The sequence below is a fragment of the Plectonema cf. radiosum LEGE 06105 genome, assembly GCF_015207665.1.
GTDB lineage: Bacteria > Cyanobacteriota > Cyanobacteriia > Cyanobacteriales > Nostocaceae > Rivularia > Rivularia radiosa_A.
The window spans coordinates 1-41,849 of record NZ_JADEWL010000054.1 but is presented as its reverse complement, the minus strand read 5'-3'; the positions used below and the strand labels follow the sequence as shown (position 1 = coordinate 41,849).

46 protein-coding genes are annotated in these 41,849 nt (G+C 37.9%); 31 read left to right on the top strand and 15 right to left on the bottom strand.

The window, feature by feature from the left end; translation table 11 throughout:
- The first annotated feature begins 88 nt into the window (after positions 1–88).
- Positions 89–1,471: a 23S rRNA (uracil(1939)-C(5))-methyltransferase RlmD gene (rlmD, locus tag IQ247_RS16665; protein WP_193921857.1), complete on the top strand. Its 1,383-nt coding sequence runs from the start codon at positions 89–91 to the stop codon at positions 1,469–1,471.
- Between the two features lie 420 nt (positions 1,472–1,891).
- Entirely contained in the window at positions 1,892–2,347 is a 456-nt protein-coding gene (locus IQ247_RS16660; RefSeq protein ID WP_193921855.1) for an ATP-binding protein, read from the top strand.
- A 99-nt stretch (positions 2,348–2,446) separates the two neighbouring features.
- On the opposite strand, the gene IQ247_RS16655 is transcribed toward IQ247_RS16660, so the two are convergent.
- Positions 2,447–2,734: a DUF6439 family protein gene (locus IQ247_RS16655; protein ID WP_193921853.1), complete on the bottom strand. Its 288-nt coding sequence runs from the start codon at positions 2,732–2,734 to the stop codon at positions 2,447–2,449.
- Between the two features lie 47 nt (positions 2,735–2,781).
- Here IQ247_RS16655 and IQ247_RS16650 point away from each other — a divergent pair, with 47 nt between their 5' ends.
- Positions 2,782–3,192, top strand: a complete 411-nt coding sequence (locus IQ247_RS16650; RefSeq protein WP_193921851.1) for a sll0565 family protein — start codon at positions 2,782–2,784, stop codon at positions 3,190–3,192.
- Between the two features lie 62 nt (positions 3,193–3,254).
- Entirely contained in the window at positions 3,255–4,646 is a 1,392-nt protein-coding gene (gene asnS / locus IQ247_RS16645) for an asparagine--tRNA ligase (RefSeq protein WP_193921849.1), read from the top strand.
- 47 nt (positions 4,647–4,693) lie between these two features.
- On the opposite strand, the gene IQ247_RS16640 is transcribed toward asnS, so the two are convergent.
- Complete coding sequence (locus tag IQ247_RS16640; RefSeq protein WP_193921847.1) at positions 4,694–5,350, bottom strand: Uma2 family endonuclease; 657 nt, start codon at positions 5,348–5,350, stop codon at positions 4,694–4,696.
- Positions 5,351–5,556: 206 nt separating this feature from the next.
- Complete coding sequence (locus IQ247_RS16635; protein WP_193921845.1) at positions 5,557–6,141, bottom strand: endonuclease dU; 585 nt, start codon at positions 6,139–6,141, stop codon at positions 5,557–5,559.
- 212 nt (positions 6,142–6,353) lie between these two features.
- Here IQ247_RS16635 and IQ247_RS33150 point away from each other — a divergent pair, with 212 nt between their 5' ends.
- From IQ247_RS33150 to IQ247_RS16610, 5 genes are all read left to right on the top strand, one after another.
- A complete protein-coding gene (locus IQ247_RS33150; protein ID WP_322745515.1) occupies positions 6,354–6,488 on the top strand; it encodes a type II toxin-antitoxin system HigB family toxin in 135 nt (44 codons plus the stop codon).
- A gap of 98 nt (positions 6,489–6,586) precedes the next feature.
- Positions 6,587–6,691: a type II toxin-antitoxin system HigB family toxin gene (locus tag IQ247_RS33405; RefSeq protein ID WP_322745514.1), complete on the top strand. Its 105-nt coding sequence runs from the start codon at positions 6,587–6,589 to the stop codon at positions 6,689–6,691.
- Positions 6,654–7,079: a helix-turn-helix domain-containing protein gene (locus tag IQ247_RS16620; protein WP_228059798.1), complete on the top strand. Its 426-nt coding sequence runs from the start codon at positions 6,654–6,656 to the stop codon at positions 7,077–7,079. Before IQ247_RS33405 ends, IQ247_RS16620 begins: the two co-directional genes overlap by 38 nt.
- A gap of 44 nt (positions 7,080–7,123) precedes the next feature.
- Positions 7,124–7,423: a hypothetical protein gene (locus tag IQ247_RS16615; protein ID WP_193921842.1), complete on the top strand. Its 300-nt coding sequence runs from the start codon at positions 7,124–7,126 to the stop codon at positions 7,421–7,423.
- A 57-nt stretch (positions 7,424–7,480) separates the two neighbouring features.
- The gene (locus IQ247_RS16610; RefSeq protein WP_193921840.1) at positions 7,481–7,717 is read left to right on the top strand and encodes an addiction module protein; all 237 of its coding nucleotides are present in this window, start codon (positions 7,481–7,483) and stop codon (positions 7,715–7,717) included.
- A gap of 231 nt (positions 7,718–7,948) precedes the next feature.
- On the opposite strand, the gene IQ247_RS16605 is transcribed toward IQ247_RS16610, so the two are convergent.
- Positions 7,949–8,596 (bottom strand): response regulator transcription factor, encoded by a 648-nt coding sequence (locus IQ247_RS16605; protein ID WP_228059797.1) that lies wholly within the window; start codon positions 8,594–8,596, stop codon positions 7,949–7,951.
- A 1,092-nt stretch (positions 8,597–9,688) separates the two neighbouring features.
- Here IQ247_RS16605 and groES point away from each other — a divergent pair.
- Both groES and groL read left to right on the top strand, forming a co-directional pair.
- Positions 9,689–10,000: a co-chaperone GroES gene (gene groES / locus IQ247_RS16600; RefSeq protein ID WP_193921836.1), complete on the top strand. Its 312-nt coding sequence runs from the start codon at positions 9,689–9,691 to the stop codon at positions 9,998–10,000.
- 123 nt (positions 10,001–10,123) lie between these two features.
- Positions 10,124–11,764 carry a chaperonin GroEL gene (gene groL / locus IQ247_RS16595; RefSeq protein ID WP_193921834.1) on the top strand — a complete coding sequence of 547 codons (1,641 nt, stop codon included), beginning with the start codon at positions 10,124–10,126 and terminating at the stop codon, positions 11,762–11,764.
- A gap of 321 nt (positions 11,765–12,085) precedes the next feature.
- Here the strand turns inward: groL and IQ247_RS16590 are convergent, their stop codons facing one another.
- Both IQ247_RS16590 and IQ247_RS16585 read right to left on the bottom strand, forming a co-directional pair.
- Complete coding sequence (locus IQ247_RS16590; protein WP_193921832.1) at positions 12,086–12,400, bottom strand: DUF433 domain-containing protein; 315 nt, start codon at positions 12,398–12,400, stop codon at positions 12,086–12,088.
- A gap of 222 nt (positions 12,401–12,622) precedes the next feature.
- Positions 12,623–13,117, bottom strand: a complete 495-nt coding sequence (locus IQ247_RS16585) for a GNAT family N-acetyltransferase (protein WP_193921830.1) — start codon at positions 13,115–13,117, stop codon at positions 12,623–12,625.
- A 170-nt stretch (positions 13,118–13,287) separates the two neighbouring features.
- Between IQ247_RS16585 and IQ247_RS16580 the strand changes: the two genes are divergently transcribed.
- From IQ247_RS16580 to IQ247_RS16570, 3 genes are all read left to right on the top strand, one after another.
- The gene (locus IQ247_RS16580) at positions 13,288–13,578 is read left to right on the top strand and encodes a nucleotidyltransferase family protein (protein ID WP_193921828.1); all 291 of its coding nucleotides are present in this window, start codon (positions 13,288–13,290) and stop codon (positions 13,576–13,578) included.
- Positions 13,568–13,915, top strand: coding sequence for a HepT-like ribonuclease domain-containing protein (locus IQ247_RS16575; protein ID WP_193921826.1), 348 nt, complete (start codon positions 13,568–13,570; stop codon positions 13,913–13,915). Before IQ247_RS16580 ends, IQ247_RS16575 begins: the two co-directional genes overlap by 11 nt.
- 280 nt (positions 13,916–14,195) lie before the next feature.
- Positions 14,196–15,215 carry a methyltransferase gene (locus IQ247_RS16570; protein WP_193921823.1) on the top strand — a complete coding sequence of 340 codons (1,020 nt, stop codon included), beginning with the start codon at positions 14,196–14,198 and terminating at the stop codon, positions 15,213–15,215.
- Between the two features lie 289 nt (positions 15,216–15,504).
- On the opposite strand, the gene IQ247_RS16565 is transcribed toward IQ247_RS16570, so the two are convergent.
- Positions 15,505–15,774, bottom strand: a complete 270-nt coding sequence (locus IQ247_RS16565; protein ID WP_193921821.1) for a hypothetical protein — start codon at positions 15,772–15,774, stop codon at positions 15,505–15,507.
- 174 nt (positions 15,775–15,948) lie between these two features.
- Between IQ247_RS16565 and IQ247_RS16560 the strand changes: the two genes are divergently transcribed.
- The 8 genes from IQ247_RS16560 (at position 15,949) to IQ247_RS16525 (ending at position 22,535) form a co-directional block, all read left to right on the top strand.
- On the top strand, positions 15,949–16,719 hold the full coding sequence (locus IQ247_RS16560) for a class I SAM-dependent methyltransferase (RefSeq protein ID WP_193921819.1): 771 nt from the start codon (positions 15,949–15,951) through the stop codon (positions 16,717–16,719).
- A 129-nt stretch (positions 16,720–16,848) separates the two neighbouring features.
- On the top strand, positions 16,849–17,622 hold the full coding sequence (locus tag IQ247_RS16555) for a class I SAM-dependent methyltransferase (RefSeq protein WP_193921817.1): 774 nt from the start codon (positions 16,849–16,851) through the stop codon (positions 17,620–17,622).
- Between the two features lie 274 nt (positions 17,623–17,896).
- On the top strand, positions 17,897–18,817 hold the full coding sequence (locus tag IQ247_RS16550; RefSeq protein WP_193921815.1) for an SPL family radical SAM protein: 921 nt from the start codon (positions 17,897–17,899) through the stop codon (positions 18,815–18,817).
- Positions 18,810–20,135, top strand: coding sequence for a photosystem II assembly protein (locus IQ247_RS16545; protein WP_193921813.1), 1,326 nt, complete (start codon positions 18,810–18,812; stop codon positions 20,133–20,135). The genes IQ247_RS16550 and IQ247_RS16545 overlap by 8 nt, the downstream gene beginning before the upstream one ends.
- Positions 20,136–20,357: 222 nt before the next feature.
- On the top strand, positions 20,358–21,203 hold the full coding sequence (locus IQ247_RS16540; protein WP_193921812.1) for an urease accessory protein UreD: 846 nt from the start codon (positions 20,358–20,360) through the stop codon (positions 21,201–21,203).
- 21 nt (positions 21,204–21,224) lie between these two features.
- Positions 21,225–21,527, top strand: a complete 303-nt coding sequence (ureA, locus tag IQ247_RS16535) for an urease subunit gamma (RefSeq protein WP_193921810.1) — start codon at positions 21,225–21,227, stop codon at positions 21,525–21,527.
- 100 nt (positions 21,528–21,627) lie between these two features.
- Complete coding sequence (locus IQ247_RS16530) at positions 21,628–21,933, top strand: urease subunit beta (protein ID WP_193921869.1); 306 nt, start codon at positions 21,628–21,630, stop codon at positions 21,931–21,933.
- Positions 21,934–22,055: 122 nt separating this feature from the next.
- The gene (locus IQ247_RS16525) at positions 22,056–22,535 is read left to right on the top strand and encodes a cupin domain-containing protein (protein WP_193921808.1); all 480 of its coding nucleotides are present in this window, start codon (positions 22,056–22,058) and stop codon (positions 22,533–22,535) included.
- Positions 22,536–22,618: 83 nt separating this feature from the next.
- Here the strand turns inward: IQ247_RS16525 and IQ247_RS16520 are convergent, their stop codons facing one another.
- On the bottom strand, positions 22,619–22,831 hold the full coding sequence (locus IQ247_RS16520) for a helix-turn-helix domain-containing protein (protein ID WP_193921807.1): 213 nt from the start codon (positions 22,829–22,831) through the stop codon (positions 22,619–22,621).
- A 185-nt stretch (positions 22,832–23,016) separates the two neighbouring features.
- On the opposite strand from IQ247_RS16520, the gene IQ247_RS16515 reads away from it, so the two are divergent.
- Positions 23,017–23,511 carry a hypothetical protein gene (locus IQ247_RS16515; protein ID WP_193921806.1) on the top strand — a complete coding sequence of 165 codons (495 nt, stop codon included), beginning with the start codon at positions 23,017–23,019 and terminating at the stop codon, positions 23,509–23,511.
- A gap of 43 nt (positions 23,512–23,554) precedes the next feature.
- Here the strand turns inward: IQ247_RS16515 and IQ247_RS16510 are convergent, their stop codons facing one another.
- Together IQ247_RS16510 and IQ247_RS16505 are read right to left on the bottom strand one after the other, a co-directional pair.
- Positions 23,555–24,469 (bottom strand): S1 RNA-binding domain-containing protein, encoded by a 915-nt coding sequence (locus IQ247_RS16510; protein WP_193921805.1) that lies wholly within the window; start codon positions 24,467–24,469, stop codon positions 23,555–23,557.
- Positions 24,470–24,660: 191 nt separating this feature from the next.
- Positions 24,661–25,401, bottom strand: a complete 741-nt coding sequence (locus IQ247_RS16505; protein ID WP_193921804.1) for a dienelactone hydrolase family protein — start codon at positions 25,399–25,401, stop codon at positions 24,661–24,663.
- A 215-nt stretch (positions 25,402–25,616) separates the two neighbouring features.
- Here IQ247_RS16505 and IQ247_RS16500 point away from each other — a divergent pair, with 215 nt between their 5' ends.
- Positions 25,617–26,603: a GntR family transcriptional regulator gene (locus tag IQ247_RS16500; RefSeq protein ID WP_193921803.1), complete on the top strand. Its 987-nt coding sequence runs from the start codon at positions 25,617–25,619 to the stop codon at positions 26,601–26,603.
- 110 nt (positions 26,604–26,713) lie between these two features.
- On the opposite strand, the gene IQ247_RS16495 is transcribed toward IQ247_RS16500, so the two are convergent.
- The 4 genes from IQ247_RS16495 to tig all read right to left on the bottom strand — a co-directional run bounded on the left by IQ247_RS16495 (position 26,714) and on the right by tig (position 31,480).
- Positions 26,714–27,598 carry an alpha/beta fold hydrolase gene (locus IQ247_RS16495; protein WP_193921802.1) on the bottom strand — a complete coding sequence of 295 codons (885 nt, stop codon included), beginning with the start codon at positions 27,596–27,598 and terminating at the stop codon, positions 26,714–26,716.
- An 83-nt stretch (positions 27,599–27,681) separates the two neighbouring features.
- A complete protein-coding gene (gene clpX / locus IQ247_RS16490; RefSeq protein WP_193921800.1) occupies positions 27,682–29,034 on the bottom strand; it encodes an ATP-dependent protease ATP-binding subunit ClpX in 1,353 nt (450 codons plus the stop codon).
- 9 nt (positions 29,035–29,043) lie between these two features.
- Positions 29,044–29,742, bottom strand: a complete 699-nt coding sequence (gene clpP, locus IQ247_RS16485) for an ATP-dependent Clp endopeptidase proteolytic subunit ClpP (protein WP_193921798.1) — start codon at positions 29,740–29,742, stop codon at positions 29,044–29,046.
- A 292-nt stretch (positions 29,743–30,034) separates the two neighbouring features.
- Complete coding sequence (gene tig / locus IQ247_RS16480; RefSeq protein ID WP_193921796.1) at positions 30,035–31,480, bottom strand: trigger factor; 1,446 nt, start codon at positions 31,478–31,480, stop codon at positions 30,035–30,037.
- A gap of 872 nt (positions 31,481–32,352) precedes the next feature.
- Between tig and IQ247_RS16475 the strand changes: the two genes are divergently transcribed.
- The 4 genes from IQ247_RS16475 (at position 32,353) to IQ247_RS16460 (ending at position 38,034) form a co-directional block, all read left to right on the top strand.
- Positions 32,353–33,369 carry an aspartate-semialdehyde dehydrogenase gene (locus tag IQ247_RS16475; protein ID WP_193921794.1) on the top strand — a complete coding sequence of 339 codons (1,017 nt, stop codon included), beginning with the start codon at positions 32,353–32,355 and terminating at the stop codon, positions 33,367–33,369.
- Positions 33,370–33,621: 252 nt separating this feature from the next.
- Entirely contained in the window at positions 33,622–34,512 is an 891-nt protein-coding gene (gene dapA, locus IQ247_RS16470; protein ID WP_193921859.1) for a 4-hydroxy-tetrahydrodipicolinate synthase, read from the top strand.
- Between the two features lie 272 nt (positions 34,513–34,784).
- Positions 34,785–36,560, top strand: coding sequence for a ribonuclease J (locus IQ247_RS16465; RefSeq protein WP_193921784.1), 1,776 nt, complete (start codon positions 34,785–34,787; stop codon positions 36,558–36,560).
- 1,099 nt (positions 36,561–37,659) lie between these two features.
- Positions 37,660–38,034, top strand: coding sequence for a Mo-dependent nitrogenase C-terminal domain-containing protein (locus IQ247_RS16460; RefSeq protein ID WP_193921782.1), 375 nt, complete (start codon positions 37,660–37,662; stop codon positions 38,032–38,034).
- Positions 38,035–38,077: 43 nt separating this feature from the next.
- Here IQ247_RS16460 and IQ247_RS16455 read toward each other — a convergent pair whose 3' ends face one another.
- A complete protein-coding gene (locus IQ247_RS16455; RefSeq protein WP_193921780.1) occupies positions 38,078–39,787 on the bottom strand; it encodes a caspase family protein in 1,710 nt (569 codons plus the stop codon).
- Positions 39,788–40,022: 235 nt separating this feature from the next.
- Between IQ247_RS16455 and IQ247_RS16450 the strand changes: the two genes are divergently transcribed.
- The 3 genes from IQ247_RS16450 (at position 40,023) to IQ247_RS16440 (ending at position 41,744) form a co-directional block, all read left to right on the top strand.
- Entirely contained in the window at positions 40,023–40,586 is a 564-nt protein-coding gene (locus tag IQ247_RS16450; protein ID WP_193921778.1) for a hypothetical protein, read from the top strand.
- Between the two features lie 114 nt (positions 40,587–40,700).
- A complete protein-coding gene (gene rpmF / locus IQ247_RS16445; RefSeq protein ID WP_193921776.1) occupies positions 40,701–40,874 on the top strand; it encodes a 50S ribosomal protein L32 in 174 nt (57 codons plus the stop codon).
- A 273-nt stretch (positions 40,875–41,147) separates the two neighbouring features.
- On the top strand, positions 41,148–41,744 hold the full coding sequence (locus IQ247_RS16440) for a sulfite oxidase-like oxidoreductase (protein ID WP_193921774.1): 597 nt from the start codon (positions 41,148–41,150) through the stop codon (positions 41,742–41,744).
- The last annotated feature ends 105 nt before the right edge of the window (positions 41,745–41,849 follow it).

Here is a 41,849-nt window from a genome sequence, read left to right as displayed (position 1 = left end):
GAAGAGGAGATTGGGGGGATGGGGGGACAAGGGGTGATATTGATTGATAATTGATAATTAATTATTGATGATTATTAATTGATGACTGATGTCTAAAACAAGCTGGAAGCAGGGTGATTTGGTAGAAACGGAAATTACCGACTTGAGCGATACGGGTGATGGTGTAGGACGAAGCGCTGAACTGGTGGTGTTTGTACCGGATACTGTACCTGGCGATCGCGTTGTTGTGCGTTTGGTAAATGTTAAGCCCAAATACGCATTGGGCAAAGTTAAAGAATTATTACAATCATCGTGCCATCGAATTAGACCGGCTTGCATTGTCGCGGATAAATGTGGTGGCTGTCAGTGGCAGCATATTAATTATCAGTACCAATTAGCAGCTAAACGTAAAGCAGTTATTCAAGCTTTACAAAAGATTGGTGGTTTTACACAACCGCGAGTAGATCAGGTGTTAACTGCGGGTGAACCATTGGACTACCGCAATAAAGCCACTTACCCGATGGGCATAAGTACTAGTGGGGGGGTAATAGCGGGTTACTACCAAAAATCTTCTCATCAGATAGTCAATTTAAATCAATGCCCGGTGCAAGATTCGCGATTAAATCCTTTTTTAGCCCAAGTAAAACAAGATATCGAATCTAATGGTTGGGAGATTTATCACGAACGTAGTCATAGCGGAATTATCCGTCATCTTGGTTTACGCATCGGTCGCCGTACTGGTGAAGTATTGTTGACCTTGGTGGTAAGGGATTGGATTTTACCAGGAATTGAACAACAAGCACAAGAGTGGTTAGACCACTATCCCCCATTAGTGGGAGTGATGTTAAACCGGAATGGCGATCGCACAAATGCAATTTTTGGTAACGAAACTCGACTGATAGCTGGAACCTCTGATTTGAAAGAAGAATTTGCTTCTTTAAAATGGAAAATCAGACCGGAAACATTTTTCCAAGTAAACACTGAAACAGCGGAGGCATTATTATACGAAATTCAATCGGAATTAAATTTACAAGGTAAGGAAATATTAGTTGATGCTTATTGTGGTATCGGAACTTTAACTTTACCGCTCGCAAAACAAGTACATCTTGCTATTGGTTTGGAAATACAAGAATACTCTGTAGCCGCCGCCCAAATTAATGCTCAGTATAATCACATAAACAACGTAACCTTCCATTGGGGAAAGGTAGAAGAATTACTGTCTCGGATATCTGATAAACCAGATATTGTTATACTTGACCCACCAAGAAAAGGATGCGAACCCAGTGTAATCGAAACTTTACGCAAAGTAAAACCGGCTCGTATTGTTTATGTGAGTTGTAAAGCAGCAACACTTGCTCGCGACTTAAAGCAACTTTGTCAAGATGATTTATATACTTTGTCGCGAGTACAACCAGCTGATTTTTTTCCTCAAACAGCTCATGTAGAAGTAGCAGCATTTCTTGTCCTATCAAACTTAGTCAAAGATACTTAGTTTAATTCTCAGGTGAAATTTGCAAATTGTAGTCTAGTGCATAGTAAAAATGCTAAAATTGAATTAATCTAAATATAGAATACCTTTTGTATAAAGAAATTGACGTAATTCCAGACTCTTAAACCAAGAAATACATGAGTTATTTAAGTTACAAATCGGTTATGTTTAGGAGTATAAAAATACTCGTTAATACTTCAAATAAATTTATAGTTTGTAACTGTTCGGTAGTAAAAAATCAATAGCCGATTTGAACTTAAGCAACCTTTATTTCTTTAAGAGAGTCAAGTTAAGTAGCATACAAAAATTAGTTGTACAAAGATAAAAATTAAGGCAACATGACCACCTCAAATTAATTGCAGGGTGCGGTGTAAGTAGTAAAAGTCATGTCTAGCTTAAGCCGAAAGCTACGGGGTTTCTCTTGTGATTACCATTTCACTTCGTCCGGTAGGACGCAATTGGGGTACGATTAGTTTTGCCTCAACTCTATATCTCTGTCCAATTTTAGATTTGCTTTTGGCAGAAATCCCAGGAGAAATGCAAGCTGAGTTGAGACTAGGACTTCAAGAAGCCTTAGTCAATGCAGCGAAGCACGGCAATAATCTCGATCCTGGAAAAAAAGTTGTAGTTCGTTTTTCTTTAATTGATGATAGATATTGGTGGGTAATATCAGATCAAGGTAAGGGATTTATTCCCGAATGCGATTGTGAAGAAAATCCCACCGAATATTTGCCACCTGATGAATCAGAAAATGGTCGTGGTTTATCCATACTGCATCTAATTTTCGACCAGGTGGAATGGAACCGTAAAGGTACGGAGTTACGGCTATGCAAGCAGTTGGAGCATAGACGTAGTAGGATACCGTTGTTACGGAATTAATTATTAGTTAAGACTAACAGAGTTAGGAGTTAGGAGTTAGGAGTTAAGAGTTAAGAGTTAGGAGTTAAATTATAACAACTAACAACCAACAATTAACAACTAACTGTCTTTTTTTTGTCCGTGAGTTGGACAAGGTGGCGCACTGATAGAGCGATTTAACCAGCCAGTAGCTTGTTCTAATCTAGCTTGTGCTTCTTCGGGTTGTTCGTTTAGGAGAAATACAAGGGCAGCTGCGGTTTGTTCGCAAGCGCGAACTTTGCGGTTAGACTTGAGACGATGCCAATCGTTAGGAGATATACTCAATCTCTCCAATAGAGCTTGAGCTAACTCTAATGTACTTATTTCTTGCAATTGACTAGTTTTAGGCAGTTGACTGGATTGAGACATAACGAAGAAGCTTTCAAAACGTTCTCTTTTACTGTAATACTTCCCTCATGGAGTCGCCTAAAAAATCTTCTCAATCATCAACTGAGGAAAATTTAGAACAAGAATTGCAACAAGAAATATTATCAGTCGAGCAAAACCTTGGTGAGTTAAAACAACGGTATGCTCAGATATTCGCTGATAAACAGCGTCAGATAGAGCTAGTGCGACATTCTGACGAAATTAAAAAACAACTGCAACAAACAACAACGCGAACTTTAAAAGCAGAGTTGAAGCAGATTAAAGAAAAATTAGAAAGTTTAGACAATGCTTTAGGATTGTTTTCCGAGAGTTATTTAGTGATGTTTGGTGGTAGCGTTATATTTACAAAAAGCGGTTTGAAAGACTTGTTTTGGCAAGTAGTCCGTTTTGGTGGATTGGGCGTTATCATAGGCTGGTTATTAAAGTCTGTAGTTAGTTGACAGTTGATAACTGTCAACTGTCCACTAACAGCACTTAATTTTTATTCTCGGAAGTAAAATATATGATAGAAAGACGGATTGCAGAAATATTACGCAGCGCTCAACCTGATGAATCAATAAAAGCACAAGGTTGGGTGAGAACAAAGCGTGAATTAAAAGGGTTTGCTTTTATTGAACTTAATGATGGTTCATCTCTGGCTAATTTGCAAGTTGTATTAGACCAAAATTTACCAGATTATGAGAATATATTAAAGCAATTAAATACAGGTGTTTCCGTGGAGGCATCGGGAATACTGGTTGAGTCTCAAGGAAAAGGACAAAGAATTGAATTAAAAGCGGAAAAGGTGAAAGTTTACGGTGAAGCAGATCCAGAAACTTATCCCCTACAGAAGAAACGCCATTCCTTTGAATTTCTCAGAACAATTGGACATTTACGCAGTCGTACTAATTCCTTGGGTGCGGTTTTCCGGGTGCGTAACGCTTGTGCAACAGCGATTCATGAATTCTTTCAACAACGGGGCTTTTTGTGGGTACATACACCGATTATCACCGCTAGCGACTGCGAAGGTGCGGGAGAGCTTTTTAGGGTTACTAGCTTAGATTTAAATAACGTTCCTCGCACAGAAGATAAGCTGGTAGACTACAGTAAAGACTTTTTTGGTAGACCGACATATTTAACAGTCAGCGGTCAATTAGAAGCCGAAATTATGGCAATGACCTTTGGTAACGTCTATACCTTTGGTCCTACCTTCCGTGCAGAAAATTCTAACACTTCGCGTCACCTTGCAGAATTTTGGATGGTTGAGCCGGAAATGGCTTTTTGCGAATTATCTGAAGATATGGATTTAGCTGAGGAATTTCTCAGATATGTCTTTAAATATGTAATGGATAAATGTCCAGAAGACATGGATTTTTTCAATTTGCGAGTTGATAAAACAGTTTTAGAAACCGCAGAAAATATTATTAATAATCAATTTGAAAGAATCACTTATACTGAAGCTGTCAAACTATTAGAAAAAGCGGATGTCCAGTTTGAATATCCGGTAAATTGGGGTTTGGATTTACAATCAGAACACGAGCGTTATTTGTGCGAAAAATTATTTAAAAAGCCGGTTATTGTGAGTGATTATCCCACAGAAATTAAAGCATTTTATATGCGGTTGAGTGATGATGAAAAAACCGTTGCTGCAATGGATGTTTTAGCACCGAAAATTGGCGAAATTATCGGTGGTTCCCAGCGTGAAGAAAGATATGATGTGTTGGAGCAGCGGATTAAAGCTCAAGGAATGAAACCAGAAGATTTATGGTGGTACATGGATTTACGTCGTTATGGTACAGTACCTCATGCTGGTTTTGGATTGGGTTTTGAAAGATTGGTACAGTTTATCACAGGAATGGGAAATATTCGCGATGTGATTCCCTTTCCCCGTACTCCGGAAAATGCCGATTTTTAGCTTCTATAAATGTAGGGTGTGTGATGTCACACACCCTACATACATAATTACTCGTTCAAATCTCCAAAACGTTCTTTATAACGAGCTAAAAGCGCCTCAGCTTCATTTGCACGCTGGGTTTCTTGGCTTAACTTACTTGCTAATTCATCGGGAATTAATAATTTATCTCCTGTATCTTCGCGGTAAAAACCGATTAATTCATCTTCTATAGTTAAACGTAATTTTAATGGTTCGCTGCGGCTATCTGTAATTAGTTGGTAACTTTCTCCTTGCAAACGATAACCGCGTAATTTTTCTTCTATCCATTCACCTTTTGGATCGAAAAGCCAATATTCTTGTACTTCTAATTGTTCGTACAAGGTTTTTTTATATTCTGTATCTTGATTTTGTGTACCCTTAGATGTAATTTCAAAAACCACTGAAGGTACTTTACCTTCTTCCCAGATTTTATAATTGTCTCTACCTCCCGGCTCAACATCAAAAATTACCATCACATCAGGTGCTATTCGTAATTTTGGGAAACCTTGAGCATAATATAAAAATTGATTTGCTAAAACAGTTGTCTGTTGTCCTTGGAGATATTGTCTGAGTACTTCCAGAGTTGTTAATAATGCGTAGAGATGAGTATAAGTTTCCGTCACGGGTTCACCATCAGAACTAGGGTAGAAAATTTCGGACTTTGGGTTAGAAGTAGTGGCTGTCATGTTCGCAGGTTTTGGCTTTTATGTCTATTATGGCGTTGACTGAAGCATTACTTAAGTTGTGCAAAAAAACGTTTCAAATTCACATCCGCCAGAAAATACAATTCCCCGCTCTTATAGCATAAGTCCATTAAAATTGACTGGGAAAATATTGCCAACGAATAAGTAAATGTAGGCATACCTTCGAGAAAATTTATGATAAAAATTAATTAAGCTGAACTTCCACTTTCTCCTTTAATTACCGCAGCAGAAATCAAATGTGCTAATCGTAATGCTTCGGGAACTTTGCCGCAATCGGTTAATTTTTCTAATACTTTAGCAATGATTTCTGGTTGTTCCCCACATACTTGAAATACAAAGGATGAATATTCGTAAATTGTCCCCGCACGTTTTAATAATTCTTGGCGTTTTTCTAAGTTTGGTAAATGATTCATCGCTAGGGTAACTGCATCTAAATCGGGTTGACGACGCATCACAGCAACGCAGGGAAGTTGGAGTTTTTCGGCTAATGTTGGTAAGTCAACAACGTTAAATCCACCGAAACCAATTCCATCGAGTAATACTATATGTAATTGTGGTAAAAACTTACTGTTAATTAATAGTTTGCAAATAGTTTCCGTTGAGTCAAAACCATCTGGTTGTAATTCCCCCCAAACCATTCCTTCAAATCGAGTTCCCGCACAAATAATTCCTGCTAAATTTACCTTTTTTCCTGCACCGCGAATAAATGGAGCATCGTCAAAGCCAATTACACGAATTGTACGGTTGAGTTTGAGGAGAGATTCGAGATTCATGGATTAAGAAAGTTAGGAGTTGTGATAAATTGACTTTTAGAGGATGTTTTGAAAGTCTAATTTAATACTTTACTTGGCGACTATAAGTCACGGCTACACAAACAAAACCCGCCTGCGCGGGTTTTAAATTATTAGTCCACCTTACGGTGGACTTCGTTTCTGTAGTAGCGGTTTAAACCGCCGGATACTTTTAAAACATCCTCTTAGGATTAGTGTACTATCCAGCAAAAAACCAGGAAAACTTGATAGAGGTACAAACAGCTTTTCCACAAGCAGAAGCGGTTGGTAATTTTACAGTTTTCAATATTAAAGGTAATAAATATATAGGACTCATATTTGCTTTTTGAAAAAAACTCAGTATACGTAACATTGTTTATTCTCTGTTGCCTCTTGCCTCTTGCCTGCCCTCACGAGTTTTTCATGAATCAAATCGGATTCCTATAGATTGATTGTTAGTATTAATTATGAAAAACAGGTCATCTATATTAAATATATCTTAACTCACGCAGAATATGACAAAGATAAATGGAAAAATGACCTTTACTATTAATTCAGAAATTTATAGTCAATTACTCTCTAAATATCAACCTAGAATTATTCAGACGGAAGCTGAAAATGATTATTTTTTAGAGGTTGTTGAAGAATTACTAGCGCGTAAAAATCTTACACCAGAAGAAAATACAATTTTAGATTTATTGGTAAAATTGATTGAAGATTTTGAAGATAAACATTATCAATTAAATAAATCTACACCTCGTTCTATAATGCTTCATTTAATGGAAGCACAAGATAAAAATAAGGAAATTTTAATTCCAATTTTTGGTTCTATAGAAAATGTTGATAAGGTTATCAATAGTGATTTAAAAATAACTTGCCAACAGGCTCAAGAATTAGGTAATTTATTTCATGTTGATGCGAGTTTATTTATGGAAGATTAATTAACTTATAATAAAAATACATAATAATAATTAGCGGTGTAATCATGCAATCACTTTTTTGGACAGTAGAAGAAGTCGCTCGCAGAGCTAAAGAGTTTTACGAAAATGGAATTCGCTCCTGTGTTGAGCATGGCGATAATATTGGTAAGATGATTGTAATTGATGCTGAAACTGGAGAGTACGGAATTGATAAAACTGGTATAGAAACAGCAATAAAGTTAAAGCAGAAGAAACCAATGGCTAGATTATTTACTATGCGAATCGGTTATGATGTTGCTGTCAGTTTTGGTGGTGTTCCTATAAATCAAGTCAAAAATCAGCGCGATCGCATTGCTCGTTTATAATTTGAGAAGGCTGATTAACTTAAAATTATAAATAATAGTCAATTAAAAAAAATAACCATGCATCCTATATTAAAAGTTGATATTTCCGAATTAAGTGTATCCGAAAGAATACAACTAGCTGAGGATTTATGGGATAGTATTTTGACTGACAGTAATGTTGATATTCCTTTGAGTGAAAGTCAAAAACAAGAATTAGATAGACGTTTAGAATTGCATCATCAAAATCCACAGCAGGGTTCAACCTGGGAGGAGGTTAAACAGCGTCTGGGTTTTGATAAATCAATTATCAGCTAATTATTAGCCCGGAAGCAGAATTTGATATCCAAGATGCTTTTGAGAGGTTAACAAGTAATTACAAATAATTAGGGATGGGTCAAAGGTTAAAAGTTAATTTATATGTCCTTATTCCCCATCCTCTGATAATTGTGCAAGGAGTATTTAGTTAACTATTACTTAAGTAAATCTGGATTTTAGATGAGTAATTTAAATCTAAAACCCAGAATCTTAAGTATAAAATCAACGGGTTTATGCCATTTGATTTTCGATTGCCCAACGAGCTAATTCGGTGCGGTTGTGGAGGTTGGTTTTACCCAACATATTGGAGACGTGACTTTCAACAGTACGCTGAGAGACGTTTAATTCTTCAGCGATTTCTCGGTTAGCCATACCTCTAGCAACAAATTGCACTACTTTTAGTTCTGTTGGGGTTAATTGGACATCAAAAGGTACTTGGATGCGAGAGCCGTTTTCGCCTCCCTTGGCTTGATGTTCTTTCCAACGAATCGTTTGTTTGAGTGATGATTCCACTTGGGCTACGAGTTCTTCGGGTTCAAAGGGCTTGACCATATATACATCAGCACCTTTATTCAAACCTTTAACTCTGTCTGCGCTTTGTCCCTTTGCAGAAAGGAAGAGAACAGGTATCCAACTGGTGCGTTCTGTTTGTCGAACTTGCTCTACAAAGGTGTAACCGTCCATTTCCGGCATCATCACGTCGCAAATAATCATGTCTGGAATGTCTAACTCTAATATTTCCAGAGCTTCTCGACCATTTTCAGCAGTGACGACTTCGTATCCCCGGAATTCCAAGTAGTCCTTCACCAGCAAGATGAGGTTTGGGTCATCATCTATGAGCAGTAAGCGTTTGTGATCTTTCATGCTGGGTTCTTTCATAGCAGTGGCACTTGTCGCGCTTCGTTCCATCAAGGTCTTGAATAGTTATCCTAATTGGTGGATGATTGAGATGTTGTCCTTTTTTTCCCACTTACCTTGCCCTTTTATTTGTGAAACTCTCAAAGGAGATTGTCCCCTCCATTGAAATTTCGCGATAAATTCAAAAGCCCAGTAAGGATACGTAGAGCAAAAGTATTTATAATGCGCTATTATATATCGCTTTGAAAGATGCGGGCTAAAAACTTCCATTAAATAATAATATTAAAGGACTGCAAGCAGAGTATTGGGCGAACATACCTCTTGCCAAAATAACCCACACCTATTCTAATTTTTTTGCTTTTACTTATCCTACTGGATGCTTCCTTTGCTCGTAAGATTTTATTTCTGACCTTAGGAAGTATAGGGTAAGGAACGAACTTGCAAAGTATCGAATAGCAAACAATTTGTAATTTTAGAGAAGCGTTCGGTGAGGACGCATTCAATTACTTGGAGGATAAAGGAGTAGATCCCAGAAATAAAAGCGGGGTAAGCTACTATTATTGGTCTATAACAACCGCTCCCGCAAGTAGTTAGTTTTGGGTCTATTGATATTGCCGCTAATTATTCCACTTGTACAGAGTCCATTTTGAGCTTAAATAGTCACTTTTTCAAGTATTTCTCAAATTAAAACTAGCTTTTAGAGAGTACAACATTTAGGAATTAAAGCTAAAACTCATATAAATACACGTTGTTGCTTTTTTGACAACCCTACAGTTTCGACACAATTATTAAAGGGTTTGTAGGGTCGGAGGTTAGTCATTTTTAGTACTTGAAGGCTCAAATCAAACACTGCATCATCGCTCATAAAAAGACAAAATTTTACAGTTCTACAACAATTTATTGGCTCTACAAATAATCGCAGACCATATCAAACTATTCTTCCTCTGTTCCATAAAACCCGAAAATAGTCATGAAATTGAGCATTTATACCTAAGTAAACCTACTTTTAACTCAGTTCGGGAACCCGTACTCTCATTAATATTGCCATCACAGCCGTAGTTTCGCTAAATTAGCACTCAGAAGTCGAGAGTGCTAATAAAGGTAAATTAAGTTATGGCAGCAGTTTCTCTAAGCGTTTCTACAGTAAAACCTTTAGGCGATCGCGTTTTCGTAAAAGTGAGCGCCTCGGAAGAAAAGACCGCTGGTGGTCTATACTTGCCCGATACCGCGAAAGAAAAGCCTCAAGTAGGGGAAGTAGTATCAGTAGGCGACGGTAAAATGAAAGATGATGGTGGTCGTCAGTCGATGGATGTAAAGGTCGGAGACAAAGTTCTTTACTCCAAGTATGCTGGCACCGACATTAAGTTGGGTACCGACGAGTACGTGCTGCTTTCTGAGAAGGACATTCTGGCAATTGTTAATTAATTGATCAATTTAGTTGGTGGTTAGTAGTTAGTGGTGAGTTTTTGGCTATAAACAGCTAACAACCAACAAATAACAACAACATTTTTTAAAGAAAGTCAAGCTAAAGGTACAAAACGTAAAACTATGGCTAAGCGAATTATTTACAACGAAAATGCCCGTCGTGCTTTAGAAAAAGGCATGGACATATTGGCTGAGGCTGTGGGTGTAACCCTCGGTCCCAAAGGTCGTAATGTAGTATTAGAGAAGAAATTTGGCGCACCTCAGATTGTGAATGATGGTGTGACCATTGCTAAAGAAATTGAATTAGAAGACCATGTAGAAAACACTGGCGTAGCTTTGATTCGTCAGGCTGCTTCCAAGACAAACGACGCTGCTGGTGATGGAACTACCACGGCGACGGTTTTGGCACACGCCATGGTTAAAGAGGGTTTACGGAACGTTGCAGCAGGCGCTAATGCGATTTCCTTGAAGCGCGGGATTGACAAAGCATCTGCTTTTTTGGTAGGCAAAATAGCCGAACACGCAAAATCTGTAGAAGATTCTAAAGCTATTGCTCAAGTTGGTGCAATTTCGGCTGGTAACGACGAAGAAGTCGGTCAGATGATTGCTCAAGCAATGGACAAGGTGGGTAAAGAAGGTGTGATTTCCTTGGAAGAAGGGAAGTCCATGTTTACCGAGTTGGAAATTACCGAAGGGATGCGTTTTGATAAGGGCTACATCTCTCCTTATTTTGCCACCGATGCCGAGCGCATGGAAGCGAATCTTGATGAGCCTTTCATCTTGCTCACCGACAAGAAAATTGCTTTGGTGCAAGACTTGGTACCCGTTTTAGAACAGGTAGCTCGTAGTGGTAAACCTTTAGTTATTATTGCCGAAGATATTGAGAAAGAAGCTTTGGCTACCTTGGTTGTCAACCGTTTACGCGGAGTACTCAACGTCGCTGCGGTTAAAGCACCTGGATTTGGCGATCGCCGTAAAGCAATGTTGGAAGATATTGCCATCTTAACCGGCGGACAGTTAGTTACTGAAGATGCTGGTTTGAAGTTAGAGGCTACCAAGCTAGATATGCTCGGTAAAGCTCGTCGCATCACGATTACCAAAGACACCACCACCATTGTTGCTGAAGGTAACGAACAAGCGGTTAAGTCTCGCTGCGAGCAAATTCGTCGTCAAATGGACGAAACCGAATCTTCTTATGACAAAGAGAAGTTACAAGAGCGTTTGGCAAAACTATCAGGCGGTGTAGCAGTTGTCAAGGTGGGTGCTGCTACCGAAACCGAAATGAAGGATAAGAAGCTGCGCTTGGAAGACGCTATCAACGCTACCAAAGCTGCTGTAGAAGAAGGTATCGTTCCTGGTGGTGGTACAACATTGGCTCACCTTGCTCCTGTATTGGAAGAATGGGCTACTGCAAACCTCAAAGATGAAGAATTAATTGGGGCGATGATTGTAGCTCGCGCTTTACCCTCACCTTTAATGCGGATTGCTCAAAACGCTGGACAAAACGGTGCGGTAATTTCTGAGCGTGTTAAAGAGAAAGAATTTAACACCGGCTACAACGCGGCAACCAACGAATTCACCGATATGTTCGAGGCTGGAATTGTTGATCCCGCTAAGGTGACACGTTCAGCACTGCAAAACGCAGCTTCCATCGCTGGAATGGTGTTGACAACCGAATGTATCGTTGTTGACAAGCCAGAGCCTAAAGATGCTGCTGGTGCTGGTGCTGGTGCTGGTATGGGTGGTGGAGATTTCGATTACTAAGTTTACTGAAGCTTACTGAAAAGTTAGTTAAATAAACCCCCTATTTATGAAAACAGTCGTCTCTTAGAGGCGGCTGTTTTTTTTCAGTTAACAGTTAGCAGTGAACAGTAATAAATTAGTAATTTTTTTTAAATAATTTGTTGTTTTGTGAAGATGGGGGTTGGATTAGGCAGGCATAGTTTTAAGTGGAATAAACGATGGTTTCTGTTTTTGTAACGATAGAATAAATATGCGTTAATTGTGGTGGAAAACGGTGAAAAACTATAGGATGTGTTGTCGCGGAGCGCAACATTTTCATCAATATAAAGGGCTATGCTCATTTTATTGCCCTTGAGTTCTTAACCTTTTAGCAATTGCTGATTCACCGTGGCTTTGACGTAAATTCTCTACATTTTCCAAGCGTCTTTGCATATCAGCATTAATATCTTCTTGGTTATCCCAGTAATAAGCTAATGCTGAATGAATTTGACTCATCGTTAAATAGGGATACTGAAAATGCAGTTCTTCAGCATTCCAACCATAAGCATAAACGGATGTAATGATTTCAACCACTTTCATCCTAGTTCCAATGATGAAAGGTACATTATTTTCGTCAACTTCGATATATTTATATCCAGTATTTGTTGCTTGAGTCATTTTTATCATCTATTAATATTTTATATAAATTGTACCGGTCAAAACTGATTATTTCAGCTATCATCTTGCTCACTCAAGAACGCAATAACCTCTTCAAAATTAGGAAATGTTGAGAAATTCTCGTTCCCTTTGGTTTCAACCCAATTATTGGTAAAGCTATCAAAATCAGATTGCTGCTTTTTCGATTAAATACCATAGCAATGGGAGCAACACAGGAGAAGCTCACGAAAGCGGAGTGACTAACGCTTTGCGAAAAATAATCTTGTCATCACCTGCTTTATAAAATTCCCGGATTCTCGCTTCCTCTTCGTACCCCTGTTTGCGATAGAATTTCCGTGTTAACTCGAAGTTTGGTAAACCAGAAGTTTCCACCAGTAACAAACGTTCCCCTTTTGAGAATAAGGTTTGTTCAACCTGTCTGAGCATCGCAGTACCATTACCTTTTCCTTGATGCTTGGGGTGAACTGCGATCAAGTACAGGTTCCATGTCCCGTAAGCGTATTGTTCCGGTGCAAAATACGCAACTCCAACTACTCCATCATCCTCACAGACAATCCAGGAGTGTTCTTCGCCAAGACTACCATCGAAGTAACCAGCTAACATATTACCGAGTTCTTCAAGTTCTTCCCCTTCAAACAGAGCAATTGCATCAGTTAAATTCATGATAGCCTCCGTATCACCGGGTTTAGCAGGTCGAATAGTTGCTGTGGTGTCCATAGGTTTTATCCTTGAGTGAATTGCCAGAGAAAGGGTTATGAATTAATCCTAGAACCTGACGCTACGTGATGTGCAAGGGGTAATAATACGAAATTTTTGAAATTATGGCCAAACAAAAACAACGATGCTATTTGAAAAGTAGATATAGATAAAATAAACTACACGACTAGATGAAAAGTGATGAAGTTTTAACAATTATTGCAAAGCATCGAGAGCAATTGCAAAAAATGGGAGTAAAATCTCTAGATTTATTCGGCTCAGTTGCACGGAATGAAGCGCGAGAAGATAGCGATGTCGATTTTTTTGTAGAGTTTAATGGTCATGTCGGATTATTTGATTTTATTAAAGTAAAACTCTATTTAGAAGATATTTTAGGACGTTCTGTAGATATGGGGACTTTAGACACCTTGAGAGAAAATTTAAGAGAACCTATCATTAAGGATGTGATTCGTGCCTTCTAGAGACTGGCGTTTTCGCATAGGGGATATGGTACAAGCTATTATAGCCATTCAAAATCGTGTAGCTAATTTTTCCTTTGCTGATTTTCAAGCTAACGAAACAATCGCAAAAGCTGTTTTTTACGACTTTTTAATTATTGGTGAAGCCCCAATCAATATTCCTCCTGAAGTTCAATTGCGTTATCCTAAAATTCCTTGGCGTGTTATAGCTGATATGAGGAATGTTATGGCTCATAAATACTTTCAAGTTAATCAAAGAATAGTTTGGAATACGATTGAAAATAATCTTCCTGAACTAATGCTGCAACTAGAAGAATTAATCGAAAAGGAAGAATTTTAAGATTTTAATCAAAATCAATTTCGCTAAATCAATCGGAAAAATTTTCATGATGAAAAGAGATTAGGGGTAAGGCTTTAAGTAAGCATAAATATTCTGTTACACAACGATAATTATTTGTGCCTAATTATTTAGCAGATATTTTTAATAAATTGAAACCTTTTGTGACAAAATTTTTATTCCCTGCCAAAAATCTTCAAAAAAAAGGTGTTTTATCCGACTTTATAATTATTCACCAAGCTGTAATAATTACTCATAGCAAATCAATAATCAATACAAATAAATGACTCAATCTGCAACCGATTTACCGCTGCAAGTTGTTTTGATGCAAATGGCTACTAGTAATTGGGTATCGCAGTCGCTGTATGCAGCAGCGAAACTGGGAATAGCTGATTTACTCAAGGATAAAGAAAAAAGTTACAAGGAGTTAGCTCAAACAACCCAAACTGATGCGCGATCGCTATATCGTCTTTTACGAGCATTAGCTGGTATGGGAGTGTTTGCCGAAACTGAGTCGGGTTGTTTTACACTGACACCTCTGGCTAATTATCTCCGCAGCGATATCTCAGATTCTCTCAGAGCGATGGTGATTTTGAACGGTGACGAACACTATCGTTCTTGGGGTAACGTGATGTATAGTTTGCAGACTGGGGAAAGTGCTTTTGAACATTTATATGGGATGAATGTATTTGAGTATTACGAGCAAAATCCCCAGCCCGCAGAAATTTTTGATCGAGCAATGACTAGTTATTCGGTTGTTGAAAATGCAGGAGTAATTTCAGATTATGATTTTACTGGGATAAAAACTTTAGTAGATGTTGCTGGCGGCAGGGGAAAGTTACTAACTGATATCCTCAAAAATTATCCTGATATGAAAGGAGTTTTATTTGATTTACCAGCAGTGATTGCTGGAGCTAAATCGTCAATATCAGATGAATTTAAACAGCGTTGTGAACTTGTGGATGGTGATTTTTTCCATTCTGTACCTGCTGGAGGTGATGCTTATATTCTCAAACATATTATTCACGATTGGGGTGATGACCAAGCGATCGCCATTCTCAAAAGCTGTCATCAAGCCATGTCAAAAGATAGTAAGTTATTGATTATAGAGCAAGTAATTCCACCAGGTAATCAACCTTTCTTTGGCAAATTATTTGACCTTCATATGTTGGTAATGTGTCCGGGAGGATGCGAACGTACTGAAGATGAATATCGCATTTTGTTTGAAAAAGCAGGATTTAAGTTAGTCAGAATTGTTCCGACTAAATCTCTGATGAGTGTAATTGAAGGTGTACCTTTATAAAGGATTTTTATCAATTGAAAATAAGAAAATTGAAGCGGGTATTTTACCTGCTTTTTTTATTTACTGTAGGAATATATATATAGGAGTTCTAATTGAATATTGAACAAAACTCAGTACAACTTCTACTCCCTAACCCCAACAGATAAATAAGGCTTCGCCAGGCTTGCGCCAACAAAAATCAAACAGGATTCCTATAGTAGGATTTAATAAATTAAATTAAATTAAGAACCCTCCTCTAATTGACGTTTGAGTTGAGCTACTTCTTTTTCGACTTTAGCTAATCTTTCCACTATATCAAAACGTTCAAACTGGCAGCAGATTGATGATAACCATAAAACTGATTGAACTTTTCTCTTTGGTCTACTGTCAGCTTGGCTACTTCTACAACCAAATTTCTAATATCTTCTTTCAAACTGGTGATATCTTCTCGATTGCTTCTAATTAATTGTGCATTTTCTTTAATATACTGTGCATTTTCTTGAATCTGAATCTCTAACCTGGCTATATTGTCTGTATTTCTAATTTGACTTTCTTGTATTTGTCTTTGAACACCTAACATCTGTTCTATGGTGTTTTGAATTTATTGTGGTGTCATAGTTTATTGAAATAACGGTTATATTTAATGATATCAAATTTAAAAATTATTAGCTAAGTGATACTTGATTTGTGCTATTTTAAACATTTTACTGTATGTTAAATATATGAAATTTTCTCTTCAACTGAGTCAAAAACAATGAACGAAAATAATCATGACACTCCTCTTTATAACCTCAATCCTTTAACTCGGTTCTCGGATAAAGCGGAAAACTATACAAAATACCGTCCTGTTTATCCAGATGCAGTAATTGATCAAATCCTGGAAAATTTCACTTTACCAATCACAGCAGCGGATATTGGTGCTGGTACAGGAATTTCTGCACGTCAGTTAGCTTCGAGAGGTGTGAATGTGATTGCGATTGAGCCAAATGCAGCAATGAGAAATGCTGCTTCCAATCATCAAGGTATTGAGTGGAAAAATGGAACAGCAGAAAATACTAATTTACCAGAGGCATCGGTTGATTTAATAACTTGTTTTCAAGCTTTTCATTGGTTTAAACCAGAACCTACATTATTAGAATTTCGTCGTATTCTTAAATCAAAAGGAAGATTAGCGATTGTTTTTCAAGATTTAAATCGTGATGATGAATTTACACAAATTTATGGTGAATTGACTAGTAAAGCTGCAAATAATCGTCCACCAACGGATTTTAGTTCTAAAATTGAACCTTTGCGAAAAAGTAGGGATTTTCAATATATTGATTGCTATCAATTTCGTGACAAACAGCAATTACATTTATCTAGTTTAATTGGTTTAGTTAAAAGTATTTCGTTTATTTCTTCGGAAGAAAGAGTACAAAAGCAGCTTATTAATGATTTAGAAACTTTGCATCAGCGGTTTTGTAATTCAGATGGTTTTGTTTATCTTGTTTATTGTAATAGCGTGCATTTGGCAAATATTAGTTGAATTATCAAACATTTTAAACTTATACCTGGGATAACTAAAACTATTGAGACGTAGCAATACGCCCCGTCTCTACATTAATATTCATGTTTTAAACTATATATAATTAAAATTTGATATTTAATCCTTCAAATGAGTGAAACTAACAACGAAATAACGCCATTACATACACTCAATCCCTTACATAGATTTTCCGATAGGGTGGAAGATTATGTAAAATATCGTCCCAGCTATCCAGAAGCAGCAATTGATAAAATCCTCGAAAATTTCACGTTACCGATCGCAGTAGCAGATGTTGGTGCTGGTACAGGAATTTCTGCGCGTCAGTTAGCTTCGAGGGGCGTGAATGTAATTGCTATTGAACCAAATGCAGCGATGAGAAATGCGGCTGAAAGTAATCAAAATGTTGAGTGGAAAAATGGAACTGCGGAAGCAACTAATTTACCAGATGCATCAGTTGATTTAATCACTTGTTTTCAAGCATTTCACTGGTTTACTCCCGAACCAACTTTAGCGGAATTTCGTCGTATTTTAAAACCGTCGGGAAGATTAGCAGTAGTTTGGAACAATCGAGATAAAAATGATGAATTTACAGCAGAATATAGCCGAATTATTCGCGCAGTATCGAACAATCATCCCGCAGAATCGCGAATGAAATCGGTGGAACCTTTGTTAGAAACTCCTTACTTTAATAACATCCAGGAATATAATTTTGTTTTTCAACAAGAATTAGATAAAAATGGACTTATCGGACGTGCTAAGAGTTCTTCTTATGTTCCTAATCAAGGAGAAGTTTACGAACAAGTTGTTGATGATTTAGAGCATTTATATCAGCGATTTAAGAATCAACAAGGTTTTGTTTATATGAGTTACTCTACCAGTGTGCATCTTGGAGAAGCGAATTAAGATTTTAATAAGACTTACGCGATTGTCAGAAGACTAGACAAAACAAAATCGATTTAGTCAATAGTATGAATCCACAATGGTGTGATTTATATGACGGTTTATTATAAATAAACGCAAAAAAAATTAACTGTCATTGCGAGGAACGTTCGCGGAGCGTCTCGAAGAGAAGCAATCCCAACATCTTGATCGTCAACAAGTAATTGCGATTGCTTCATTTCGCTTTGCTCCACTCGCAATGACAAAACGATTCCCTCTTTCTTCTTCTTAATTGATTATGCCAAAACCGCAATATGAATATTACTGCATCAATACCCCGACAAAATTAGTTAAAGAAGTATTCGGAGATATTAAGGTTTATACGCAAGATGCTAAATCACTGCTCACAAAAGCCAGTGGTTTTATTAATGCATATGACTTTACTTTAAATCCTTACCGGGGTTGTCAATATGGCTGTAGTTATTGTTATGCTGCGGCTTTTAGCCCTAATACCCAGATGCGTGAAGACTGGGGCAAATGGGTGATTATCAAGCAAAATGCAGCGGAAATTTTAGAAAAGGAGTTAGAAAGATGGTGTAACAAAAATCTCGATAAACCTCCTCGAATCTATATGAGTAGCGTTACAGATCCCTATCAACCAATCGAATCAAAATATGAATTAACTCGTTCTTTATTAGATGTAATGTATCCCTACCGTCCAATATTAGTAATTCAAACTCGTAGCCCAATTATTACTAGAGATATTGATATTTTACAACGATTTAAGTACCTGCGAGTTAATATGAGTATTCCCACTGGTAGCGAATCTGTAAGACGAGATTTTGAACCGCGATCGCCAAGTGTTAAGGCTCGTATAAATGCAATTACAAAAGTTAAACAAAGCATTGATTCCAACAAAGGCTTTATTCCCAAGGTTTCGATTACAATTACACCGCTACTTCCGACTTTAGAGAAAGACGAAGCAGCTTTTATTGAAAAATTAAAAATAGCAGATAGAGTTGTAATTCAGGATTTTCACCCTAGTCAAAATCGTTCGCTGGTTGCTACAACTCGCGAAGCAGTAGCAGAAGTTAAGCAGAAATACGCTTGGTGGTATGACGCTGAAAAATTAAGCTATATAAGATTCAAAGAAAAATTAATATCTCACCTTCCAGATGTAGAAATAAGGGAAGGAAAAGACGGTTTTGGCTATGACTAATCTTATCTCTAATTGGTGGCGTTCTTTTCAGTTTAAATTAGCTTTGCAACAGGGTAACAAGCCACAAGCAATAAAGTTATTGCGAGTGATTGAGAAATCTGGTGTAAAATTATCTTGGTTGGAAAGACTATTTAGAGATAATTTACACCTTGAAGATTCTGCAAAACAATATAAACAAGAAGCTGCAATTTTAGGTGAAAAACTCAACACAGCATTACAGGAATTAGAACAAAAACCGAATTTATCAGTAGCTGTTAAAAATCGAACTAATCTTACATTAACTCCAGAGCAAGAATTTATTAATTTTATTTATAATACATTTAATTTGATTCAACATGATAAAAATAAATTACAATGTACTGGTATATATGAGAAAATCTTTGATAATTTTGAAGCTCAATTAGTTGAGTATCTCAAAAGTGAATTTAGTAGAATTCCGGATAAACAATTAGTAGCTAAACTCGAAGATGCTTTAGAAGATATTAATAGTTTAAAGTGCGGGAAAGACCCAGATTATAGTTTTAGTTTGACTCCCCACGTTTATTACATGAAGTATTTTTTAGAAAATGTATATTGCGTTTATTTAGCTTGGTTTATAATTTACGAATCGGGACTATTACCAACTAATATTAACATTCTTGATATCGCAGCAGGACCAGGAACAGTTGCTTATGGGTTAGCTTTATTTTTGCAAAGTACCAGCGGCTTTTTTAAGATTCCACAGATGCATATATCTTACTACTCCTTAGAAAAGCAAGATGCATTTCAATTTCGGGGTTTGCAATTTTGGAGAAAATATATAGAATCGCGCAAAAGTCCTGTTAATGCTTTCTTTCGCTTCGTAACTTCAGATATATTTGACTGGGATAAGCAATCAAGTAATATACCAACAGATTTTTTTGATTTCGTTGTAATTTCTCATTGCTTCTTCAACGATTCTGCAATGAGAATTGAAGCAAAAAATATTTATTCTCAGATAATTAATAATAGTTTAAAAGATAATGGTCATGCAGTTTTCATTATCCAGGATAAAAAGTTATATAAATATTTCGATATTTTTCATATTGAAGAACACGAGCAAGAAAAGAAATTAGTCAATCAATTTGTGGCAGAATTAGGATTAGAGTTAGTATTGTATAAATATTTAACCTCAACAGGAATAAGAGGTTCCCTTAAAGGTACAGAATTTTCTAGATTTGCGAGAGAAAAATTACCAAAACAACTCCATATAAGTCCAATACTTCAAAAATATTTGAATCAGAAGTACCAGTCAAACTATACATTAGATGATTATATAATTTTAGCGAAAAAAGTTTAGTATATTTTCTTCCCGAAAGATGACTGATTTAAAAAACCGCAGAGAGCGCAGAGAGCGCAGAAGGAAAAGGTAAAAATAGATAAATAATCTTAAAGAGGGATAGGAGTATATATTTTCTTATTGCTTCTTTCTATTGTTACCTATTCTCTATTCCCACTTAAATAATTACGGGAAATACATATTTATGCTTTGATAGAATAAATATCGAATTTGGCGACGGGAATGCAACAACCCTGCCGAGAAGCAGAATCGTTTAAAAGCTGGCATGGAAAACTTAACTTAGTTTATAGCCATAGCCAAAATAAAACAACATTAATTCAAAGTCAAAATCAAGCACCGTTAAAAGTACAGCGTCCATTTTATCCCGAAGGACAATCAGTTTGTCATAGCGTAATTTTACATACCGCTGGGGGAATTGTCGGTGGCGATCGCCTTTCCTGTAACTTCCACCTGCAACCTCAAGCCAAAGCATTAATTACAACAGCCGCAGCGAATAAAATTTATCGTAGTAACGGTTTACAAGCCAGACAAAATGTAGACATCAAAATTGATAATCATGCTTGTTTAGAATGGCTTCCCCAAGAAACAATTGTTTTTAACGGTGCAAATTATCGACAAGATATACACATAGAATTAACTGCTGATGCAAGCTTTATAGGTTGGGAAATTACTAGATTTGGACGCACCGCCAGAAAAGAGAAATTTGTAGAAGGAGAATGGCGATCGCACTTTGAAATCTGGCAAAATAATCAACCATTGTGGATTGATAGACAATATTTACCGGGTAGGGAAGAAATTTTTCATAGTGCCAACGGTTTAGCAGGAAAACCAATTGTAGGAACTTTAGTCTACGTTGGACAAACCGTTTCCCCAGAAATAGTTGAACAAGCACGCACTTTGTCCCCATCCTCTTCCCACGGTGTGACTCGTTTAGAAAATGGACTTTTGTGTCGATACCGTGGTGATTCGACAACCGAGGTGAGAAACTGGTTTATTAGTGTTTGGCAGCTATTGCGGATATCTTTTTTAAATTGTAGTAGTTGCTTGCCAAGAGTTTGGATGCTTTGAATAACTAGATGGAATTAAAATATGCAATTAACACCGCAAGAAAAGGACAAATTACTAATTTTCACCGCAGCATTATTAGCAGAAAGACGCAAAGCAAGAGGTGTAAAATTAAATTATCCCGAATCTATCGCTTTTATTACTGCTGCAATTTTAGAAGGAGCTAGAGATGGACAAACCGTAGCTGAATTAATGAGTTTTGGAACAACTTTATTAACGCGAGATGATGTCATGGAAGGTATCGCGGAAATGATACCAGAAGTACAGGTAGAAGCAACATTTCCCGACGGAACAAAGTTAGTTACAGTACATAACCCAATTCAATGAGTTTTAGATTTTATAATTATGGATTATTATACTGAATAACAATTAGAAAGCGAATATTTTGTTCATTACCAATTACCAATTACCAATTACCATTTTTATGATAATTCCAGGTGAAATAATTACCCCAGAAGGCGAAATCGAGTTAAACGTAGGTCGTTCAACCGTACAATTAAAAGTAGCAAATACAGGAGATAGACCTATACAAATAGGTTCTCATTTTCACTTTTACGAAGTCAACCCCGCATTAAACTTTGATAGAGAAACCACACGAGGAATGCGTCTTGATATTCCCGCAGGAACAGCCGTTCGATTTGAACCAGGAGACGAAAAAGAAATTACACTAGTACCCCTCGCTGGTAGTCGTCAAGTTTACGGATTCAACGCTAAAATAAACGGAAAATTGTAAAAAGACATAATTCTCTACATTCTTTTCCCTCTGCGCTCTCTGCCTTGAAAAGTTGTTCATGGGGGAAACCCCCAAGACCACACTTTTCGCTGCGTCTCAGCGGTTAATTAATTATTAAAACCATGACTAACAACGAAAAACCAAACCTACTTTTAAAAGCAGAAACAATCAAACAACTTCCTCAACAAAAATTTTCCCATCCATTTAATCCAAACTCAGAAATTAGCGGAGTATCTTTAAGCGAAGCAATAGGTTTACAAAGAATTGGATTTCACTTAGCCAAAATACCTCCCGGAAAAGAATCATTCATCTATCATTCTCACGAATTTGAAGAAGAATTTATTTACATCCTTTCTGGAAAAGGTATAGCAGAAATAGACAATCAAGAATTCGAGGTAGGAGAAGGTGACTTTATGGGTTTTCCTACCCCTTCAGTCGCACATCACCTACTAAATCCCTTTGAACAAGACTTAATTTATATCATGGGTGGGGAAAGACGCGAGTATGAAATTGCAGACTTTCCCAATTTGCAAAAACGAATGTTTCGTAATGGTAAGCAAATACAAATAGCCGATTATGATAACCTCAAACCATTGATCTGAAACTTCTTTCTCTCCACTTACAGCTTCACACCTTTTGCGCTCAACTTTCCCTCTGGGCAGGTTTTGAGAATAATCCAAAACTTCTATTCTTCTACCACTTCAACTAACTCTTCAATCATTACATCAAACACGCGAGCTAGCTTTTGAATGGCAGTATAATCAACGCTTCCCATTCCTGGAGAGCGAGCATAAGCTCTAACCGTACTATAAACTAGCCCAGAACGTTCAGAAACGTCTTTTAATGTCCAACCCTTCTCGTTGGCAAATTCTCTAATTCTTAATCTTACAAGCCCCATTATATGCTTGACAAATGATACATTATTGTCATTTAATAATTGTAGTTCAAAAAACGATTGCCTTCTAGCATACTAAACTATTAGGCAACCGCATACAATTTCACACTCCCGTAATTCTGAATGTATCTACTAACAGAATGCATTCAATGTCTACGGCGTGCATCTACTAATTAAATGCATCTACTATGTTATCATCATTCAAACCAAGAAGACTCGTTATCCGGGAATCAAAAATTTATTACAAATCTTCAGAAATTCATCCTTTAACTAGATTTGTTACCGAAGAAGCAGTTTGTTTAAAGTTTAATATCAAATTTGAAGATATTTATGTAGTCGAATGTTGGCGTTATATCGTCTACGTCCATGCCAAAGGTGTAAGCAAATTTGTCAGTTACGCCGATTTTCCACCAGTTATAGGAGTAGCGCCACCTACAGCTTCAGAAATGGTTAAATGGCGCAGACGGTGGTTAAAGCAACATAATTTTACCAATAGGAAGCAAGCACCTAAATGGTGGGCGCAATTCTTTGTAATTCAATTTAACCAAAGTATCTGTGAGAGATTTTTGTACAGTTGGGGCAAATTAATCAATTTAATTAAATTTGCCTTTAATGAAGAAATATTACAGGAACTGCGAAATAGCTATCGTCAGAATAAGGAATTGTTAGTGGTTAGTGGTTAGTTGATATTTATTAAATCCTTCAACTATCAATTCCTAACTTTTATCAAGCATTAGCTGATTCTAAAAGTTGTTTCCTGGCTCTTTCGGCTCGTGCTTCAGCAGAAGACATGACTTCTTCGATATTTTCGAGTATTTCACCGGGAAAATTTTCTAGTACTCTGGTAGAAACTGCGATTCGACCTTTTCCTTCGTCGATGTCAATAATCAGAGCTTTAATAGTTTGGTCAATTTGAAATACCTGTTCTAGATTTTCAATAAACTTCTGAGTCACCTGCTTAATATGGAGTAGAGCGCTGACACCATTGATATCAATAAATACCCCAAATGGTTTGATACCAGTTATTTTTCCTTCTATTAGCTGACCTATTTCTAATAAACTGAAACTAGCAGAACTTTTCGCCAAACGTTGGGAAAGTACAAGTTTATTAATATTGCGATTAATTTCCAAAAAGCTGACGGTGAGTTTTTGACCTCTAAGTGCTTCCAAATTGTTGCGCTCAAGCAAGTGAGAACGAGGAATAAAACCGCGCAAACCAAGAATATTAACTGTAACACCACCTTTGTTGGCATTGATTACTTCCACATCTACACTCTTGGAATTTTCTTGCATTTGTGCCAATCTGTCCCAAATTTGCCTAATTTCTAACTGACGACGAGAAAGGGTTACTTGACCTTCGGCATCTTGCTCTTGGATAATTAAAAACTCTAGTTCCTCATGAAGTGGTAGAACCGATGATAAATCTATTACCTCTCTCAAAGCCGCTTCATGACGGGGAATAAAGGCTGAGGACTTACCGCCAATATCGACATAAGCTCCCATAGGATCAATTTGGAACACTTTCCCTTTAACTAACTGTCCTTTTTGGAACTGATAATCATGTTTTTCTAAAGCCTTAGCAAAATCGTCCATTGTGAAAGACGTATCGGCTTTTTGAGAGATATTTGCTTCGTTCTCCATAACACATTCAAGATGAATTAAGATGTAGATTGTCCTTCTATAAGGACAGTTTATTATTCATTAATCATTAATTAATAATCATAATCAATCTTTTTCTAGATGAAAAATTTTAGCGATTTAGAAACAGTTGATTATTCGATTGCAACTAATGGTAACTCTTACACCATATCCTACAAATCCCGTTCCTATCGCTAAAGTTGCCCAAATAATTGTTTAACTTGTTCCCAAGCATCAGCAGCAGCTTGAGGATTATAGCTGGCACGACTATCGCAAAAAAAACCGTGATTGGCATTATTGTAACGAAAGACACGTCCGGGTACTTGATATTTTTCTAACTCTGCTTCAATTTGATTTACTTGTTCTACAGGGATACTAGAGTCTTCCATGCCAAAAAAGGCGTAAAGCGTACCTTTGATTTTTGAAGTAACATTTATAGTAGGTGCGCCGCCACCGGGAGTACTAGTGGTTACACGTGCGCCATAAAATGAAGCGGTAGCTTTTATATCAAGTAAACTGGCGGCGAGATATGCCACATGACCGCCAAAGCAAAAACCAATGCAACCGAAAGTATCTTTTTTGACTTCGTCTAGGGTTTTGAGATAATCAATGGTCGATTGAATATCGCTTAACAATTCATCCGCTTTGGTTTGTCCCCAAGCGTAATTTCTACCGACTTCTATATCTTCAGGGGTATAGCCGGTGGCAAAACCGGGTGCTTGACGTTGAAATAACCCAGGTGCAATTGCCACATATCCTTCCTTGGCAATACGTTGGGTAACTTGCTGAATATGGGCATTAACTCCAAAAATTTCCTGCAATACCACAATTCCCGGATAACTACCCTGTGCTTGAGGCTTTGCCAAATAAGCATCTATTTGTACTGAATCTGCTGCTATATTCACAGTTGTAGTATCGATTGCACGAATAGTCATAATAGTTTTTACCAGTATGGTGTGATTATTAGGTATAGTTATGCCAGGAATAAGAGCTTGAATCTCATCAAATTATTAACTAGTAATAACCTTCCCCCATGAGAAATTTATCCTGTTCAAATTCGATGTATAAATAAATTGTTTAACTCAATAGCGATTAGCACCGCTTTTTAAAGTTCCCTTTGAAGCTAATAGCACCCAGAAAACCGAAGGTGATGATTCAATTCCGCATTCAGCCAGATAGTGAAATTCCCGCATCGACTCAGCTGTTCAATCAAATTCGATTTGCGATCGCCTCAAGGCAATATCCACCAGGTTATAAATTGCCTTCAACTAGAGCCTTAGCAATGCAAACCGGGTTGCATCGCAATACTATTAGTAAAGTTTACCGTCAATTGGAGGAAGATGGACTTGTAGAAAGTCTGGCTGGTTCAGGAATTTACGTCCGCGCTCAAGGGCATGAGGGCGGTAGTAAGTTACAATCGCCGATTTTCAAACAACATCCTCAAGCATACAAAATTGTTCAGAAGGCTCTTGATGAACTACTTTCTCAAGGTTGTTCCCTCAATCAAGCCCGCGAGATATTTCTGGCTGAAATTGATTGGCGGTTGCGTTGTAGTGCGCGGGTGCTAGTAGCGGTACCGAATCAAGATATCGGTGCTGGTGAATTAATTGTTCAAGAATTAGAACAAGCGCTACAAATACCAGTACAGTTAGTTGCTACCGAAGAGCTATCTGCCGTGTTGGATAAAACAAGCTCAGCAACGGTTGTTACAAGTCGATATTTCATCGGCGAAGTAGAAGCAATTGCAGCACCTAGAGCAGTACGTGTAATCCCCCTTGATATCCACGATTATGCCAAGGAATTCAATATTGTTAAAAATCTATCAAAAGACAGTTGTATTGGTATCGTCAGTCTTAGTTCGGGAATTCTCCGAGCCACAGAAGTGATTCTCCACGGTTTGCGGGGAGACGAAATATTGGTGATGACTTCCCAGCCAAAAGATAGTTATAAGTTAGGAGCAATAGTTAAACGGGCGCAAATAGTTTTTTGTACTGATGAAACGAGTTATTCCGGGGTACAAAATGCTATGCAAATAGCCATGGAAGATATCATTCGTCCACCCAAACTGGTTTACTGTGAAAATTATATCGGTGGTAAATCGATTAATTTACTCAAGAGAGAATTAGGTTTGGATTAGTAAAGGTAATAGGTAATAGGTAATAGGTAATAGGCAACTGTCAACTATCAACTAACCACCATCCACTATCAACTATCAACTATCCACTATCAACTATCAACCACCAACTATCAACTATCAACTGTTTTGACAAACTTGGTGAGTGCATCCAAGTAAATACTTGGATCTTCTAACATCGGGAAATGAGCCGTATTAGGAATCATTACATACTCAACTTGCTGGCTCATTGCTGCGGCTTTTCTTCCCATTTCGGCTGGAATAATCTGATCGTATTGCCCAGATATCAATAAAGTTGGTACTTGGAGTTTGGCAAATTCTTGTGGCATTAACTCAGACTGAGCTTTACTGACAGAAGTATAAATTGTATTTAAAGCCGCATCGTAATCCGCAATGAGAAAGTCTTGCAAAAAAGCTTGACGTTCGGCTGCTTTAATAGAACGATACAGAAATCGTGCCATAAATATTCTGTCAACCAATGGAATTTTTCCTAACCATTGGGGACGAAATTTGACAACGTAGCCACCAAATTTATGAAAAGCCTCAAAAGCTTGTTTGTCATACTCGAAAATACCACTACAAGTCAAAATTGCTTTTTCTACACGTTGTTGATAGCGGTTAATAAACAAAGTCGCAATTGATGCTCCCATAGAATGAGCGTTAATATACACGCGCTGCAACTGCAATTCCGACAGCAATACAGCTAAATCCTCGACGTATTCTTCTAGCTCGTAGGTTAATTCTATTACTTCTCCTGCTTCTGCTTGAAGAGGCTGCGAATCAACAAGAATCGGTTTGCCACGGGAACGTCCAAATCCCCGCATATCGTAAAGCAAACAATCGAATTGCTCGGATAAAACTTCAGCGGTACTCTGCCAATACCGAGCGCTACCAGCCCAACCGTGAATAAACACCATTACTGGTTTCTCTAAACCATCAGATGTTTGTTTAATCCACTCGTAGTAATGTTCTACGCCACGAACTTTAATATAAGCCATCTATCAAAAGCTAAATGTCAAAAATAAAAAATTAGAAGTTAAGAATTAATTCCTAACTTCTAATTTCTAACTCCTAACTCTATTTAAGCTGATTCAGGCTTCGGTAGGGAAGAGGGATGAACTAACAGTTCCGCAGTCGAACGTTTTTCTACCATTTCCCGCGTTACTGTACAAACTCCTACGTCCTTTCTCGAAGGTAATTCGTACATTATATCCAGCATCAGTTCTTCTACAATGCCTCGCAAAGCTCTAGCACCAGTCTTACGACGATAAGCTTCTTGAGCAATGGCTTTCAGAGCATCCGTATTAAACTCTAACTGGACGTTATCCATATTCAACAGTTTTTGATACTGCTTAACCAGAGCGCTGCGCGGTTTGGTTAATATTGCCATCAGCGCTTCTTCATCAAGTGGATCTACTACCGCTACCATTGGTACCCGTCCAATAAATTCCGGTATCATGCCGAACTTAACTAGGTCTCCCGGTTCCAGTTGACGCACTGTATGTGCCGCTCGCTTTTCTTTTGATAGTCCTTCTCCTGGCTGCAAAAAGCCGATTGACTTTTTACCCGTTCTCTGCTCTACTACCTTTTCCAAACCTACGAAAGCACCACCACAAACGAATAGAATATTGCTGGTATCAATTTGGATGCAGTCCTGATAAGGGTGCTTGCGTCCTCCCTGGGGTGGTACGTTGGCAACGGTTCCTTCGAGCATTTTCAGCAAAGCTTGCTGTACGCCTTCACCAGAAACATCCCTTGTGATTGAGGGATTCTCGCTCTTGCGAGCTATTTTGTCAATTTCATCGATGTAAATAATTCCTCGTTGGGCTTCTTCGACATCTAAATCGGCAACCTGTAACAGCCGCAATAAAATATTTTCTACATCTTCTCCCACATAACCGGCTTCGGTTAGAGTAGTCGCGTCGGCGACAGCGAAAGGTACATCAAGAATTTTTGCTAGGGTTTGTGCCAGCAAAGTCTTTCCGCAACCTGTAGGACCAATTAACAAAATATTTGATTTTTGAAGTTCTACTGCATCCTCATGGTCATCTTTGCCGCCCTCTTTAGACCCACCAACCAGCGACAATCTTTTATAGTGATTGTATACTGCAACTGAAAGCACTTTCTTGGCTTCTTCTTGACCAATAACGTGTTCGTCTAAATAGTTCTTAATCTCTCGTGGTTTGGGTATTTGGTTCAACGAGAGACTGGCTGTCCGGGTACGGCGTTTTTGAGGCGGTTCTGACCGTGGTGCTGGCTGCGAAGCCGCTGCTGCACCATTGGTATCGAGCAATTCCTCATCTAATATTTCGTTACACAGGTCAACGCACTCATCGCAAATGTAGACTCCCGGTCCGGCGATTAGCTTACGTACCTGCTCTTGAGATTTGCCACAAAATGAACATTTTAAATGGGAGTCGTACTTACCTGTCATACCAGCCTCTTATTTCACACTAGTGACGTTTTCCCCTGCTGTGGGAAGATTTTGTCTAGAGATAACCTGGTCGATTAACCCGTAGTTTTTAGCTTCCTGTGCCGACATGAAAAAATCTCGTTCGGTATCAGCGTTTATTTTCTCTAATGGTTGACCAGTATGAGATGCTAACAGTTCGTTTAGCTTAGACTTATGATAAAGAATTTCTTTAGCTTGGATTTCGATATCCACAGCTTGTCCCTGAGCGCCGCCTAACGGTTGATGAATCATGATTCGCGAGTCCGCAAGAGACATCCGCTTACCGGGGGTTCCTGCTGCTAGTAAAAAAGCACCCATGCTAGCAGCTAGTCCAAAACATATAGTTACTACATCTGGACGTATTTGTTGAATTGTATCATAAATTGCCATACCTGCCGTAACTGAGCCGCCAGGAGAATTGATGTAGATTTGAATATCTTTTTCTGAATCATCGGCATCTAGAAACAGTAATTGGGCAACAATCGAGTTTGCAACCGCATCATCGACAGGAGTTCCTAAAAAAACAATCCGTTCTCTGAGTAAGCGCGAGTAGATGTCAAAAGCCCGCTCTCCCATGCCTGATTGTTCTACCACTGTCGGCAGCATTGAAGTAACATTCGCGCTTTGCGAATAAATAGAAAATTGACTCAAACTACTAATGGGATAATTTTCCGACTGCGATACAACCATAAAGAAATTAATGAAAATTTTGACAACAGTAAGTATAAGAGAGCAATTGCTGCTCGTTTATAATCAGAACCGAATTTCTATAAGACAGTATGTATTAACCATTATGCCTTATATAAATCAAGAGCGTGTGGATATGATCAATTTGTCACAAGATTACAAAACAAATTCGATGTCAGGTTTAAAGTTTCTTAAAATTAATTCCGACTTTTTATTGAGACAGCGCTCAGCTATCAGCTATTGATTTCACACTCATAAAATCCCATTACCTCAAGCTGAGTGCCATAAACTTTGATTATTCTTGTACCGTAGCCGGGGTAGTTTGTTCCTCGGTTGAAGAATCATTTTCGTTTTCTTGTTGTTGTGGCTCTATGGTTTCCTCTGGAGCGACGGTTTCTTGAGGATTCAAAGAACCTTCGGGTACAAGTTCAATCGAAGAACGTTCTAGAAGCCAGTCGATGATTTTCTCAGTTAATAATTCGTTTTCGACTACGGATTGTACTCTATCTGGATCAACATCCTGCTCAGCATATTGTTCCATGACTTCTTGTTTTCTAGCTTCTATTTCCTCTTCACTGGCTTTAATCGATTCGCGATCGCCAATTTCGCGTAAAGCAAGAGTTCTTTTGATCCGATCGATTGCTTCGGGACGGGAACGTTCGCGCAGTTGGGGAATAGTATCTTGGTTAAACAATTTCTTAATATCCAAACCTTGCTGCGAAAGACGCATTGCAGTTTGGGTAATCATCGCATCGACTTCCTGCTGAATCATTGTTTCGGGTAAGTCAAATGTTACGTGTTTAACTAATTCATTCAACAAAGCTTCTTGTTTTTTTGCCTTAGCATTATCTTCTACTTCTTTTTTAAAACGCTCTTCTAAGGAATTGCGTAACTCTTCTAAAGTCTCAAATTCGCTGATTTCCTGAGCAAAATCATCATTGATTTCAGGTAGTTCTTTTTCCTTAAGCTCTTTGAGTGTTACCGTAAACAAGGCAGCTTTTCCTGCTAATTCTTCGTTAGCATAAGGATCGGGAAACTGAGCTAAAATTTCTTTAGTTTCTCCAGGATTCATCCCTACTATTCCTGCGATGAAGCCAGGAATAAATTTATCTTCCTCTAAGTCAACTTGAAAGTCAGTAGCTTCCGCACCCGGAATTGCTTCGAGTTCTTCGGATGGCTTTTCTTCACCTTCTGTGGCAGCCAAAAAGCCTTTAAAATCGATAATCGAAGTATCTCCCAACTGTGCCGGACGACCTTCCACAGGAATCAAAGTTGCCATTGAAACACGTTCCCCATCCAACACTTGATCAACTTGTTGTGGGTCGTACTTAACTTCCTCAGCTTTGAACTGTAAACCAGAATACTCACCCAAATTAACCTGGGGTGGTACATCTACCGCAGCCGAAAAAGTCAGAGGCTGTCCTGGCTCATAATTATTGATTAATTCTTCAAAGGAAGAGCGTAATTCCGGCTGACCGATAGCTTCAATACTTTCTTGTTTTATCGCTTCTTCAATACCATTTTGAATCAATTCTTCCAATGCCGCAGCTTTAATACGGGTTTTTCCCAAACGCTGTAGTAATATTTGTCTAGGCACCTTACCCTTACGAAACCCAGAAATATTCGCTTCCCGAGCGTAATTTTGAATTACCTTTTCATAGGTTTGCTTGGTTTTTTCCGGTGCAATCTCGATTTCTATGCCGATTCTACTGGCTGGCAATTTTTCCTGGGTTACTTTCATAGACTTGTTTCTATATTTATTTCTGCTACTTTTTGTATTTCAAGTTGGCGATCGCATTATCCAAACTGCTTGTCGAGGAAAATCGAGCGATTTTTTCCTGACAATTCCTGACTAGGAAAAAGCCCGGAGCCAATACAAAGGCTAATTTTGGTGCTGTCCTTGGAATATAACCATTCCGCCCTAATCTGCTTAAATGGGAGTTATTACTCAACATTTTGGCAGCGAATCTTGATATCCCAATCTTCAACACTGTGTTGTCAAGAATTCACATGGCTTTTATGCTTGAGCAGAGTTAAAGCCTAACTCAACCACAAGGAAGGTGAATTATCTCATTGTTATTCGCCTTTCGGATTGGGCAAGAGTCCATCTGAATAATAGTACATCAACCGAATTAATCAATGCCGTTTTGGTCAGTTAAAAATCTAGTTAAAAATCTACACTGCGATCAGGGGATGCCAAAATATTTGTTTTATTATACTCCTTCAATCAAATATGGTGTATAATATACATTTTATGTAAGTTGTGTATTTAAGAATTGTTGTCATGTTGTAAAGTAAAGTAATATATGTGGATGTATCGAGTAGTGGAGTGAGTCGTAAAGTCGCAAAAAATATTATCATAAATTATAATAATTATATTTAGTTTGAATAATTTTATAAAGAATAAATTGTCAGTTATAGTTAGAAAAAAGTGATAAAGAGAATCAAGTGATAGTTTTTTGTGATATGAAAAATAATTTACAGATACAAGAAAATCCGTTTAAATACGATTAAGATTAATATGATTTTTGGGTATGAATATATTTGTTTGGGTTGTTTGAGAATAGATGAATAATTGCAAATTGAATTAATTTTTTGGAGGAGGAAGTAAATTTGTCTCAAGGTTATCGTGTAGCTGTTTTAGGAGCAACTGGTGCTGTAGGCACAGAATTGCTAGAATTACTTGAAGAACGAAATTTTCCTTTAGCCGCTCTCAAGTTGTTAGCGTCAGAACGTAGTGCGGGAAAAAAGCTGCCATTCAAAGGAGAAAATTTGCTGGTAGAAGCGGTAAGCGAAGGGGCTTTAGAAAATGTAGATTTGGTATTAGCTTCTGCGGGTGGTTCGATTTCTAAAATTTGGGCACCCAAAGCTGTAGAAAAAGGTGGGGTAGTAATTGATAATTCCAGCGCTTTTCGGATGAATCCCGAAGTTCCGTTGATAGTACCAGAAGTAAATCCCGAAGTTGCGATTAATCACAAAGGTATTATTGCCAATCCCAACTGTACTACTATTTTAATGTCGGTAGGAATATTTCCGTTGCATAAAGTACAGCCGATTAAACGTATTGTTGTGGCGACTTACCAGTCTGCAAGCGGTGCGGGTGCTAGGGCTATGTCCGAGGTTAAAAATCAGAGTTTAGATATATTAGCAGGAAAAGAACCAGTGACAGAGGTATTTCCTTACCCGTTAGCGTTTAACTTATTCCCACATAATTCTCCGTTAAATTCAGGGGGTTATTGTGAAGAAGAAATGAAAATGGTGAATGAAACTCGCAAAATTTTTAACGATTCAAAGATTAAAATTAGTGCAACTTGCGTGAGAGTTCCGGTTTTACGCGCTCATTCAGAGGCAATTAACTTAGAATTTGAAACACCTTTTAAAATAGAAGAAGCAAGAGAAATTTTAAGCAAGTCTCCCGGAGTAAAATTGGTAGAAAATTGGCAAAAAAATTATTTTCCCATGCCAATAGAAGCGACAGGTCAAGATGAAGTATTAGTGGGAAGAATTCGTCAGGATATTTCTCATGAATGTGGCTTAGAATTATGGTTATGCGGCGACCAAATCCGTAAAGGTGCTGCGTTGAATGCAGTTCAGATTGCCGAATTACTAGTAGAGAATAATTATGTTTAATCCTGAAAATGCATAGATTTATATGTAATTATATGTAATAAAATATGAGAATAAGTATTATAAAATATAATAGTAGCGAATATTTAATGTAAATTAAAAGTTAGAGAACATTAACTAAAAAAACTAATAATTAAAAAATGATGAATGAGGTATGGTTTACTCTTGAAAAAAATAGCTTTCAGATTATTAAATATAGACAGCCACCAACAGATGTAAAAATTGCCTTTCTGTAATTAGGAGAAAAAAAGAGTGGTGGTAGATTTTGGTAGAGTTATAACCGCAATGGTTACACCATTTAAAGAAGATGGTAGTGTAAATTACGATGTAGCAGAAAAGTTAGCAGCACATCTGGCTCATAGCGGTACAGATACATTTGTAGTGTGCGGGACGACTGGTGAATCCCCTACACTGACTTGGGATGAAGAATACCAATTGTTTAAGGTAGTATTGCAAGCTGTGTCGGGTAAAGCAAAAGTAATTGCCGGATGTGGCTCTAATTCTACCAAAGAAGCGGCTTTGGCTACCCAGCAAGCAGCTAAAATAGGAGTGCATGGCTCATTGCAAGTTGTACCTTATTACAACAAACCCCCGCAAGCTGGACTTTATCGACACTTTCAGACAATAGCCGAAGCGGCACCGGAGTTACCGTTATTGTTATATAATATTCCAGGTCGTACTGGTCAAAACCTACATCCCCAAACAGTAGCCCGTTTAGCTGAAATAGAAAATATTGTCGGCATCAAAGAATCAACTGGAAATATAGATCAAGCAAGTGAAATGCGTCGCTTGACACCAGAAGAATTTCAGATTTACTCTGGTGATGATTACATGACTTTGCCGTTGTTGTCTCTTGGAGCAAAGGGTGTAGTAAGTGTAGCTTCTCATCTGGTAGGTTTGCAACTACAACAGATGATTCAAGCTTTTTGGAGTGGGAAAGTCCAAATTGCTAGTGAGATTCACCTCAAACTTTTTCCACTGTTCAAAGTTTTATTTGCAACTGCGAATCCCATTCCAGTTAAAACAGCTTTACAACTTCAGGGCTGGGAAGTTGGCTCAACTCGTCTACCTTTATACGAAGCTGAATTAGACTTTACTCAAAAACTAAAAACAGTTCTTGAAGAACTAGATTTGAATAAGGTTTAAATGATATAGTCGCAAATTTTGTGTAAAAAATATATTACATATAATAATTACCAACAGCTTTGGTTTTTTAAAAGTATACTGTTGCGATGAATCGGTAAATTTTTGATGACGGTATTTAAAATCTGTTTTTTTTGGAAAATTAAACATTGATTAAATCTTGCAAAAAAAAAGACTATGCAAGAAAAGGTAGCAATAAAAGTTTGTCCTAGAAAAACTTTAATTAAGCTTTTAACTGCAAAAAAATCTAACTAATTTATTAACTAAGGAAAAACATGGCTAAAAAGGAAGTAACTTCTGCCCTTAAAATTATTCCATTGGGTGGTTTGCATGAAATTGGCAAAAATACTTGCATTTTCGAGTATGAAGATGAAATTATCTTATTAGATGCTGGTTTAGCTTTTCCCAGCGATCAAATGCACGGAGTTAATATTGTTTTACCCGACATGACTTACGTGCGGGAAAATCGTCACAAAATCAAAGGTATGGTTGTTACCCATGGTCACGAAGACCATATTGGGGGTATTGCTTTTCACTTGAAACAGTTTGAGATTCCTGTGATTCACGGCCCTCGATTGGCAATGGCAATGCTAGAGCGTAAATTAGAGGAAGCTGGTGTTCGCGATCGCACTGAATTAAGAAGCGTGAAACCCCGCGATATGGTGCGAATCGGAAACAATTTTGTGATAGAATACATCCGTAATACCCACAGTATTTGTGATAGTTTTACAGTTGCAATACATACACCATTAGGAATAATAATTCATACGGGAGATTTCAAAGTAGACCATACTCCAGTAGATGGGGAACACTTTGATTTACAACGTCTAGCCGAACATGGGGAGAAAGGCGTACTTTGCTTGATGAGCGATTCTACTAACGCAGAAGTACCTGGTTTTACTCCTTCAGAACGTTCGGTTTATCCAAATCTAGAAAAAGTTTTCCTTCAAACCGAGGGAAGACTTTTTATTACGACTTTCGCTTCTTCGGTACATCGGATTAATATGGTTTTGGAATTAGCGCAAAAACATAACCGAGTAGTATCCGTAGTTGGGCGTTCAATGTTGAATTTGATTGCCCACGCTCGTAATCTGGGCTATATCAAATGCGAAGATAAACTATTTCAACCTTTGCACGTCGTCCGTAGTTTACCTGACGAAAGCGTATTGATTTTAACTACTGGTTCTCAGGGAGAGACAATGGCGGCAATGACTCGTATTGCCAGAGGAGAACACCCCCATCTCAAGATTCGTAAAGGAGATACGGTTGCCTTTTCAGCGAATCCAATTCCCGGTAATACGATTGCGGTGGTCAACGTTATCGATAAATTAATGCAACAGGGTGCGAATGTTATTTACGGTCGTGATAAAGGAATTCACGTTTCCGGTCATGGTTGTCAGGAAGACCAAAAATTGATGCTTGCTTTGACAAAACCCAAGTTCTTTTTACCCGTTCATGGTGAACATCGGATGTTAGTTAAACATTCGCAAACAGCCCAAAGTATGGGTATCAGAGCCGAGAATATGGTGATTATTCAGAATGGTGACATTGTAGAATTGACTCAAAATTCTATTAGTGTTGCTGGTAAAGTGCCATCTGGTTTGGAATTAGTAGATACTTCCGGCTCTGGTATGGTTAGCGATAAAGTCTTGCACGAGCGCCAACGTATGGCTGAAGAAGGTATTGTTACTGTTGCAGCTGCAATTGATTGGAGTGGTAGGATGTTGGCTAGACCAGAGATTCATTTGCGTGGTGTAGTTACTAGTATGGAAAAATCGATGTTGCAAAAATGGGTACAGCAGCGATTTGAAGAAATACTCGCTTTACGTTGGCAAGAATTTGCTAAGCCCTTGAACGGTCAAAAGCCGAATATCGACTGGGAGGGTTTGCAAGAATTGATCGAAACTGATTTAGCGCGTAATTTGCGTCGAGAACTACGATGTCAGCCTACGGTTACATTGTTGATGCAAGTTCCAGACGAAGCACCCGTACAAGTTTCTGATGGAAGAAGACGACGTACTCGTACTGCTGCTCAGCAAGTTGCTTCCTAGATTTTCTATCAGAAAAGCACGATTTAAGTAAAGCTGCTTGAATTGACGTGAAACCTTGATTTTTCGTTAGGTCTAGAAGTCGGGTTTTTATGATAATTTTCTGATGTGACAGATATTTACGAAAAAACCCGACTTCTGTAATACTTTACTAAAAAAGTAATAAAAATATTTAATAGGATGCTTTAAAACAAGTTAATCAAAGCATCCTATTTTTTGCTGTTTCAAATTATAGGGGTTTGCGATCGCACTTTGATCGCGTTTTTCATGACAAATCTAGGACGACATCGTTACCCAGAAAATAATTTACATCCTCAATACTCAGACAATACCAAATAATAAAAGTCGTCAGAGAAAAATAATTTTCCAAATAAACCTCGTAAAACCTAGGTAAAACCAAGTCTATTTGTAAAAATTCTATCTAAACAAAATAATTTGGGATCGATAAATAGCTAGCTTAAAACGCTGTAGAACAGGTGTATTTGAGAATTAGTAGAAATATCTAGATTAGAAATCAAAGATATATTACACTTCAATGCAATCGGAATGTACCGCAATCAGCCTTCGGAATTTACCCCGATAAAAACTATTTTTTTACTTTAGAAAGAGTTAATCTCAAACCTATTTCGGTCAATTTTGCCCAAAAAAGACCAAAATTAACCTTTATAAGCCATAAATATTGGCTAACATCATAAAACTTCATAATATTGACTCTTAGGTGTGATCTACGCACTAGTCACTTTCAAGCCTCTTGCGCTACTCTTATATAGCCTTTCGCACAAAGCTACCGCTCAATTTCACTGATCAAATTGATTTACGTTAAATTTTGTAGATATTACACTACAATATGTCCATAGGTAGATGACTTTACTAGAATTTCAATTACATCAAGTTATCAACAAGATGGGAGTATCCTACTTCCGATTTCAGAAGAATTGCGCTTAACTTGACGTAGCAAAAGATAGCTGTCTTATCTACAGGCTGCTGAACAAAATTGATCGTATTTTCGTCAGGACAACAGGCTTCCTCAAAAAGTTGGTTGATCTGTCGTAAATGCTCGTTAATTAAATTAAAAACCCTCAAAAAACTAGAGGAAAACACAATGAAGGTATTCAATAATACCACAAGAAAAATATTCCTGGCAAGTTGGGTACTAATCAATCAAGAGATTGAAAATGAAGGGAATCTAACTCAGCATAATCCAGGTAAAAAGTTTCGATGCGATGTTTTGAAGCCTTTACGGCTTTGGATAAATAATATTGAGGTGCGCGATCGCCAATTTGCTCATCGGGTTTGTCAGGTGATTCCGGCTCAATGTCCTTTTGAACGAGATGTGAAGTTATTGGGTAAGACTTTGTTTCATATTCCTCCAATGTGCAAGCTTAACCCACTGTACGATGAAGTGGTTGCCTTGCGTTTTCGTTCGTTGTGTTATTTAGCTGATGAATGTGGCGAGGACATTTCGCAGTACTGTTAAGTAAGCCAATACAGAATAAAATTAGATTTGTGTTCATGCCATCTTAATTACTCTGTACTTTTTCTTGCCACTGTTGGATTAATTCTTGAGCTTCGGCATAAGCAGCTGTATCTTCTGGAGCCAAAGTAGCGGTTGCAATTGCCGAAGAGAATTGCTGGTTCTCGGCACGATTTTTCGCAAGCCTGATGATTTCTCGACTCCATTGATTAATCGATTCTTGAGCCATCGGGAACCCTGGTTGAGATTGCGGTATTCTTTTGGCAACTTCAATAGCGCGATTGTAAGTAGATGCTTGTTCTGGTCTAATTAGAGCTTGAGCTGCTTCTAAAAGAGTTTTGTTACTTAAATATTGTTTGCGAAGCAATTGCCACTGTTTGATGGCTGCTTGCGCTTCTCGGTAATTTGGGTCTTGTTCTTTGACCAACTCCGCAGCTGCGATCGCGCTACTATATTCCATATTTGCGGCACGATTTTGAGCTATATCCAAAATCATGTTATTCCAAATTCTAATATTTTTCTGAGCCTGTTTGTAACCGGCTTCATTTATCTTAATATTTTGGGCAATGGCGATCGCCTTGCTTAAATCGCTAGCTTGATTAGGGTTAAGAGACATCTTTTGCAATTCCAACATTGCTTGGTTGATTTCTTGCAAGCCTTTTAAGGATGCGAAATTACTTGGTAAAGGTTTGACAACCGTTACATGACCATTATTCTTGGATGCTGGGAATATCTGACCTGATTGATTGCGTAGAAAAACTAATAGAAGTAATCCACTGACTACTAAAGTGCTTGTACCCCATAACAGCAGGGATTTAGCGAATAGACTGTTGCTTGTGGTTTTTTCTTTTTTTGCAGGAATCGGTGAATCGGTAGGAACCGTACTGCTTTCTGTAGAGAGTTGTGGAACTTGTGAAGAAGTATTATGCTCTACTGGTTTTTCCTCAAGCTTTGGTGCCGAACGAGCAGTAAAAGTTTCATTCAAGTCTAGGATATTCGGTGGTTCTTCGGTATCACTTTTGAGTTGTTCGGGTAAAAATAAACTTTGTTTTGGCGATGTAGTAAAAGTGACGGGGTTTTGAATTGGTCGCCAATGATGCTGACATAATTCAGGAGTGCGAACACTCAAATAACTTTCCAAGCCAGCCAAATTGTTGACATTACCGTAACGCAAAGCTTCTAAAAGTGCGGCGGTAAAAAAGCTGTGTCCTAATTCGCTGCTTTCATGAGAAAACTGATCTGGTTGACAAGAAAGTATCGTAGAGATTTGTAACTCTTGAGCTAGTTCAATAGTTTCTTCTCCGATACAAGAATTTGCTTGAGTGCCAAAAGCGCGATTAAAATCAAGTATTAATAATACGGAAAGTCCAGCAATTTGTAGAGTTTGCATCAACTGACGGATTTCGATGGCAGTTTCACTAATGCGTTGCGAATCGCCATCAATAGGTATCAAATAATCTTGTCCCTCATAGTTGATTCCATAACCGCTAAAGAAAAACCATAATTGATCTTGCGGTTGCCAAGAATTAGCTGCTAAATCTTCGAGTAACTGAAGAATATTATGCTTTGTGGGTAAGGTGGGTTTATCTTTCATCGGTACGGAAGAATCGGTCATTAACAGACATTGCTCTTCCGTCCAACCTGCTTGTTGAATTAGAAAATCCCGTATTCCTTCAGCATCTGCTTGAGCATAGCCCAAAGGTTGAAAATACTGGTATTGATTGATGCCAATAGCTATCGCCCATAGTTTTGCCATGCGCCCTTTATTAATAGTTGGAAACTCAATACTATATATACTCTGACTACTCTTATAGTGCCAATTTTTAGGCTGAGTACTGCGAGGGTAATTAATGTAATTTGCTGTTGCCAAAAAACAAAGCTAACCTATGTTTATAAGTCTAAGTGATTCTGAGCGAATTTGGAGATGAGAGGTTATTATTATTACTCTAATCCATGAAAACACTTTTATTAATGTTAGGAGCTTATAAATAATGGTCGGCAACAATTTGTTAAAAATAAACACATTTATTCCTTTTATGCTGTTGTTCGCAAAGAAAATCCGGATAACTAACGCTGTACTTTTGCTGAGTACTGCCGTACCAATGTGGTTGGTGATTGATGCGATCGCCCCTCAAATGGTAAAAGCTTATACTAGTAGAACAGACCTTGAAATCGACCGTTTGCCGGGGGACAACTACCAAAGCTTGTTGCGGAGAGCAGAAGCAGTAGCAAGGGCAGCGGCTCAACGCGGTTTTGATCGAGATATTTTAGTGACAGATGTATCAATAATCGTTTCCGTACAGAATTATGGCGCGATCGCACCTGTTTTGGAATTAAACGTCAGTCGTAACGAGTGGCGCAATCGCCCCGACCCGCAACGTTGGGCAAAGTACTTTAAAATGGCACAGACGCTACTATTTTTCGGACCAAGTGCAACAAAAGCGAATAATCCAAATTCTTCTAGCGATAATGTTGAAAACAATCCGGTTGAAAACGCTTCTCCACCATCACCGGATACGCTTCCCAACCAGACACCACAGGTTGAAGTTGATTAACAAGGAGTAGGACTCCCGAACAAACTACTCCCTACTCCCTGTATTTCTTAAGAGCTATTAATTAATTCATGCCTTAGAATAAAAAGGTTGTCAAAAATTACGGTATTTGCTTTTATGGCTGTTCCAAAGAAGAAAACATCTAAATCTAGAAGGGATAAACGTCGAGCCACCTGGAGACACAAAGCGACTGTTGAAGCTCAAAAAGCGCTTTCCCTTGGTAAGTCAATTTTGACCGGACGTTCTACATTTGTTTATCCATCAGCCGAAGAAGAAGAGGACGAAGAGTAATTCTGTTTTAAGAGGGAGTAGGGAGTAGGGAGTAGAAAAAGATTATTGGTTTTCCACTTTTCAATTGCTGTAGGTACGGTTAATTACTTTACTATGCAGCTCATCACTACCCCTTCGTTTCCCTGGGACAATACTGTAAATTACCTATCAATAACTTGCTCAATTTCAGGGAAATATAGTTTGCAAATTTCTTGTTAGACAATTATTTTTGAATAAATATTAAAAATATTAATTACTATTTATACATTTACACGAAAAATATTATCCAAAACCATGCTGGGAAAATTTTTCCAAAAACCAACTTCTGAAAATGGCGATCGCGTTCCTCCAGGACAACATTTAGCTCAGGGTTTTCCTGTGCTTACTTATGGTGCTACTCCCCAAGTTAGTAGAGAGGAATGGGAATTCAGCGTCTGGGGTTTGGTACAACCTCAAAAATGGAATTGGTCGGATTTTATGAAACTACCCCAAAATGAGTTTACAGCGGACTTTCACTGTGTAACTAGGTGGTCGAAACTCGATGTTAAGTGGACTGGGGTGAAGGTGACAGAATTGATCAAAGTTATTCAGATAGACTCCAAAGCGACTCATGTTATGGAGCATTGCTACGGTGGTTACACTACCAATATTGCAATAGAAGACTTTGTAAGAGAAGAAAACTTTTTTGCTTTTAAATTATTTAATGAACCCTTAAGTGCGGAACATGGTGGTCCCATGCGCTTAGTAGTTCCTCATCTTTACGCTTGGAAAAGCGCTAAATGGATTAATGGTTTAGAATTTTTAGACCATGAAGAGTTAGGTTTTTGGGAACGTAATGGTTATCACCGTCGTGGTGAACCTTGGGCTGAAGAACGGTATAGTGGGTTTTAGAGTTAGGAGTGAGGAGTTGACAGTTGATAGTTGATGATTGATGGTTGATGGTGGTTAGTTGATAACTGATGGTTGATATTTATTTCTCCCCATCCCCCCATCCCC

Bases quoted from the DNA above. Each gene is read 5' to 3' on its own strand.
- tig (WP_193921796.1), bottom strand. From the start codon at position 31,480: ATGAAAGTAACCCAGGAAAAATTGCCAGCCAGTAGAATCGGCATAGAA.
- IQ247_RS16615 (WP_193921842.1), top strand. From the start codon at position 7,124: ATGCAATCACTTTTTTGGACAGTAGAAGAAGTCGCTCGCAGAGCTAAA.
- groL (WP_193921834.1), top strand. From the start codon at position 10,124: ATGGCTAAGCGAATTATTTACAACGAAAATGCCCGTCGTGCTTTAGAA.
- IQ247_RS16455 (WP_193921780.1), bottom strand. From the start codon at position 39,787: ATGGCAAAACTATGGGCGATAGCTATTGGCATCAATCAATACCAGTAT.
- rlmD (WP_193921857.1), top strand. From the start codon at position 89: ATGTCTAAAACAAGCTGGAAGCAGGGTGATTTGGTAGAAACGGAAATT.
- IQ247_RS16540 (WP_193921812.1), top strand. From the start codon at position 20,358: ATGCAACAACCCTGCCGAGAAGCAGAATCGTTTAAAAGCTGGCATGGA.
- IQ247_RS16605 (WP_228059797.1), bottom strand. From the start codon at position 8,596: ATGAAAGAACCCAGCATGAAAGATCACAAACGCTTACTGCTCATAGAT.
- IQ247_RS16590 (WP_193921832.1), bottom strand. From the start codon at position 12,400: ATGACTCAAGCAACAAATACTGGATATAAATATATCGAAGTTGACGAA.
- IQ247_RS16620 (WP_228059798.1), top strand. From the start codon at position 6,654: ATGACAAAGATAAATGGAAAAATGACCTTTACTATTAATTCAGAAATT.
- IQ247_RS16450 (WP_193921778.1), top strand. From the start codon at position 40,023: ATGGTCGGCAACAATTTGTTAAAAATAAACACATTTATTCCTTTTATG.
- rpmF (WP_193921776.1), top strand. From the start codon at position 40,701: ATGGCTGTTCCAAAGAAGAAAACATCTAAATCTAGAAGGGATAAACGT.
- IQ247_RS16610 (WP_193921840.1), top strand. From the start codon at position 7,481: ATGCATCCTATATTAAAAGTTGATATTTCCGAATTAAGTGTATCCGAA.
- clpP (WP_193921798.1), bottom strand. From the start codon at position 29,742: ATGGTTGTATCGCAGTCGGAAAATTATCCCATTAGTAGTTTGAGTCAA.
- IQ247_RS16500 (WP_193921803.1), top strand. From the start codon at position 25,617: ATGATTCAATTCCGCATTCAGCCAGATAGTGAAATTCCCGCATCGACT.
- IQ247_RS16565 (WP_193921821.1), bottom strand. From the start codon at position 15,774: ATGTTAGGTGTTCAAAGACAAATACAAGAAAGTCAAATTAGAAATACA.
- IQ247_RS16585 (WP_193921830.1), bottom strand. From the start codon at position 13,117: ATGGACACCACAGCAACTATTCGACCTGCTAAACCCGGTGATACGGAG.
- IQ247_RS16460 (WP_193921782.1), top strand. From the start codon at position 37,660: ATGAAGGTATTCAATAATACCACAAGAAAAATATTCCTGGCAAGTTGG.
- IQ247_RS16465 (WP_193921784.1), top strand. From the start codon at position 34,785: ATGGCTAAAAAGGAAGTAACTTCTGCCCTTAAAATTATTCCATTGGGT.
- IQ247_RS16570 (WP_193921823.1), top strand. From the start codon at position 14,196: ATGACTCAATCTGCAACCGATTTACCGCTGCAAGTTGTTTTGATGCAA.
- IQ247_RS16635 (WP_193921845.1), bottom strand. From the start codon at position 6,141: ATGAATCTCGAATCTCTCCTCAAACTCAACCGTACAATTCGTGTAATT.
- IQ247_RS16545 (WP_193921813.1), top strand. From the start codon at position 18,810: ATGACTAATCTTATCTCTAATTGGTGGCGTTCTTTTCAGTTTAAATTA.
- groES (WP_193921836.1), top strand. From the start codon at position 9,689: ATGGCAGCAGTTTCTCTAAGCGTTTCTACAGTAAAACCTTTAGGCGAT.
- IQ247_RS16555 (WP_193921817.1), top strand. From the start codon at position 16,849: ATGAGTGAAACTAACAACGAAATAACGCCATTACATACACTCAATCCC.
- asnS (WP_193921849.1), top strand. From the start codon at position 3,255: ATGATAGAAAGACGGATTGCAGAAATATTACGCAGCGCTCAACCTGAT.
- IQ247_RS16440 (WP_193921774.1), top strand. From the start codon at position 41,148: ATGCTGGGAAAATTTTTCCAAAAACCAACTTCTGAAAATGGCGATCGC.
- ureA (WP_193921810.1), top strand. From the start codon at position 21,225: ATGCAATTAACACCGCAAGAAAAGGACAAATTACTAATTTTCACCGCA.
- IQ247_RS16525 (WP_193921808.1), top strand. From the start codon at position 22,056: ATGACTAACAACGAAAAACCAAACCTACTTTTAAAAGCAGAAACAATC.
- IQ247_RS16520 (WP_193921807.1), bottom strand. From the start codon at position 22,831: ATGGGGCTTGTAAGATTAAGAATTAGAGAATTTGCCAACGAGAAGGGT.
- clpX (WP_193921800.1), bottom strand. From the start codon at position 29,034: ATGACAGGTAAGTACGACTCCCATTTAAAATGTTCATTTTGTGGCAAA.
- IQ247_RS16580 (WP_193921828.1), top strand. From the start codon at position 13,288: ATGAAAAGTGATGAAGTTTTAACAATTATTGCAAAGCATCGAGAGCAA.
- IQ247_RS16650 (WP_193921851.1), top strand. From the start codon at position 2,782: ATGGAGTCGCCTAAAAAATCTTCTCAATCATCAACTGAGGAAAATTTA.
- IQ247_RS16515 (WP_193921806.1), top strand. From the start codon at position 23,017: ATGTTATCATCATTCAAACCAAGAAGACTCGTTATCCGGGAATCAAAA.
- IQ247_RS16505 (WP_193921804.1), bottom strand. From the start codon at position 25,401: ATGACTATTCGTGCAATCGATACTACAACTGTGAATATAGCAGCAGAT.
- IQ247_RS16640 (WP_193921847.1), bottom strand. From the start codon at position 5,350: ATGACAGCCACTACTTCTAACCCAAAGTCCGAAATTTTCTACCCTAGT.
- IQ247_RS16495 (WP_193921802.1), bottom strand. From the start codon at position 27,598: ATGGCTTATATTAAAGTTCGTGGCGTAGAACATTACTACGAGTGGATT.
- IQ247_RS16560 (WP_193921819.1), top strand. From the start codon at position 15,949: ATGAACGAAAATAATCATGACACTCCTCTTTATAACCTCAATCCTTTA.
- IQ247_RS16550 (WP_193921815.1), top strand. From the start codon at position 17,897: ATGCCAAAACCGCAATATGAATATTACTGCATCAATACCCCGACAAAA.
- IQ247_RS16655 (WP_193921853.1), bottom strand. From the start codon at position 2,734: ATGTCTCAATCCAGTCAACTGCCTAAAACTAGTCAATTGCAAGAAATA.
- IQ247_RS16510 (WP_193921805.1), bottom strand. From the start codon at position 24,469: ATGGAGAACGAAGCAAATATCTCTCAAAAAGCCGATACGTCTTTCACA.